The sequence below is a fragment of the Vibrio japonicus genome (assembly GCF_024582835.1).
Classification (GTDB): Bacteria; Pseudomonadota; Gammaproteobacteria; order Enterobacterales; family Vibrionaceae; genus Vibrio; species Vibrio japonicus.
In genome coordinates, this window is sequence record NZ_CP102097.1 from 1,206,782 (window position 1) to 1,264,452 (window position 57,671).

Annotated in this window: 54 protein-coding genes and 1 pseudogene (2 of these 55 running past the window's edge); 31 read left to right on the forward strand and 24 right to left on the reverse strand. The window is 43.8% G+C overall.

All coding sequences use genetic code 11. The features are described 5' to 3' along the window. From NP165_RS18880 to NP165_RS18890, 3 genes are all read left to right on the forward strand, one after another. Positions 1 to 295, forward strand: the 3' portion of a protein-coding gene (locus tag NP165_RS18880; RefSeq protein ID WP_257086010.1) for an Lrp/AsnC family transcriptional regulator. Its footprint begins 146 nt before the window's first position; the window shows 295 of its 441 coding nt (coding positions 147-441); the start codon falls outside the window, past its left edge; its stop codon occupies positions 293 to 295. Positions 296 to 494: 199 nt separating this feature from the next. Then, positions 495 to 2,123 carry a methyl-accepting chemotaxis protein gene (locus NP165_RS18885; protein ID WP_257086011.1) on the forward strand — a complete coding sequence of 543 codons (1,629 nt, stop codon included), beginning with the start codon at positions 495 to 497 and terminating at the stop codon, positions 2,121 to 2,123. 476 nt (positions 2,124 to 2,599) lie between these two features. Next, positions 2,600 to 3,643, forward strand: a complete 1,044-nt coding sequence (locus NP165_RS18890) for a GMP reductase (RefSeq protein ID WP_257086012.1) — start codon at positions 2,600 to 2,602, stop codon at positions 3,641 to 3,643. 119 nt (positions 3,644 to 3,762) lie between these two features. Here the strand turns inward: NP165_RS18890 and NP165_RS18895 are convergent. Beyond that, positions 3,763 to 4,793: pseudogene (locus NP165_RS18895) on the reverse strand (phage integrase). A gap of 138 nt (positions 4,794 to 4,931) precedes the next feature. Between NP165_RS18895 and NP165_RS18900 the strand changes: the two are divergent. The 4 genes from NP165_RS18900 to NP165_RS18915 all read left to right on the forward strand — a co-directional run bounded on the left by NP165_RS18900 (position 4,932) and on the right by NP165_RS18915 (position 8,006). Beyond that, the gene (locus tag NP165_RS18900; protein WP_257086013.1) at positions 4,932 to 5,774 is read left to right on the forward strand and encodes an HNH endonuclease; all 843 of its coding nucleotides are present in this window, start codon (positions 4,932 to 4,934) and stop codon (positions 5,772 to 5,774) included. Further along, positions 5,728 to 6,078, forward strand: coding sequence for a nucleotide pyrophosphohydrolase (locus NP165_RS18905; protein WP_257086014.1), 351 nt, complete (start codon positions 5,728 to 5,730; stop codon positions 6,076 to 6,078). The genes NP165_RS18900 and NP165_RS18905 overlap by 47 nt, the downstream gene beginning before the upstream one ends. Positions 6,079 to 6,188: 110 nt before the next feature. Then, positions 6,189 to 7,289, forward strand: coding sequence for a DUF8426 domain-containing protein (locus tag NP165_RS18910; protein WP_257086015.1), 1,101 nt, complete (start codon positions 6,189 to 6,191; stop codon positions 7,287 to 7,289). Positions 7,290 to 7,316: 27 nt separating this feature from the next. Next, positions 7,317 to 8,006: a hypothetical protein gene (locus tag NP165_RS18915; protein WP_257086016.1), complete on the forward strand. Its 690-nt coding sequence runs from the start codon at positions 7,317 to 7,319 to the stop codon at positions 8,004 to 8,006. 599 nt (positions 8,007 to 8,605) lie between these two features. On the opposite strand, the gene NP165_RS18920 is transcribed toward NP165_RS18915, so the two are convergent. The 6 genes from NP165_RS18920 to NP165_RS18945 form a co-directional block, all read right to left on the reverse strand. Continuing rightward, positions 8,606 to 9,715 (reverse strand): lipocalin-like domain-containing protein, encoded by a 1,110-nt coding sequence (locus tag NP165_RS18920; protein ID WP_257086017.1) that lies wholly within the window; start codon positions 9,713 to 9,715, stop codon positions 8,606 to 8,608. After that, positions 9,715 to 12,216, reverse strand: a complete 2,502-nt coding sequence (locus NP165_RS18925) for an ABC transporter permease (protein WP_257086018.1) — start codon at positions 12,214 to 12,216, stop codon at positions 9,715 to 9,717. Before NP165_RS18925 ends, NP165_RS18920 begins: the two co-directional genes overlap by 1 nt. Next, positions 12,203 to 12,967, reverse strand: coding sequence for an ABC transporter ATP-binding protein (locus tag NP165_RS18930; RefSeq protein ID WP_257086019.1), 765 nt, complete (start codon positions 12,965 to 12,967; stop codon positions 12,203 to 12,205). The genes NP165_RS18925 and NP165_RS18930 overlap by 14 nt, the downstream gene beginning before the upstream one ends. Before the next feature lie 461 nt (positions 12,968 to 13,428). Further along, a complete protein-coding gene (locus tag NP165_RS18935; protein ID WP_257086020.1) occupies positions 13,429 to 15,144 on the reverse strand; it encodes a putative 2-aminoethylphosphonate ABC transporter permease subunit in 1,716 nt (571 codons plus the stop codon). Between the two features lie 2 nt (positions 15,145 to 15,146). Further along, positions 15,147 to 16,184: a putative 2-aminoethylphosphonate ABC transporter ATP-binding protein gene (locus NP165_RS18940; protein WP_257086021.1), complete on the reverse strand. Its 1,038-nt coding sequence runs from the start codon at positions 16,182 to 16,184 to the stop codon at positions 15,147 to 15,149. 148 nt (positions 16,185 to 16,332) lie between these two features. After that, a complete protein-coding gene (locus NP165_RS18945) occupies positions 16,333 to 17,292 on the reverse strand; it encodes a LysR family transcriptional regulator (RefSeq protein WP_257086022.1) in 960 nt (319 codons plus the stop codon). 201 nt (positions 17,293 to 17,493) lie between these two features. Between NP165_RS18945 and phnG the strand changes: the two genes are divergently transcribed. From phnG to NP165_RS19000, 11 genes are all read left to right on the forward strand, one after another. Beyond that, on the forward strand, positions 17,494 to 17,955 hold the full coding sequence (gene phnG, locus NP165_RS18950) for a phosphonate C-P lyase system protein PhnG (RefSeq protein WP_257086024.1): 462 nt from the start codon (positions 17,494 to 17,496) through the stop codon (positions 17,953 to 17,955). Further along, positions 17,955 to 18,569 (forward strand): phosphonate C-P lyase system protein PhnH, encoded by a 615-nt coding sequence (gene phnH / locus NP165_RS18955; RefSeq protein ID WP_257086025.1) that lies wholly within the window; start codon positions 17,955 to 17,957, stop codon positions 18,567 to 18,569. Before phnG ends, phnH begins: the two co-directional genes overlap by 1 nt. Before the next feature lie 2 nt (positions 18,570 to 18,571). After that, entirely contained in the window at positions 18,572 to 19,675 is a 1,104-nt protein-coding gene (locus NP165_RS18960) for a carbon-phosphorus lyase complex subunit (protein WP_257086026.1), read from the forward strand. Positions 19,676 to 19,677: 2 nt separating this feature from the next. Continuing rightward, a complete protein-coding gene (locus NP165_RS18965) occupies positions 19,678 to 20,565 on the forward strand; it encodes an alpha-D-ribose 1-methylphosphonate 5-phosphate C-P-lyase PhnJ (protein ID WP_257086027.1) in 888 nt (295 codons plus the stop codon). 2 nt (positions 20,566 to 20,567) lie between these two features. Then, a complete protein-coding gene (gene phnK, locus NP165_RS18970) occupies positions 20,568 to 21,350 on the forward strand; it encodes a phosphonate C-P lyase system protein PhnK (protein ID WP_257086028.1) in 783 nt (260 codons plus the stop codon). Positions 21,351 to 21,363: 13 nt separating this feature from the next. After that, positions 21,364 to 22,062, forward strand: a complete 699-nt coding sequence (phnL, locus tag NP165_RS18975) for a phosphonate C-P lyase system protein PhnL (RefSeq protein WP_306439768.1) — start codon at positions 21,364 to 21,366, stop codon at positions 22,060 to 22,062. Further along, positions 22,059 to 23,189 carry an alpha-D-ribose 1-methylphosphonate 5-triphosphate diphosphatase gene (gene phnM, locus NP165_RS18980; RefSeq protein WP_257086030.1) on the forward strand — a complete coding sequence of 377 codons (1,131 nt, stop codon included), beginning with the start codon at positions 22,059 to 22,061 and terminating at the stop codon, positions 23,187 to 23,189. The genes phnL and phnM overlap by 4 nt, the downstream gene beginning before the upstream one ends. Before the next feature lie 9 nt (positions 23,190 to 23,198). Further along, positions 23,199 to 23,747 carry a ribose 1,5-bisphosphokinase gene (gene phnN / locus NP165_RS18985; RefSeq protein ID WP_257086031.1) on the forward strand — a complete coding sequence of 183 codons (549 nt, stop codon included), beginning with the start codon at positions 23,199 to 23,201 and terminating at the stop codon, positions 23,745 to 23,747. Next, positions 23,744 to 24,532, forward strand: a complete 789-nt coding sequence (gene phnP, locus NP165_RS18990) for a phosphonate metabolism protein PhnP (protein WP_257086032.1) — start codon at positions 23,744 to 23,746, stop codon at positions 24,530 to 24,532. Before phnN ends, phnP begins: the two co-directional genes overlap by 4 nt. A gap of 118 nt (positions 24,533 to 24,650) precedes the next feature. Further along, positions 24,651 to 25,667, forward strand: coding sequence for a putative 2-aminoethylphosphonate ABC transporter substrate-binding protein (locus NP165_RS18995; RefSeq protein WP_257086033.1), 1,017 nt, complete (start codon positions 24,651 to 24,653; stop codon positions 25,665 to 25,667). A 747-nt stretch (positions 25,668 to 26,414) separates the two neighbouring features. Then, positions 26,415 to 26,591: a hypothetical protein gene (locus tag NP165_RS19000; protein ID WP_257086034.1), complete on the forward strand. Its 177-nt coding sequence runs from the start codon at positions 26,415 to 26,417 to the stop codon at positions 26,589 to 26,591. Positions 26,592 to 26,694: 103 nt separating this feature from the next. Here NP165_RS19000 and NP165_RS19005 read toward each other — a convergent pair whose 3' ends face one another. Further along, positions 26,695 to 26,883, reverse strand: a complete 189-nt coding sequence (locus NP165_RS19005) for a hypothetical protein (RefSeq protein WP_257086035.1) — start codon at positions 26,881 to 26,883, stop codon at positions 26,695 to 26,697. 182 nt (positions 26,884 to 27,065) lie between these two features. Between NP165_RS19005 and NP165_RS19010 the strand changes: the two genes are divergently transcribed. The 3 genes from NP165_RS19010 to NP165_RS19020 are packed head-to-tail and all read left to right on the forward strand — an operon-like array spanning position 27,066 to position 30,968. Then, complete coding sequence (locus NP165_RS19010) at positions 27,066 to 28,124, forward strand: HlyD family secretion protein (RefSeq protein WP_257086036.1); 1,059 nt, start codon at positions 27,066 to 27,068, stop codon at positions 28,122 to 28,124. Next, positions 28,114 to 29,127, forward strand: coding sequence for a DUF2955 domain-containing protein (locus NP165_RS19015; RefSeq protein WP_257086037.1), 1,014 nt, complete (start codon positions 28,114 to 28,116; stop codon positions 29,125 to 29,127). The genes NP165_RS19010 and NP165_RS19015 overlap by 11 nt, the downstream gene beginning before the upstream one ends. Further along, complete coding sequence (locus NP165_RS19020) at positions 29,124 to 30,968, forward strand: phospholipase D-like domain-containing protein (RefSeq protein ID WP_257086038.1); 1,845 nt, start codon at positions 29,124 to 29,126, stop codon at positions 30,966 to 30,968. Before NP165_RS19015 ends, NP165_RS19020 begins: the two co-directional genes overlap by 4 nt. An 89-nt stretch (positions 30,969 to 31,057) precedes the next feature. Here NP165_RS19020 and NP165_RS19025 read toward each other — a convergent pair whose 3' ends face one another. After that, a complete protein-coding gene (locus NP165_RS19025; RefSeq protein ID WP_257086039.1) occupies positions 31,058 to 31,954 on the reverse strand; it encodes an aspartoacylase in 897 nt (298 codons plus the stop codon). 148 nt (positions 31,955 to 32,102) lie between these two features. After that, positions 32,103 to 33,569, reverse strand: coding sequence for a YfcC family protein (locus NP165_RS19030; RefSeq protein ID WP_257086040.1), 1,467 nt, complete (start codon positions 33,567 to 33,569; stop codon positions 32,103 to 32,105). A gap of 127 nt (positions 33,570 to 33,696) precedes the next feature. Between NP165_RS19030 and NP165_RS19035 the strand changes: the two genes are divergently transcribed. Beyond that, positions 33,697 to 34,596 (forward strand): LysR family transcriptional regulator, encoded by a 900-nt coding sequence (locus NP165_RS19035; protein WP_257086041.1) that lies wholly within the window; start codon positions 33,697 to 33,699, stop codon positions 34,594 to 34,596. A 31-nt stretch (positions 34,597 to 34,627) separates the two neighbouring features. On the opposite strand, the gene NP165_RS19040 is transcribed toward NP165_RS19035, so the two are convergent. The 9 genes from NP165_RS19040 to NP165_RS19080 all read right to left on the reverse strand — a co-directional run bounded on the left by NP165_RS19040 (position 34,628) and on the right by NP165_RS19080 (position 44,750). Next, positions 34,628 to 35,101 (reverse strand): NanQ anomerase/TabA/YiaL family protein, encoded by a 474-nt coding sequence (locus NP165_RS19040; RefSeq protein WP_257086042.1) that lies wholly within the window; start codon positions 35,099 to 35,101, stop codon positions 34,628 to 34,630. Between the two features lie 113 nt (positions 35,102 to 35,214). Next, positions 35,215 to 37,467, reverse strand: a complete 2,253-nt coding sequence (locus NP165_RS19045; RefSeq protein ID WP_257086043.1) for a glycoside hydrolase family 3 protein — start codon at positions 37,465 to 37,467, stop codon at positions 35,215 to 35,217. 306 nt (positions 37,468 to 37,773) lie between these two features. After that, the gene (locus NP165_RS19050; protein WP_257086044.1) at positions 37,774 to 38,298 is read right to left on the reverse strand and encodes a YgjV family protein; all 525 of its coding nucleotides are present in this window, start codon (positions 38,296 to 38,298) and stop codon (positions 37,774 to 37,776) included. Between the two features lie 74 nt (positions 38,299 to 38,372). Beyond that, entirely contained in the window at positions 38,373 to 39,002 is a 630-nt protein-coding gene (locus NP165_RS19055) for a bifunctional 4-hydroxy-2-oxoglutarate aldolase/2-dehydro-3-deoxy-phosphogluconate aldolase (protein ID WP_257086045.1), read from the reverse strand. A 12-nt stretch (positions 39,003 to 39,014) separates the two neighbouring features. Continuing rightward, positions 39,015 to 39,968 carry a sugar kinase gene (locus NP165_RS19060; RefSeq protein ID WP_257086046.1) on the reverse strand — a complete coding sequence of 318 codons (954 nt, stop codon included), beginning with the start codon at positions 39,966 to 39,968 and terminating at the stop codon, positions 39,015 to 39,017. Positions 39,969 to 39,971: 3 nt separating this feature from the next. Next, a complete protein-coding gene (gene uxaC / locus NP165_RS19065) occupies positions 39,972 to 41,384 on the reverse strand; it encodes a glucuronate isomerase (RefSeq protein ID WP_257086047.1) in 1,413 nt (470 codons plus the stop codon). 11 nt (positions 41,385 to 41,395) lie between these two features. Beyond that, the gene (locus NP165_RS19070; protein WP_257086048.1) at positions 41,396 to 42,859 is read right to left on the reverse strand and encodes a mannitol dehydrogenase family protein; all 1,464 of its coding nucleotides are present in this window, start codon (positions 42,857 to 42,859) and stop codon (positions 41,396 to 41,398) included. Between the two features lie 61 nt (positions 42,860 to 42,920). After that, positions 42,921 to 44,222, reverse strand: coding sequence for a TRAP transporter large permease (locus NP165_RS19075; protein ID WP_257086049.1), 1,302 nt, complete (start codon positions 44,220 to 44,222; stop codon positions 42,921 to 42,923). Positions 44,223 to 44,237: 15 nt separating this feature from the next. After that, on the reverse strand, positions 44,238 to 44,750 hold the full coding sequence (locus tag NP165_RS19080) for a TRAP transporter small permease (protein WP_257086050.1): 513 nt from the start codon (positions 44,748 to 44,750) through the stop codon (positions 44,238 to 44,240). 301 nt (positions 44,751 to 45,051) lie between these two features. On the opposite strand from NP165_RS19080, the gene NP165_RS19085 reads away from it, so the two are divergent. The 7 genes from NP165_RS19085 (at position 45,052) to NP165_RS19115 (ending at position 52,618) form a co-directional block, all read left to right on the forward strand. Next, positions 45,052 to 46,035, forward strand: coding sequence for a TRAP transporter substrate-binding protein (locus NP165_RS19085; RefSeq protein ID WP_257086051.1), 984 nt, complete (start codon positions 45,052 to 45,054; stop codon positions 46,033 to 46,035). 99 nt (positions 46,036 to 46,134) lie between these two features. Beyond that, positions 46,135 to 46,926, forward strand: coding sequence for an FCD domain-containing protein (locus NP165_RS19090; protein ID WP_257086052.1), 792 nt, complete (start codon positions 46,135 to 46,137; stop codon positions 46,924 to 46,926). A gap of 131 nt (positions 46,927 to 47,057) precedes the next feature. Beyond that, positions 47,058 to 48,248, forward strand: coding sequence for a mannonate dehydratase (gene uxuA, locus NP165_RS19095; RefSeq protein ID WP_257086053.1), 1,191 nt, complete (start codon positions 47,058 to 47,060; stop codon positions 48,246 to 48,248). Between the two features lie 409 nt (positions 48,249 to 48,657). Then, complete coding sequence (gene rbsK / locus NP165_RS19100) at positions 48,658 to 49,863, forward strand: ribokinase (RefSeq protein WP_257086054.1); 1,206 nt, start codon at positions 48,658 to 48,660, stop codon at positions 49,861 to 49,863. Positions 49,864 to 49,874: 11 nt separating this feature from the next. Beyond that, entirely contained in the window at positions 49,875 to 50,804 is a 930-nt protein-coding gene (locus tag NP165_RS19105) for a nucleoside hydrolase (RefSeq protein ID WP_257086055.1), read from the forward strand. A 3-nt stretch (positions 50,805 to 50,807) separates the two neighbouring features. Then, positions 50,808 to 52,040: a NupC/NupG family nucleoside CNT transporter gene (locus tag NP165_RS19110; protein WP_257086056.1), complete on the forward strand. Its 1,233-nt coding sequence runs from the start codon at positions 50,808 to 50,810 to the stop codon at positions 52,038 to 52,040. A 62-nt stretch (positions 52,041 to 52,102) separates the two neighbouring features. Next, entirely contained in the window at positions 52,103 to 52,618 is a 516-nt protein-coding gene (locus tag NP165_RS19115; RefSeq protein ID WP_257086057.1) for a YgjV family protein, read from the forward strand. A gap of 182 nt (positions 52,619 to 52,800) precedes the next feature. On the opposite strand, the gene azu is transcribed toward NP165_RS19115, so the two are convergent. The 5 genes from azu to rnk all read right to left on the reverse strand — a co-directional run bounded on the left by azu (position 52,801) and on the right by rnk (position 56,028). Next, entirely contained in the window at positions 52,801 to 53,253 is a 453-nt protein-coding gene (gene azu / locus NP165_RS19120) for an azurin (protein WP_257086058.1), read from the reverse strand. Positions 53,254 to 53,574: 321 nt separating this feature from the next. Next, entirely contained in the window at positions 53,575 to 53,877 is a 303-nt protein-coding gene (locus NP165_RS19125; RefSeq protein WP_257086059.1) for a hypothetical protein, read from the reverse strand. A gap of 480 nt (positions 53,878 to 54,357) precedes the next feature. Then, on the reverse strand, positions 54,358 to 54,666 hold the full coding sequence (locus NP165_RS19130; protein ID WP_257086060.1) for an AzlD family protein: 309 nt from the start codon (positions 54,664 to 54,666) through the stop codon (positions 54,358 to 54,360). Beyond that, entirely contained in the window at positions 54,666 to 55,394 is a 729-nt protein-coding gene (locus NP165_RS19135) for an AzlC family ABC transporter permease (RefSeq protein WP_257086061.1), read from the reverse strand. The genes NP165_RS19130 and NP165_RS19135 overlap by 1 nt, the downstream gene beginning before the upstream one ends. 226 nt (positions 55,395 to 55,620) lie before the next feature. Continuing rightward, entirely contained in the window at positions 55,621 to 56,028 is a 408-nt protein-coding gene (rnk, locus tag NP165_RS19140; protein ID WP_257086062.1) for a nucleoside diphosphate kinase regulator, read from the reverse strand. 237 nt (positions 56,029 to 56,265) lie between these two features. Between rnk and NP165_RS19145 the strand changes: the two genes are divergently transcribed. After that, entirely contained in the window at positions 56,266 to 56,973 is a 708-nt protein-coding gene (locus NP165_RS19145) for an AraC family transcriptional regulator (protein WP_257086063.1), read from the forward strand. A gap of 100 nt (positions 56,974 to 57,073) precedes the next feature. Next, positions 57,074 to 57,671: the 5' portion of a DMT family transporter gene (locus NP165_RS19150; protein ID WP_257086064.1), read on the forward strand. 338 nt of this gene lie beyond the right edge of the window; the window shows 598 of its 936 coding nt (coding positions 1-598); it begins with the start codon at positions 57,074 to 57,076; its stop codon lies off the right edge, out of view.

The following is a 57,671-nucleotide window of genomic DNA, read 5'->3' on the forward strand; positions in this document are numbered from 1 at the left end:
CTATCGCGCGATCCTCAATAGTGTTGAGCTCGGGATTGGTTTTATCGCCTATGTTTCCATCGGTTTATCTAGCCACAGCAAACAGGCACAACAAGAATTTGAAGAACACGTACGCTATGTTGATGAAGTCGTGGAGTGCCACAACATCACCGGAGCGAACGAATATCTACTTAGAGTCGAAACGAAAGACTTACCAAGTTATAAAAAATTTCATGCCGACGTTTTGGGTGAGTGTGTTCAAGTCCAATCAATCACAACGATGGTGGTGATGGATTCGCCTAAAGATGAGCGATAATTCATCTATCAAGACGCTATTTTGTATATTGTTGTAAGAAAACCTATTTTTCCTCTTCGTATGTGATTAATATCACGCAATATTGACTTCGGTCAAAGCGGTTACCAGATTAAGGCCGCTAAACTCCAGCACTTTTCACGCACATAATGTTGTGTGCGGTAGTTAAATCCATGCCAACCTAAAGTTTCGATCAAATTATATGCATTTATCTTTAAAGAACTTGTCGATAAAGACGCAGGTGCTTGTACCTGTATTTTTTATAGCTTTCGCACTTGCTATTGCACTTTGGTTTACAAAAAACCAACTCGAAAACGAGCAAGATCTCGTCACCGAACATACTAATGCTTTCGTGACCTACAAAGATACATTGGCCAACATTGATGATCAGATTTATCCACTACGTATAAGCGCGGTGTATGCGATTTATGATGCAAATCGCCGCAATACATTTCTAAACGAACTGGAAAGAAGCTCTGCACAAATTCACAAAGACTTAGACGTTATGCAGCAGCAAAAAGCGTTTCGTGAAGAAGCGAAAGCGGCAAGTGTTGCGATAGATGATTACATCAGATACTCACGCCAATCGATAGATGTGTTTACGCGTAAAGATCAAGGGATGATTTCCACCAGCGAGTACAACCAATTCATCAGCGAATACAAAAAGTATGGTGAAGATATGGTGGCGTCAATTAACCAATTGTCTGCTGCCGCGAATGCGTTTTCTGAACGTTCAATGCAAGCCAGTGTAGAGCAGAATAAGTCTGTAATGAATACGGCGAAAGTGCTGGTTGTGGCTGTTCTTGCGGCTTCACTGGTGGTGGCTTGGATTCTAGCAAACATGATCGTCAGCCCAATCGCTAGCCTGCAAAATGTGATGCGAAAATTGGCAGAAGGGGATTTATCTGCCTCAGCAGAAGTTGATGGTAAGAATGAAATCGCTCAGCTAGGTCAAGATGTTAACCAAACAGCGCAGCAGCTTCGTACCACCGTTCAACATTTGATAGGTATCAGTGAAGAAGTCGCTTCTGCCTCTACTGAACTTGCCGCTGTAATGAACCAAGCTCAAGCAAATGCTCAGCAAGAACTCGCGGAAATTGAGCAGGTTGCGTCGGCGGTTAATGAGTTGTCTAGCACCGCGGATAACGTCAGTGATAATGCACAAATGGCCGACACCACCGCGCGTGAAACCGATCAGTTGGCAAAGTCGGGCTTAGGTGTATTTAGTGAGAGCAATCAAGCTAGTCTGCAAATGAGCCAAGCATTGAATGATGCGGCGCAGGTTGTTCAAACGCTGAAAGTACAGTCTGAACAAATTAGTGATGTGGTCGAAGTGATCCGTGGAGTCTCTGAGCAAACGAATTTGCTTGCGTTGAATGCAGCTATTGAAGCGGCCCGAGCTGGTGAGTCTGGCCGCGGTTTTGCTGTAGTTGCGGACGAGGTACGTTTGCTAGCAGCGCGTACTCAGGAATCAACGGGCGAGATCCAAGCCATCATTGAGGAGCTGCAAAAGCAATCGGGCTTAGCTAATGAAAGCATGCAAACGAGCTTAGACATGTTGTCCAAAACCACAGAGCTCTCGGCGCAAGCGAATGATGCATTAACTGGTATTACCGAGTCAGTGGTTAACATTAATGACGCGAACACCCAAGTGGCGACAGCGGCCGAGCAGCAATCACAGGTAACTCAAGACATCAATCGAAACGTCGTTAACATGTCCGAATTGGTGAATCAAAACGTGGCGGGTATTTGCCAAAGTGCGAGTGCCAGTGAAGAGTTGTCTCAACTTGCAGAGAAGCAAAAAGCGCAACTAGCGTTCTTTAAACTTTAACGCTAAGCCTCAATTGACATTAAGCAGCTTCATTATGAGGCTGCTTTTTTTGGGGGAAAATTGAGCCAAAGATCAAATTAAACGCTCATCTTTTTAGCGTATAAAAACGCTGGAAAGTCTTGGATTTGTGAGCGGGAATAGGTCTCGATGCTTAATAAATAGAAAGAGGGCTCAAAATGAAAACGAAAAGGGTTGCGCAAACGTTTTGTTTTGAGGAGTTTAAGTGATTGTTTTCACGTAGAAAAGTGAAATTATTGCTGGGAAGCGAGGGACTTAGGTATGCAACTTGACCGAACTGTAACACAATAATTTTGAAAATATCAGTCTTGCTAGAAACAAATCGCGACCTATAATGCTGAAAACCGGAGCGTCTGCCAACGCTCCGGTTTTTTTGTGTCCGAAACTCAGTAAAGCGTCTGCCAACGCTGACTGAAAACGCACCGACACTCCGATATTAAGAGAAAGGAACTGTATCAATGCGTATCGAACAAGAACTTAAGTTAGGTTTTAAAGACGTACTATTTCGCCCTAAACGATCAACGTTAAAAAGCCGCTCTCAAGTTGAATTAACCCGCGAGTTTACCTTCAAGCATAGTGGTCGTCAATGGTCTGGAACCCCTGTGATTGCTGCGAATATGGACTCTGTAGGTAGTTTCGAAATGGCAAAAGCGCTGTCTGAACATGGTGTAATGACAGCCATTCATAAACATTACACAGTGGAAGATTGGGCTGAGTTTGTAAAAACCGCAGACGAGTCTGTGCTTAAGAATGTGATGGTATCGACGGGCACATCTGATGCCGACTTCCAGAAAACAAAAGATATCATGGCAATGACGGATGATCTTATTTTCATCTGTGTTGATATTGCCAATGGTTACTCTGAGCACTTAGTCGAATACGTTGAGCGAGTGCGTGCTGCGTTCCCTGACAAGGTGATCTCTGCGGGTAACGTGGTAACAGGCGATATGTGTGAAGAGCTCATTCTTGCAGGCGCTGATATTGTAAAAGTCGGTATCGGACCGGGCTCAGTATGCACGACTCGCGTAAAAACGGGTGTCGGTTACCCGCAGCTGTCTGCCATCATCGAATGTGGCGATGCAGCGCATGGTCTGGGCGGTATGATCATCGGCGATGGTGGTTGTACATGTGCAGGAGATGTCTCTAAAGCCTTCGGCGGCGGCGCTGATTTCGTCATGCTTGGCGGTATGCTAGCGGGCCATGAAGAATCAGGCGGCGAAGTAATCGAGAAAGACGGTAAGACTTACATGAAGTTTTACGGCATGTCATCGCAGTCTGCAATGGACAAGCACTCAGGCGGTGTTGCTAAGTACCGAGCATCTGAAGGAAAAACCGTGCTATTGCCATACCGAGGAAGCGTTCACGGCACTATCTCTGACATCCTTGGCGGCGTGCGCTCAACGTGTACATATGTAGGCGCTGCCAAGCTGAAAGAGCTAACAAAGCGTACGACTTTCATCCGCGTGCAAGAACAAGAAAATAACGTGTTTGGTAGAGAGTAATCTGCGATTGTTCGGAAAATACGAATTATTAAGAGCTGCGATTTCGCGGCTCTTTTTTTTGCCCCAAATTTGGTAAGTGGCGACAGAAAATTATTTTGTGGCGGAAGAATGGCGAAAAACTACAAATTGGTGATTGGATTAAGAATGATTGCTTCTGAAAGGTGATTGGGTGCGAAGTGGGCATAGCGCATTGTCATACTGATGTCGGCATGGCTAAGTATGTCTCTCAGCACTAAATATTGCCGCCATTCATCATAAAGTTGCTGGCAAAGGTATGACGCAGAATGTGAGAAGCTTGCCCGGTTGGGATTTCTACTCCGAGTTTGCTCTTCAATATGTAGCAGAATGGCGTATAGCACTGTTTGAATAGCTTACCGCTGGTTGGTTTATAGATTTATTCGTATAAGCTCTCTGAAATCGGTACAGAGCGATTCTTCTTTGTTTTGGTATTAGTGAATGTCACTTTGTATTTTGAAAGCTGAAAGCCTCGCATTTGCGCTGCTTCATTCTACTTGGCACCAGTTGACAGGCACAGCTTAACTGCCTTCTGCATATCTTCAATTTCATGCTGGCCAATCAACTCAATTAGCAGTGGAAGTTTCTCTTTCGGTAAGAACGCCACCGCACGTTCATGTTCTTTGAACGGTTTGAGCTCTTCCAAAGGATGGGGCAGGCTCCATTCACCGAGTTCATTAAGTTTTACGAATACTGCTTTAAAGCGAGCAAGTTCTGAATTTAGCGTTGAAATGCTGGGTGCGCCTTTGTTCCAACGAGAAGAAACAAAAAGCAGTGAACCACTCATTCGTTTTGCTCGAAAGTCAGCATAAATTTTAGAGTTAAACTGACTTGTTAATGGATTGCCCATAGCCTCAACCATGTGTTGGAACTTCTGGTAGATAACTGGCCCATTCGCCAGTGTTTTACCGTAGAGATCAAACCAAAGTTCGATTACGTCACTTAACCGACGGTGATCAGGCATATCACCAAGCCAAGGTTTATCTTCCACCTCTCGCATCGTAAACTTTTCAAAAGCTGCCGCTTCCCCTTTGGTGGCGAACGCCTTTCGGACGCGTTTACCTCTGCGCCTGTTTCGGTAGCATTCACATAGTCAAGGCTTTTTAGAACCATTTTTTAAGTTGCTGATAGACATAACAAAAACCACATGTACTGTGTGAATAAACAGCAATGTATTTTGAAACGTAATACAATGTTTGATATTGATGAGAGTGCATATTCTTGATATGACACGTACTATGACGAAATATTTATCAAGTGGTTAGGATTAAGAATGGATTGGGTTATATATGTTGCGGAAGCAACAACTAAGAATTTAGAAATTGGTTTAAAGAAAGGGATTTGGGGACACAAAAAGATTTTTTCTACAGTTAACACAGATAAGATTAAAAAAGGGGATACCCTATTTTTTGTTCATCATTTGACGTTAATGAAAGATGAAGACGGTAAGTCAGTGCCTGGATTTCCACGAGTCGGGCCTGAGCATTACAACGGAGCTATCGCCACTTTAATCAAGGCTGAGGTAACCACCGATTTTTACGTAGATGATGTGCCAGTTTGGCCAGATGATGTTTACCCCAATCGTTACCACTTCAAAGTACTGGAAAAGTATCAAAATATTCCTTTCGGAGAAGAATTCTTTTCTCGTGAGTTTGTAGACGCTGTACAAAAATCAACGATGAGAAAAGGGTTAGCTATTGAGTTTGCTTTAGGGGCTGACAAAGTATTTAGCCCAAAAGAAAGTACCGACTTAGAAATTTTCGAAGGTGCTCCGGTATACAGACGACACCTTGTTCGTGAACGTAAGCCTGAAATTATCCGAGCTAAGAAAGCACAAGTTAAACTAAGCGTAGGTAAATTAATTTGTGAGGCTTGTGAATTTGATTTTGAAAAGACCTATGGCGAAAGAGGTGAAGACTTTATCGAATGCCATCATCAGAATCCTTTATCGGATTCAGAAGGACAAAACACTAAGCTAGAAGATCTAGCGCTACTATGCTCAAATTGCCATAGAATCATTCACCGTAGCAGACCATGGATAACGGTTAGCAAACTTAAGGAAATCATTGATGAACGAGCTAGAGCAATTACAGAAGAAACTGCGGGTCTTTGCTGAAGAGCGAGACTGGGACAAGTTTCATTCTCCTAAGAACTTGGTAATGGCTCTTTCCGGAGAAGTTGGTGAGCTAGTTGAACACTTTCAATGGCTAACTGAAGAGCAAAGCTTACATTTAACTGAAGAACAAAAAGAAGAAGTTGCATGCGAAGCAGCGGATGTATTTATGTATCTACTGTGCTTTACTGAAAAGACAAATATCAATCTCTTAGAAGCTTGTGAAAAAAAATTAGCGATAAATGCGCAGAAATATCCGTTAAGAAAAAGCTACGGTGTTGCTACAAAGTACACAAAATTCAAATAAACTTTTTGGTATGCCATATTAAAACGAGCTATATCGGTCCAATTTATAATACTTACGAGTAATTTGATGGTAAAATTTTTGCAAACTGAATCATATAGTTGGAGTAACCTTTGAGTATTATTGAGATTCCTGTAGAACGTCGTTATTGGTTAATCAGAGCTGGTACAAATAGCGGTGAATATTATCAGCAATTCAGGACTAATGGTGTTGTGGCAATTGGTCACGCTAACAATGTTAATTTCGATTTTGATGAAGGGCATACTTTAAGTCCTGAAGACAAAGAGCATATTATTGGTGCAGCATTCTCGAAAGTTTTAGAGAGTTTAAGCCAAAAGAAAAAAGGTGAAGCAGCGAGGCTAAAAGGGCAGTTGCGTCGATTCTTATACGAGGTTCAAGTAGGAGATACAGTAATCTCAATGGAAGGATCTAGCAAAGTGATTGTAGGAGTTGTTTCATCAAAACCATATTACGCTAACAGTCTTCTATATGGGAGAGCTGGGGATAAAAAGGTTTGTGATTACAATTTAAGAATGGATGTGAGTTGGGGCAAGCCAAGACTTCGTGAATCAGTACCATTGAACCTTGATAAAACACTTAGGATTCCAAATACAATTACAGAGTTTAAAGAGGTTCATCAAGTAAGAACTTTAAACCATTGGTTGTATCCAATCTATTTCGCAGAAGGTGAGGTGCGTTGTTCCCTTAGGATTGCTTCTGAAGAAGATCTGTCTAATCATCAACTAACAGTTTTATCGCAAACTCTCGACCGCTTGGATGCGCTTTCTAGCTTCGTTGATTATGCAAGTAAAAATGATTTAGAGTTCAGTATAGAAAATTTCGATAAGTATCTTACTTCAACTCATGTACAATATGGCTTAAAAGCTCAGCATTTGTTTATGTCGCCTGGCTATCAATTTATTCAGTTATCTGGATCAGACCTGAAACGCTTAGCTTTTGCTTCCTTGCTAGCAATCGCATTTGATAGCGCTGACGCCGTTGCTCTTGAGCTTCCACAAGGCATTTCCCAAGAGCAGATTGCAGAATTAGCAAATCATATAACCAGTGGTAGCGGAATCGCATCGGTTAAACATGACCTAAAAGTTTCTCTTCCTAAAAAGGAAGGTTCTGGGAGAACAGATGAGCAGGAAATGGGAATTCTTCTCGAAGACAACTCTGCTGATTCAGATCCAGTAGACGGTTCTATGCTTTAATATTGTGTCTTTATAATGGTGTTTTGAGTGAGCCTATCAAGCATACTAAGTTTTATTAAACAGTCACCTAGGTGGATTCTAAGAAATTCTGAAAAAATCCATTATCTGATGCTTAGCATTGCATTGTTGTGTGGTGGTATATGGACGTTTTATACATTTGATATTCTTAACCAAAGGGATAAAGCAACTGCAGAGCTGAAAGAAATTCAAGATAGAATTAAAGGAACTAATGCAAGTAATATTCAAATAAGTCCAGCATCATTTGAGTTAGTTGATGGGAAGTTTGGATTAATAGTTAATGTAAACATTCAAAATACAGGTACTAGAGACGTACTTATAGATTGGAGTAGTGAAGATACGCCACTCTCAGTATTCAAGGTAAGAATGGAGAAAGGAGATCAGATGTATTTTGAGAGGTTATTTCATCCCAAAATATACGCTCCTTTCGATCCAAAAAAGAAAAAGAAAGAACATTACAAAAGTTTATATTTACTGGTTGGAGCAAAGAAAGAGTTATCATTTTATGTAGAACTTCCTGTGCAGGGCATGTACTACATAACTTTCAATGCTAAAACGGATGATAAACTTGCTCAAGAAGTTAAGCAGAAATCGGGTAGAACCGGAGAATGGTTTTCTTCAAAGTACATAAATGTTGAACCAGAGAAGAAACCGGTTTTCGAAAACTATATAAAGGCAACTCACACATTTTCCAAGTAATGTCAGAAGCGGCGTAAAGCCGATTTTTTACTAACTATGCTTCAGTAAATTATAAAACTTAGGCACTAACTTGATAGTTTTAAATTTGAGTATTAAGAGTGTTAGCTGAAGTTAGGATTTTAAACGCTTTCTGCTTTACCTTAGTTAGAGTGGTGGGTGAAGAAAATCAACGATTTTACGCCCGTGATTATTACTTTTTTTGGGGAGTTGTACTCCTTTTAGTTAGTGAAAGGGGGTAAGAAAGTTACCACTTCTATTTTTCGGTTTCACAAAATTATCAATATATGGTTGTTTTTCGATTAAGTGATTCATTAGCTGGGATTCACGATTATCACTATATATTGATAACTAGCACAACCATAAATTGATATTGCTTCTTCGTGCACCATAGTTTTTAAGTTTACAACGTATGGTGAAAGAGGCAATTCTATGCAAACTTCCTTTCTTGCAACATATCAAACACACTCACCTCTTGATTTAGCCTTTATTACGCCCGCACGAAAGTTAACAAACTCTCGGGGTAAGAACATCCATCGCTATGCTAGCGTCAAAGTGAATAGCATCATATCAGTTGAACCTGAGTAGTGGGTGTAGAGTGCTCAGTACCCTGTTAGCTCCATATAACCAGTGCCTGAATGAGAGCCTTTAATTGTCACGGGACCCTCCCAATAAGGTACAGACAGTGGCATTTTGGCGTTTGGATTGAGCGCAGTAATCGTTAGTTGAATTTGTTCGCGTGGAATAGATAGCTGCCACTGTGTCGGATAAAGCCGTTCCTGAATTTTCGTCTGCTTGAGTGCTTGTAAGTGGATGTCGCTTTGCTCGATAGGGGTTCCTGTACCGTCTTTATTCATCAGTTTTGCATGCGAATAACTGGATTGTCCGGTTTTCGAATCGCGAAGTTGGAACACAACTAAGCTGTTTTCATCACTTAACCTTAGTGCGAACCAGTCCCACCCTTGCTGTGAATCGAGCAAAAATTGTGAGCTCCACTCTCTGTCTATCCATCCTTTGCCTGACACATGGAAAGTGCTTCCGTCGATAGTGACTTCTCCTTTCACATCAATAAAGGGCTGACTGTAGTAATAGGATGCGACCTGACCATCGGCACTTTTGGTGCTGTAACCTTGCTCACCTTGTTTTTGATAGGGAGCATCGCTGGTTAGCGTGAGTGAGTAACCAAACTGTTTGGACTGGTTAATTAAGGTTGCAGGGAATAAGTCATCGGTCGATGATCTCCATTGCCAGTCATCGAGATAAACACGAAATGGTGAGTCATCTACACCGGCAAGCTGAGCTTGATCCCGAGACCATTTTTCATCGGCGTAGTGTTTTTCTTTGGTGGTGACAGCGCTGTGCGCCATATAGATTTGCTGGCTTTGCCATGTCGTTTTCTTTGTATTTTGGCCATTTTTTTGTGGTGCAGAAGCAAAGCGGAATTGCGTCCATTGCACGCCAAGTGGGTTGCCCTGCTCATCGGTGAGGTTTGCGGTTAAGTACCACCATTCATGACGAAAGTCGCGATGTGCTTGATGATCAGCAGGGAAGGAGATTTTGACGCCTTTCACTACCTCTGCGAACTGCTGATCTTCAGCTTGTGGTTCACTACCACCTAGTAACGTACCTATTTTGTTGGGTTGTGATTCTTCACAGCCGATAAGAAATAAACAGCCAAGAATGAGGGAGGCATTTTTTATCATTTGATTCATCACAATACCTCACTTTGCAAACTGGACATCATAGGTTTGCTTACTAATCGCCAGAGAGGAATCAAGGTCGCTATCACAGCAACGACAATGGTGATGCCAGCGATACTCAACGCATCACTCCAGCTCCAGAGGTAAGTTAAGCTCCAGCCAAAAGCACGTAAGGTCACAACATCAGTAAGTATATAGCCGACTAGCGCCCCAAGTGGTAAAGCGATGACCAACGTGAAGCAGACTAAGGCGGCGATTTGCCCAACGACCATTGCCATCAGCTTGCGGCGATGTACACCAAGAGCATACAACCTTGCGATGGCGGCTTTACGTGCATCGAGCAACATAAAGCAGGCGCTGAATAATCCAATCACGGCCACCATTAAGGTCACGCTATTAAGTGCGCGAGTGATCGCAAAAGTTTGCGAGAAAATTTCCAAAGCCGTGGACTTAATTTTCGCCTGTTCGTAGAGCTGGCTTGGATGCAGATCTAGCTGCTGTTGTAGCTGTTCATACATCGCTTGTTTGTCTCCGGACACTTTGATGCCAAGGCTATTTGGTAAGTTAGTAAAACCGTTCTCTCGCCACAATTTTGGGGCGATTAAAACTTCACCTTTGGGGGCACCGTAGTCAAAGAAAATGGCTCCGACGATCTGTGTCTTGTTTTGCAGCGCATTAAGTTTCAACTGGCTGCCAAGGGATAAATCCAGTTTCACCGCTGTTGGTTCACTGATCGCAGCCAACTCACCTTGGTAGAAGCGCTGCCAAAAATCAGCAACGTGAGATTTAAACACCATGGTTTGTTCTAAGGTGTCTCTATCTTTGGTGCCAAGCGAGATTGGTAAACCTTGTAGATTATCGTCAACATAATACTGTTTATAGACTTTCTCAATGTTGCTGAAATGCTCAAGAGCGCGCTCAACATTGGCGATTTCACCTTGTGAAGGACTAACATAAATATCTGCGTGTAGCCTTTGGTTCAGCCACTGCTTTAAGGTGGATTCGAAACTGCCAACTAAGGTATTCATGCCTATATTGGCGGTTACCGCAAGCAGCAGCGCCATCATGGCGAGTGAGAGGGGGAAGATCAATTCAAGCAGTTCGGCAAACAGATATTGGAGTAATCCAGATGTGGTGCGCTGTTTGCTCCAACGAGCGAGCGCAACAAGCGTTTTCGGTAGATACAAAGGAATGGATACCACCAACACACCAAGCCATGCCATGGTGAAGCGGTGATGTTCACTTATCCATAACCCCGCCAACGCTATCGCCGTAAGCACCGTACCAATGACGAAGAGTTGATTCTCGTTAGACGTTTCTGGTGCTTGATACAATCCGACATGGGAAGAGAGTGGCTGATGAACTCGTTGTTTAAAGTGCTGCCAACACGCGAGTAAAGTCGCGGCCAAAGTGAGCAAGAGCGCCTGTGCCCACCATTGCCACTGCCAAGTTCCGGGTAGCAAGGTTGCACCATAAAGCTGCTCAAGTGTTAAGGCGACAGTCGGGTGCAGCCAGTGGCTCAATTGCATGCCTAAAACGAAACCAAGAGACGCGCCAGCTGTAACCAGGATTGTCAATTCCACCAACAAAGCAGACAACACAATGGTCGGTGCAATGCCGGATTGCTGGATTTGTACCATAAGGCGATTTCGTTTGAGCAAGCTGTACTTCACGCCGTTGTAGGCGATAAACAGGCCGACTAAAAATGCCAACAAGCTCATTGCAGTAAGATTGAGGTGGAAACTTTCCGTCAGCGAGCCAAGGTCAGTGCTTTGGTTGTTGGCGATCCATTGTCCTTGCTCGCCGATTATATTCTGCCATTTCGAGAGTGCATCACTGCCTGTATCACCATTTGTACTAAAAACGGCGATATAGCTCAGTTGTCCTTGTTTGTTAAGTAGCTGCTGGGCGAAACTAATATCCATCAACATTCGACTGCCTAGTTGCCATTCATCGGGTAGCACAGCCACTTTGGCTTTGATGTTATCCAGACTCATGAACGTTACGTCACCTAGAGTTTGGTGTTGGGATTGACTCATCATGACAATCGGCTCGCCAGCCAAGAGCTCAGGCAGAGGTAGGGCACTATTAAACAGGGAAACCTCTTGCTCGATATCAGAATCACTGGAGTAACGAGATCTCGAAGAGAGTGCGGCAATAAGATCACTGCCCTGTACTGACCAACGACGGCCTTGTGTATCCCTGACTTTTCCTTCAATCACTGGCAGTGAGGCGCTCAATCCTTGTTGCCTTAGTGCAAAGTAGAGTGATTCGGGTAAATAGCGTTGACCTGCAGGCGGAACAATAAGATTTTGCGCTTGTGCACTTAGCTGCTCGGTGGATTGTGCGTAGCTGCGCTCGGCATTGAGGTTGATGGCCTGTACGGCAACAAATAACGTCACAGCTAATACGATACCAATCAGAATCGCAGCTGCTTGCAATGGCGCTTGCCGGTAATGCGCCGAAAACAACCTAAGGGTGAGTTGTGTATGCGCGAGCTTAGTCTTTGTCATGGAGCTGCTCGTGGCTGTTCTGTTCAGGAGTAAGGTGCTCATCAGCTAAGTGGTCATTAGTCAGATGACCATTGTTCAAGTGCTCATTGTTCAAGCGCCCATTCTTTAAGCACAAACGGGTCTGCATAAAGGCGGCACAATCTGGGCTGTGAGTGACCAAAAGTACTGAGGTGTTGCCTTGCGTGGTGATGTCACTTAGTAGCCTCATGACTTCTAAACCGGCTTTTTGATCCAGGTTACCTGTGGGTTCGTCTGCAAGTAAGAGTTTAGGCTTGTGGGCTAAAGCACGGGCAATGGCCACGCGTTGTTGTTGACCGCCAGAAAGGGCAGAGACATGTCGATCAAGTAGGGGACTGATGCCCAATGTTTCCACTAGATAGTCACACCACTCGTTCCATTTTCGTTGGTTTAATTGCAGTGGAAAGGCAATGTTTTGCTTAACGTTGAGAGGAGTTAGCAGGTTGAATTGTTGGAAGATGACGCCGAGCTTTTGATAGCGAAAGCGGCTCCATTGCGTGTCTTTCCAAGTGGCCGTGTTTTCGCCGTCTAACCATATTTCTCCACTAGTGAGAGGCTCAAAGCCCGCTATCACATTGAGCAGGGTACTTTTTCCACTGCCACTTGCCCCGGTTAATGCGATACTTGATACGCTTGTCAGGGAGAAGTCGACCTGTTCCAATACGCGATGTGTCTCTTTACCATCCACAAAGCTTTTGGTGGCATTTTTAAGTGTGACAAGCGGGTGCTCCATTCCCTCTCCCTAAATTATCATCGGTGTTGTTTCTTTTGGCGGTTTCGTACCTATAAGGTTCTAGATAACACACTCCTATTCTATGTTGGTATCAGATGCTGGCTTTAGAAATACTAGGTTTCAGCAAGTCGTAGCAGAGGGATGGTTTTGGTTTGGTCCAGTTCAAGTTGAGGTGCCCATCCAATGTGGCAACAACCCTTGGTAATGGAATAAAACCGCTTACGCTCAAGCAACAAACGGCACTACCTAGGTCCAAGTCATAGTAAGTTTCTTTTAACATCAATCACAATTATAGAAACGCTATCTAAAACTATCATCTGCCTAGTCACACAGTCTCTAACTTGCTCCTGTTCGTTATCGTATTAGTGAGCCTTGGCTAGTTTGAATAGCCACCCACTGATGTGCGTGGCTTACAGTTAGTTCGATGGCTTAAAGTAGAAATACCCATCTGACCCTGAAGTTCATCGTCCAATACGCCATTGCTGTGTTTTATTTAGCAGGTACTTTTCAGCGACTAGATGCAGCAATTTAACCACACCGGCAACGAGCATTATCATCACAGCCATTGCTGACGCTGACGCAGTTTGTCCTGTATCAGCCATGTTCAATACCGAAATACTCGCGACAATCGTATCTGGAGAGTATAAGAAGACGACGGCTGAGGTTGTCGTCATTGCATTCATGAAAAGATAAATAAATATATCCAGCAGTGCAGGTGTACACACCGGAACCGTAATCTTGAAGAAAGTTTTGAGCGTGCCGATTTTTAGAGATTTTGCTACAGACTCAATCTCATTCGGCAACTGTTTCAGTGCGGTTAATGAGGTTAAGTGACCTACGGTATACAAGTGTGTAACTGTATTGAGTACCAAGATAGCCATAGTGCCATACATCAACTGTAATGGGCTGTTCGGTCCTTGATTGAAGAAGAATATATAACCTAAACCTAATGCCATTCCCGGTACTGCCATCGGTAGCATTGCTGTTAGGTGGATGAGCTTACTTAATAGAGGGAAAGTCTTAACTTTCTCGATATTATAAGCGGCTACGAAAGTTAAAATAGTACCGATGATTGCAACCCAGAAAGAGAGCTTCAGTGAGTTGACAAAAGGTGCCCAACCGTAAGCTGAGTTCATTTCAAAGTCGTAGTGAGTGAATGTGAGCTCTTTGTTGTAAGGCCAGAAAGAGACAAAAGAAGCGTATATTGCTGTTCCTAAAACGGTAAGGATAGCGATAGCTATAATTGAACAAACAATGAGTGCTAGCGTATCACGTAGCTTGTTGGGTTGAGGTTGATAGGGGACCGAGTTGGTTGAAATCATTTGCTGTTGTTTACTTCTGATACGCTGATCGATAGCAAATGACACTACCGCAGGCAGAAGAAGCACCGCGCTGGTTACCGCCCCCATCGAAAAGTTTTGCTGGCCGACTACTTGTTTATAAATATCGGTTGCTAATACATTAAACGAGCCACCGATGATCTTAGCGACGCCGAAATCGCAAATCACCAGAGTAAAAATTACAATAGCTGCGGAGATCAAACCATATTTGGAGTTGGCAACTGTAACTAAAAAGAACGTCTTGATTTTTCCGATTCGAAGTACTTGTGCAGATTCATACATACGCGCATCAATGTTCCGTAAACCGGTAGTTATTAGCATTAATGCGTGCGGAAACCCCCAAAATGTCAAGCCCAAAACAATCCCGATTGGCCCATATATTGAGTGACCAAAAAGGAGCGAGTTTGCGTAACCCTGTTTACCGAATAAGTATACGAGCGCCAGAGCTGGAAGCAGTGATGGTGTCAAAATTGGCAGGTAAGCGATGGTTTTAAAAAACTTCTTACCCGGCATACAAGTTCGCTGAAGTGCTAACGCATAAGTAAAGGCCAATGTAATTACTAGGGCAGTGACCATTACACCGATTTGTAATGAGTTAAGTACGGAATAGCTTAACGAAGGCGTGGATAGATACTCTGCATAGTTGGAAAGCCCAATCCAATTACCTTGTTGGTCTTGCAAGCTTTTAATTAATAGTGAGCCTAAAGGGAGAATTAATCCCAGTGCCATCAGTGCAAAAATGGCCACGATGAGAAGTAAGTTTCCATTGAGCCAACGTAAACTAAAACGCGTTAGTGTTACTGATGTAGGCGTTGAGATAGTCATTGGTTGATCCATGGTTACGCTCCTGGCTGCACAAATTGGTGAGCAAGCGCTGGGTCGATTCTCAACCCAACCTGCGAGCAATTTGATTTCAACAGGGTGTCAGATAGATGGTTGGGTGAGTCAACTTCTATTGTTCGTCCATTGCCGATGTCACAAATTAGACGCATTGATGCTCCCATAAACTCTTTGTCTACGATGTCTGCACAAATTGAGTCTTTCGCATTCAACTCAATGTGGATGTCTTCTGGACGAATGGCATAGTTGTAGCGTTGACTGCTGATTGGTTGCTTTTGGTTAAAGTGATGGTGCAGTGGATGGCTCTGGTCAATGAAGTTAATGTTGCCGACAAATCGTGCCACGAACTCACTCGCAGGATGGCGGTAAATTTCTGTCGGTGTGCCAATTTGTTCAATTTTGCTCTGGTTCATCACAACAATGCGATCCGCCATAGAGAGAGCTTCCTCTTGATCGTGTGTGACCATAATGGTGGTGATACCAAGCTCTTTTTGTAACTTGCGAATTTCAACTCTTAAATGAGTGCGGACTTTTGCATCCAACGCAGAAAGTGGTTCATCAAGAAGCAGCAATCCAGGCGAAAGAACAAGGGCTCGCGCAAGGGCGACCCGCTGTTGCTGGCCTCCGGACAGTTGTGAAGGGTACTTGTTATTGGAGCCTTGTAGCCCGATATTCGTTAACCACTCATTCATCAAGACTTCGGACTGAGCTTTGTCCATACCGCGTTCACGGAGGGCAAAGGTAATATTGTCCGCAACCGTTAGGTTAGGGAACAGTGCGTAAGATTGAAACACAATACCGAAATCACGCTTTTCGGTTGGTAAGTGAGAAATATCTTCTCCGTCTTGAAAAATTCGCCCTGAGGTTTGAGTCTCAAGCCCTGCGATTGTGCGAAGTAACGTAGTTTTGCCACAGCCGGAAGGTCCAAGAAAGCAGATGAATTCCCCCTTGTTCACTGAGAGACTGATATCTGAGAGTGCGTTGAAATCGCCGAATTGTTTGTAGATGCTTTCGACGGTTAAATATTGTTGGGACATACTTGTCTACCTTAGATGTTCTTTATTCCTAATAGAATACTTAGTTCGTGAGAACTCACGATTAAAGTGAATTAAGCAATACTGGCTAATTCAATTAGTTTTACTTAACAGTGTTAGCTGTCGTGTTTATCCGGTTTCGGTGTCTGTGTTATCCAGCTTCTGGTGTTTTACATAGGGGCTGGGTTGGCTCTTCATATTGTGGGCAGCACGATGAAGCCGTTAATGCGGAGAATAACCATTTTCGAAACAGCTTTACCGCAAGTTGGTTACTGCTTTCTGCGCGGGTTAACATGTAATGGTGACTTTGGCTGGACATGATCATAGGGTGAACAATACTCAGTTTTCCTGCGTCGAGAGAGTTCTGTACCAGCACTCTTTTTACAAGTAAGAAGCCTGCGCCAGATTCTGCCATCTGAATCGCCAGACAAGAGCTGGAAGCTTCAAGTATTGCAGGCTTGAAGCTGGTTCCGAAGTCAGATAATTCAAACCACTCTTTCCATCCCTCTCTGTAACCCAGAGTGGTGATTCTCGGGTAGCTTTCGAAATGGTATATCGGGGCTGGCATAGGGTAATGGGTTAGCAACTCTTTGCTGCCAACAACTATCCACTCATCTTCAGTGATCTGTTCAACTTGTTTATCCAGCCAATTTCCATATCCGTTGAGTATTTCAATATCGGGCTCATTTTCACTTTCTTCTGGAATGGGAGTATTTGAGGGAATGATGCGGACTTTGATATTGGGGTATTGACGGATGAAGTCGCCCAAACGTGGACATAACCAATTTTGTGCAAAACTGTATGTACTGCGAATTTGCAAAATGGTGGTGTTTTTGTTGCCAAATAATTCGTGAGTCTGGTTTGCGAGCGCATCAAACGTTGTGTTTAGTACAGGCAGGTACATGCGTCCTTCATCAGTAAGAGTGATTTTTCGTCCTTTCCTTACTAAAAGTTTCGCTTCCAGATACTCTTCTAACTGTTTTACCTGCTGGCTTACTGCTGCTTGAGTGACACATAACTCTTCTGCCGCACGCGTAATACTTTGATGCCGTGCTGTCGCTTCAAAAGCCTTTAAAGCGTTTAAAGGCGGTATTCTTCTGTTCTTCTTCACACTAAGACCTTGAATGACGGTTTATTGATTAATCGAAGGGATAATTTTTAACGAATGAGTGTGACAGTTGTGTTTCTGGAAGAGGTGTTTTGGTGCGATTTTGCTTAGAAAATCTTATGAAAAACGGAAATTCTTCTCGATATTCGTCCTGAAGTTTTACCGATAGAGTTTGCATCAAGATAAACGACTAGGAACGCAAAGATGCAAATCCGTCAGAACATAAGTCACGAAGAACGTCAGCAGTGGATGAAAGAATTATCCCTTGCTCCGTTCGACCAACTATCAAAACTTTGGGAAGCCTTTTCAGATAAGCCTTCCTATAAATATCTGAGAGCAACTGAAAGTGGCTTAGTTCAGGTGCGCGGCAAGCTGGGTAATACAGGTGACCGTTTTAACATGGGTGACATGACGATGACTCGCGCGTCTGTTGCTTTAGAAAATGGACTTAATGGATTCGCGTATGTTCAGGGACGCAATAAGCAGCATGCCGATATTGGTGCGGTGATTGATGCATTAATGCAAAGTGATTTAGCTCCAACAGTTAATGAATTAATTCTAAGTCCATTAAATCAAGCACGAATTGAGCGTCGCCGTACTGAGACAGAACAGACACTTAAAACGAAAGTGGACTTCTTCACTCTGGTTCGTGGGGAGGACGAATAATGTCGACAAGTACATTAATTTCCGGTTTTGAAAATCCTGTATTAGACAGTCTGAGTAACTTTCGTCGGCTTTCGGATGTGATTGCGCGTCCGGGCAGGGTCGCTGAGTTACCGAAACTGATTGGTCCACAAGGCATATACAAAACAAGTTTCAGTTTTTTGCTGACTTTATTAGATACCAAATCATCGCTTTATCTGAGTGATGAGTACCGCGTTGATTCAGTGACTAAAAACATCGCGTTTCACTGTAACTGCTCATGTGACGTTAACGCCAATAAGGCAGATTTTGCATTGGTTAACGGTGCGAATCCAATCGACCTAAATCAGTTCAATACGGGTACCGCTCGTGACCCGCACCAAAGCACTTCTTTGGTCATCGAAGTAGATGCCATCGCTGCAAGTGCAGAAGAGAGTTTCGAAACCAAACTCTTACTGTCAGGTCCGGGTATTCAGAGTGAACAGACGGTGTCACTTAAAGGTCTGCATACCAGCTTTGTTGATTATCTAAGTCATCGTACACACGCATTCCCAACAGGTTTGGATATGTTCTTTATGACTGACGACAAAGTGATGGCCATTCCACGAACTACTCACGTAAAAGTTGCGGGGGCATAAACATGTATGTAGCAGTAAAAGGCGGCGAAAATGCCATTAATGCCGCGCATCAATTATTGGAAACCAAGCGCCGTGGCGATACATCCGTTACAGAGCTGACAGTAGAGCAGATACAGCAACAGATGCCTCTGGCGGTTGACCGTATTATGAATGAAGGTGGCATTTACGACCGTGAATTAGCGGCTCTGGCATTAAAGCAAGCCAGTGGCGATATGATTGAAGCTATCTTCCTGCTTCGAGCTTTTCGTACTACATTGCCACGTTTTGGCTCTGCGCTTGCTGTGGATACGCAGCAGATGCAAATTGAACGCCGCGTGTCTGCAACCTTTAAAGATCTTCCTGGTGGTCAGATCCTTGGCCCAACCTACGATTATACTCACCGTTTACTGGATTTTTCGCTATTAGCCGGTTGCCCTGAGAACGCAGAAAAGATTAAGCAGCAAAGTGAAACTGTTGAATTAAAACCAGCAACGCCAGACTCACTGCAATGTGCCAACGCATTCGACTGGATTGCAAAAGCGGGCTTATTGGTTGAAGAAGAAGATTCCGGTGCTGAACCGTTTGATTTGACCGAATCCCCCTTGGAATTCCCAGCTTCTCGTAGCACACGTATGCAAAACCTGATCCGTGGTGATGAAGGCTTTCTTATTGGCATCGCTTACTCAGTGATCCGTGGTTACGGTGATTCACACCCGTTCTGTGGCGAAATGCGTACTGGTCTCAGCGAAATCAGTTTTGTACCCGAAGAGCTGGGCTTTGAAGTTTGTATTGGTGAAATTCAATTAACTGAATGTCAGATGATTAACGGTTATTCATCATCACAAAAAGAGCCGAAATTTACCCGAGGTTACGGTCTGACATTTGGTCGAGCAGAGACCAAAGCGTTAGCGGTCGCACTGGTTGATCGTTCTCTCCAAGCGAAAGACTACGGTGAAGAGGCCTCATCACCCGCACAGAACGAAGAGTTCATTCTTTATCACAGTGACATTATCGATGCGGTTGGTTTCGTTTCTCATTTTAGATTGCCGCATTACGTCGACTTCCAGTCAGAACTCCACATGCTACGCGAAATGCATGCCAAGCAGTCGGTTAAAAAGGAACAATAACCATGAACGACACTTATAACTACGGCTATTTGGATGAGTCGACTAAGCGAATGATCCGTCGCTCGATTTTAAAAGCCATTGCGATTCCTGGTTACCAAGTCCCATTTGGTGGGCGCGAAATGCCGATGCCATATGGCTGGGGTACTGGTGGTATACAGCTTACTGCAACGTTGATTAGCCCGGACGACACACTAAAAGTGATTGACCAGGGTGCGGATGATACAACCAACGCCGTTAGTATTCGTCAGTTTTTTCGCAAAGTCGCAGATGCGAAAACGACCGAAGTCACAACTGATGCAACCATCATTCAGACGCGGCACCGTATCCCGGAAACGCCGTTAACTGAAAATCAGATCATGGTTTATCAGGTACCAATTCCTGAGCCAATGCGCTTTATCGAGCCTAGCGAAGTGGAAACAAAGACCATGCATGCGCTGGAGGAGTACGGTGTGATGCGAGTGAAGCTATATGAAGATATTGCCCGATTTGGACAAATCGCGACGAGTTATGACTATCCAGTAATAGTGAATGATCGTTACTTAACTAACCCGTCTCCAATTCCAAAATTTGATAACCCGAAAATGCACATGAATCCTGCGCTGCAATTGTTTGGCGCTGGTCGTGAAAAACGTATTCATGCCATTCCTCCTTACACTAAGGTTGAGAGTTTGGACTTTGATGACCATCCGTTTGAAATTCAGCAATGGGAAGAGTCGTGCGCGATTTGTGGTTCACACGATAGTTTCCTTGATGAAGTTGTAATCGACGAAGAGGGCAATCGCACCTTTATCTGTTCAGATACCGACTACTGCCGTCAAAACCTTGAGAAACAAGGTAAAGAAAATGTCGATTTTGTGGCATTTCAGAAACAACAATCAGGAGCTGAATAAACATGCTGTACCTCGATGAAAAACCGATTCTTGAAGCAAAGAACGTTTCCAAACTGTACGCAGAAAATAAAGGCTGCCAAAAAGTCAATTTCGAGCTTTATGCCGGTGAGGTACTTGGCATTGTCGGCGAATCAGGATCTGGCAAGTCAACCCTTTTGAAACTGCTATCAGGTCAGCTGGAGTCCGATGCAGGTGAAGTGCTGTATATCGATCGCGAAGCCAATTTGCATTCCTTGTTCGAAATGCCTGTCAGCAATCAACGTAAGCTGCTTCGTACTGAATGGGGTGTTGTTCACCAGCACCCAAGCGATGGTCTGCGCATGAACATTTCTGCTGGCGGTAATATTGGCGAGCGTTTAATGGCTATTGGTGAACGTCACTACGGCGATATTCGTCAAGAGAGTATTGAGTGGATGGCTTCGGTTGAGCTGGCTGCTGACCGTGTCGATGATAAACCGTCGCAGTTCTCCGGCGGTATGCAGCAACGTCTGCAAATCGCGAAAAACCTAGTGACTAAACCGCGTCTGGTATTTATGGATGAGCCGACAGGCGGTCTGGATGTTTCTGTTCAGGCAAAGTTCTTGGATTTACTACGCCGTTTGGTGATTGAGCTGAAAGTCGCGGTGATTTTCGTTACCCACGATCTGGGTGTCGCTCGCTTATTAGCGGACCGTTTATTGGTGATGCGTCGCAGTGAAGTAGTAGAGCAGGGGCTAACCGATCAGATTCTGGACGATCCACAACATGCGTATACCCAGCTTCTGGTTTCTTCAATCGTAAGGTAATTCAAACATGGAAATGATATCAGCAAAAAATGTCTCTAAGACGTTTGTTCTGCACAACCAAAATGGCGTTGAGTTACCGGTTCTAAAAGGCGCGGATCTCTCAGTGAACTCCGGTGAGTGTGTCATTTTACATGGCCACTCAGGTTCCGGGAAAAGTACGTTTTTACGCTCGCTGTATGGCAACTACAAAGTTGATTCAGGTTCGATCTGTATTCGTTATGGCGAGCAAAAAAATGAAAGCATTGATTTGGTTAAGGCAACGCCGCGTCAAATCGTGCAGCTAAGACAACAGACATTAGGCTATGTAAGCCAATTTCTTTCTGTAATTCCTAGGGTTTCTGCCATTAATGTGGTGATGGAACCGCTATTAAGTAAAGGCGTCAGCTTTGATGAGTGCTACGAAAAAGCAGCGCACCTATTAACGCGCTTAAATGTTCCTGAGCACTTGTGGCAACTGGCTCCAGCAACCTTCTCTGGCGGTGAGCAACAGCGCGTCAATATTGCTCGCGGTTTCATTATGGATTACCCGATTCTGTTGTTGGATGAACCAACCGCATCGCTGGATAAAACCAATAGTGAAGTGGTCATCGATCTTATTCAACAAGCTAAAAATAAAGGCGCTGCCATCGTGGGCATCTTCCATGACCCGTACGCTCGTGATGCGGTAGCAGACCGCCTACACAATATGAATTCAAAGGAAGTACAAATATGATTTTTACCAACGCAAAACTGGTACTAAGTAACGAAGTCGTCGAGGGTACGCTTTACGTTGAAGATGGCAAAATCGTTAACATTGTGAAAGAAAAGAGTACAGACCCAGAAGCAATTGATTGTCACGGAGACTACATCATTCCGGGCTTGGTAGAGCTACATACAGATCACATGGAAAAGTACTTTTCTCCGCGCCCGAATGCTGCATGGCCTGAACGTTCTGCACTGACTGCATTTGATGGCATTTGCGCGGCAAGTGGTATCACGACAGTGCTTGATGCGGTGACGGTGGGGTACGTTAACGACGGTGGAACACGTTTAGCTAACTTATCTCGTATGGTGAAAGCCGTGAGAGATGCGAAAGATTTTCGCTGCCGTGTTGACCACATGCTGCACTTACGTTGTGAAGTGCCGAATGAATCAACCGTTCCTCTGTTTAAGGAGTTGTTTGAACCAGAAGTGGTGAAGTTGGTTTCGATTATGGATCACTCGCCAGGTCAACGCCAGTTCCCAACGCTTGAGCAATATCGTTCTTACTACCAACAAAAGTACGGTTGGGACGATCAGAAAATGGAAGCGTTTGAAGCAGAGCAAACCAAGCAAGCTCGTTTGTATTCAGCAGTAAACCGCAGAGCGATTGTTGAAAAATGCCGTAGCGCGGGCATTCCAATGGCATCACATGATGATGGTTTAGAAGAGCATGTCACGGAATCGAAAAAGGACGGGATGGTCGTTGCGGAGTTCCCGACGACATTAACCGCAGCAAAAGCTTCTCATGAGCAAGGCCTAAAAGTATTGATGGGCGCACCCAATGTGGTCCGTGGAGGCTCTCACTCTGGCAACATTGCGGCCCATAAACTGGCTGAATTGGGTGTGTTGGATATTCTGTCATCGGATTATTATCCAGCAAGTTTGCTGCAAGCGGCATTTAAGATTGAGTCGCTAGAAAATGATTATGACCTGCCAAAAGCGATTGCTTTGGTTACAACAAATCCAGCTGAAGCTTTAGGGTTAAAAGACCGTGGCCTGCTAGAAACCGGGCGTATTGCTGATTTAGTCCGTGTTGAAGTAGATCGTGACTTTCCAATCGTGAAGCAGGTTTACAAAAATGGTCAGTTGATCTTCTAGGTGAAACGAATGGCAAAATTGTTTTACGTTATCGGCCCCTCAGGGGCCGGTAAAGACAGCGTTATCAACCAGCTCAAACAGGAAAAAATGCGTAATTTAGTGTTTGCGCACCGTTACATCACCCGTAGAGCGGATGCTGGTGGGGAGAATTATATTGAGCTCAGTAACTACGAATTTGAACTTCGTCACTCATTAAGCTTATTCTCGATGAGCTGGCAAGCTAATAACCATTACTATGCTGTTGGTTGTGAGCTAGACGCATGGCTCGATCAAGGCTTGGATGTTGTCGTTAATGGCTCGCGTGGTTACTTAGACCAAGCGCTTGCGCGTTACGGGAGCCGGCTCGTTCCTGTTGTTATTGACATAAAAAATCAAGAGTTAGAAAAACGCTTAAAGAAACGTGGTCGAGAGAGTGAGGCCGTTATCGAGCAACGACTACAAAGAGCAGACGAGTTCCGTTCGATATGTTTACCGAACAATGCCCTAGTGCTTGATAACAGCGGTGCTCTTAAAGCTACGGTCGATCAGTTTCTGCAAACGTTTATGGTGACAGAATGAAATTCACCTTACTCGGGACAGGTAATGGCGCGATGTTGCCTGTCTATGGGTGCGACTGCAAAGCCTGTACCCGTGCAAGCGAAAACCCTCAATATCAACGCAATAAAACGTCAGCGATGCTCGAGCATAAAGGTAAGACCTTATTGATTGATGCAAACTTACCAGACCTCTTGCAGCGCTTTCCCTCAGGCAGCATTGATAGAATCCTATTGACGCATTACCATATCGATCATGTACAAAGCCTGTTTGACCTCAGAGAAGGCATCGGAGTCTCCATCCCCGTTTACGGTCCATACGACGAACATGGTTGCGACAATCTCTATAAACATCCGGGCATATTAAAATTTCAGCCACCTTTTGCACCTTTCCAAACATTCGAATGGCAGGAAATTTCAATTACTGCTATTCCTCTGAACCACTCGAGAGCCTGTTTAGGCTATGTGTTTCATTGGTGTGGTATACGCATTGCCTATTTAACAGATACCTATGGCCTCAATGAATCGGCGACTCTGTGGTTTCAGGATAATCCCGTTGAATGGATGTTTATTGATTGTGGCTATGCGCCTTTAGATGTGCGTGGAAACATAACAACAAATAACCACAGTACATTTGAACAAATCGAAGATATTCAACGACGATGTAAACCTAAGTATCTGCGTTTGCTGCATATTAGTCATACCTTTGAAACATGGGCAATGGAGACTAGCGCCTATTTTTCTGATTCCTTAGATATGGCACATGATGGTCTTTCGATTGAGTATTCAGGCATGCAAATCAATGATTAGAAAAACCAGCTGGTTTCCTAATTATTTCTAAAGCGTCGTACTCATTTAGACAACATTTGCTAAGTAAAGTAACTCACGTTCTACAACTTGATACAGATATTCCCCAAGGAAATTAAAAATGGACTACAAAATCAAAACTGCTGCTTTATTGCTTGCTTTAGCTGCTCCAATGGCAAATGCTGCAACGGAATTAACCGTGTACACCGCGATAGAGTCAGATCAACTTAGCCAATATAAGAAAGCATTTGAATCTCAATACCCAGATATTGAGATTAAGTGGGTACGTGATTCAACCGGTATTATGACGGCAAAAATTCTGGCTGAAAAAGACAACCCACAAGCAGATGTAGTATGGGGACTTTCGGCGACCAGCATGATGGTTTTTGACAACTTAGATATGCTACAAGCTTATAAACCAAAAGGCAGTGAATCACTCTACGAGAGTTTCCGTGATATGCGTGAGCAGCCTACATGGGTTGGTATGGATGCTTGGATTGCGGGGATCTGTGTAAATACCATTGAACTTGAAAAGAACAATTTAGAAATGCCTAAGTCGTGGGCAGACCTAACCAAACCTGAGTACAAAGGTCATATTGTGATGCCTAACCCAAGTTCTTCAGGTACGGGCTTCCTAGATGTTTCAGCTTGGCTGCAACTGTTTGGTGAAGATCAAGGTTGGAGTTACATGGATAAACTTCATAAGAACATCGCTCGTTATACTCACTCTGGCTCTCAGCCATGTCACCTAGCTGCGACAGGTGAAACAACCATGGGTGTTTCATTTGCATTCCGCGGAGCTAAGCTGAAAAAACAAAAAGCACCGATAGATTTAGTATTCCCAACAGAAGGTATTGGTTGGGATATGGAAGCTGCTGCGATTGTAAAAGGTACGGACAAGTTGGAAGCTGCTCAGAAACTGATGGATTTCGCAGTGAGTAAGGAAGCTAACAAGCTTTACAATGCATCGTATGCGGTAGTTGCACTTCCAGGTATTGCAAAACCAATCGAGCATTACCCAGAAAAACCTGAAGCAATGATGATTAAGAATAACTTCAAGTGGGCAGCAGCAAATCGCGACTCAATTTTGAAGGAATGGATTAATCGTTACGATAGCAAGTCAGATGCTAAAAATTAACAGTTAGTAATAACATGAAATAAGTTTATTTCTATATAGGGGCTGCATCTTCAATGTGGCCCTTTATTTTTATCTTCATCAAAAGAGATACAAATAACTTTATCCATACTTTAAATAATTCATTGAATGCTAATTTAGTAAAGTTACTAACACAGAAATATCCAATATAGAGCCTGTTTCTTTGGTTGGCTTACTCTTGTCCAGTTTAGTGTTATCTCTAAGTTGTAATTCAGTTAGTCAACGGCGTTTGACTAAATTTTCTAATCAATATTGCTTGTGGCAACAAAAAATAGGGCTTTCCACTTACTACTCCAAAAAATATTCTCTTTTGCGACACCAGATGTCGCGCTTGCATTTAGTCTCAGTTCATCAGAGTGATGAAAGGTGGTTGTGTATATTTTTCCCAGAGAAACTGCATCGTATCGCTGTTGTTGGCGTGGGGTGTTGTGGTCACAATGCCGTCAATTTCCTGTCTGCTGACTTGGCTAATGATGTTGATTTATGGGCATATTGCAGCGCTAGTGTTGAGCGTTAATAAAAGCATCCAGTCTAATTTTAAATCTCAAGGGCACTATGATCTTTTGGTCAATGAAATTAAGGCGAAATTACCCATAGGTTGGAAGTTAAGTGATAGAACGATTACAGGACATAAGTTAAACCCGTAGCATCCTTTGATCATATATCGCGAGCTGACGAGTTTCATTCCTTTTGCATTGAGATGCAACGCGCAAGTAGCGAAGAAGTAGTTTGATAACAGAAGACCAACTAGAACAGCAATGCCTCGATTGGTTTAAAGAGCTAGATTACCAATATCAAAATGGCTATGACATCGCACCGGATTTAGTGTCTGCATTGGTCACCAACTGCGCAAGTCTCCACTGTAGATTGGCAGAAACGAGAGAGTGTGAGGGCGAGATTGGGTAACCTTGTGTCGTCTTCTCCGTTTGCAAAATCAGATAGACTGGTATCACCGTTTAAATCTTCTTTAACAGAAAACGTGGCGTTGTTGATTGATAGAAATCGTTCCTCATTCAGCGCCAGACGGAGAAGGCTCAACCTTGTCCAGATACACTTCATTGTGGGCATATGTTCCATCAGGGAAGAATGTCAGTAACATCAACTCTTCATCATCTACAGTTGGGTTTTTATTACCCCAAGTGCCATAGATACCTTCAGATGTTACTTTTACAAGAGTTAACGTCGATTGAACATCCATTTGTTTCCATCAATTAGGACATTTGGCTCTCGAACTAAACTCGGTATCAACGCCATCTCGCTGAATAATATGAGGTCGCAAACAATTTCGAACCGAATATCGCTCTATACTGTTCCTATTCATGATCGGTTGCCAGCTTCTTTTTATGGCAATGAACTCACTGACTTGCGAGACGAGAAACAATGTCGAAAACGGAACAGTCATCAAGAACACTAAGTCTATATATTATAGTGATAGTGCTTGTCGTTTGGATGTATAGCCTTTGGTCAGATAGGGTAACGCCCATTACCAGTATCGCAAGGGTTCATTCATATTTGGTACGTATTGCCCCTGAGGTTTCTGGGAATGTGGTTGAGGTAAAAATCAAGAATAACCAAGTAGTTCGTTCTGGTGATGTGATGTTTAAAATTGATGCCAGAAACTACGATTTAGCGGTTCGTTCAGCTCAGGCTAATTTGGAACTCGCAGGGCAAACTATTGGTGCGAGCACGGCGGCCGTTGAAGTGGCTCAAGCTCAAGTGACAGAGGCACTTGCGGCACGAAATAATGCCAGAGAACAAGCCGCGAGGGTCTCCGAATTAGCCTCTAAGGGGGTTCTCAGCAAATCTGAATTAGATAATGCAGTCGAAGCACGCTCTCGTTCACAAGCTGCACTTAACGCTGCGGAAGCGTCTTTAGAGCAAGCAAAGCAAAACTTAGGGCCTAAAGGAAACAATAATCCTCAAATTTTGGCCGCGATGGTTAGCTTAGAAAAAGCGCAACTCGATTTACAAAGAACGTCAGTTATAGCGCCTTCTGATGGCATTGTTACCAATGTTCAACTCACTGTTGGCCAGCAAGCTAATATCGGTACACCGATGTTAACCTTTATCGATCCAAGAGAAATCTGGATATCGGCGTTAGTGAGAGAAAATTCTTTAGAATATATAAAGCCCGGTCAAAAAGTGAAAATCGTGCTGGACTCCATGCCAGGGCGTGTGTTGGATGGCAAGGTTTACAGCCTTGGATGGGGTACGGGTGATAGCAATAATGTTGATCCCGCAACTGGCTTTATCAGAGCCGATACCACGTCCATTAATGCTCAACGCTACCCAGTTAACATTGTCTTTGACGACATTCCAGAAAATATTCGCTATGGCTCTAAGGCAACGGTCGCTTTTTACACTGAACAAAGCGGATTGGGCGAATGGCTAGCAGGTTTATGGATGAAAGTAGTGAGTGTTTGGACTTATGTTTCGTAGCTGCGTGAATCCAGTCGTAAAGATTGTCTTTATACCTATCCTGTTACTTTTTTATTTGCAGGACGTAGGGCACCCTTTACCAGTTTTAGCTCCTGTATTCGCGGTGATACTCTTGACGACGATACCGTCTAAGCCAGCTATGAGATTGGTGTTTCAACTGATTTTAGTGCTTTTATTCGTCAGTTTTGTGGTTGTACTTTTTGCCCAAATGCTTTCTGGTACTCCAACGGGATATGCGATCTTCTGCTGGGGGATTATCGCTTGGAGCTATCATCGTAGTCACAAGAACCCACAAGACATCATTTCAACCTTGACGTTGATTGTGATAATCATTGCCACCGTTGTAAGTAAGCAGATGAATTATCCTATTGACGGAGTACCTCTGGTTATCTTCCAAGCGTTTATGCTTGCCCTTGTTACGACTTTAGCTGCGAATTTTATTTTGCCAGGTGATCAACAAGATATAAAAGCGGACGAAGGTACCGAAGGGGTAGAAAGTCATGTGAGTGTCGCGATTTTTAAGTCTACGGCTATGTGCTTTGTTTTGGCGGCATTGATTGCGATAAGCAGCTCACAGACAATGCTCATAGCGATAACGATCAGTAGTATGCTCAAACTGCCTTTGCTATCTCATCATCAGGATTACGCCTACCAGAGATTGGTCACCACTGCGACAGGGATTCTTTTTACCTTGCCGACGATGTTTTTGTTTGGTTTTGGCGCACCTGATTGGGTCGTGATGGGAGTGTCCTTGTTTCTCGGCATTCAACTCGCTTGTTACGCCATCCGTCGTGACGCATACGCTACTATCTATCAATTACTTTTTACCAATTTCACGATTATTACTTATCAAATAATAAAAAACGTGGGTATTGATTCATTTTCATCTGGATTTATGCGCTTAGTGTCAATCAGTATCGCAATATTTATAGGCGCGCTGATATTAAAGTTGATTCATCCAACCCATCAGTACGTAGACTCAAATAACAAACTGGGTGAATGAAGTTAAGCGTAGATGATTTGGATAACTACGATAGGGAAAACGGAGTGTCGCTTGGAAAAGGTAGTGGAAAAATGAATGGAATTAAAACAATCGGGCTCACTCTATTTGCGACTTCATTGTTTGGTTGTACCTCGATTTCGAATGAAGTTAATGAAGGCGTTGTCGATGTATGGACACAAGAACATATGGAACACCGTCGTTGGCGAGAAGCGAGTGAGCTTAAACGTGATTACATCAAACTTGCCACCGAATCTTCACTACCGATTCAAGAGTCTTTAGTCAAAGTCGTAGGGGCAGATACAGAAAGTGCTATTCAAAGTATTGCAGACAAAATTTATCTCATCGAAAATGCGAAATATACCGTTGATCTGACTTACTATATTTTTTCTACCGATCTAGTGGGAGAGGCGGTTTTAGGGGCTTTATGTAATGCGGTAAAAAGAGGTGTAGACATTCGCATTATGGTCGACAGTGTAGGATCCTTTAGTTTTGTTCATGGTGAACTTAAAGGGCTAAAAGAGTGTGAAAAAGACGCGGGCTATGTACAGAACTCTGACGGAGAAACAACGAATAACAGAGCCAGAGTCCAAGCCGTCATTTTCAATGCTTTGACTAAGTTTGGGTCCGATGGTAATCGTCGCTCACACGATAAACTTTTGATTATTGATGGGGCTTATCCACGTGACGCATTTGTTATGACGGGTGGTCGTAATATTTCTGTCCATTACTACGGCATAGACGAGAGTGGTCATTTTGATCCGAATGCATTTAAAGATATTGAAATTATTATTCGCCCGATGCCAGACTCTTCGCCAAGTTCTTCACCAGCGCAACTTGCTGAATATTACTATTCTGTTTTATTTTCTAAACCCGGTAATAAGTTTGTAACTTCGTTTTTAGGCTATAGTTCCGTGATGGAACGTCATCAGGCGAAGCTATACGAACTGAAACAAAGTCCGATTTTTAAAGGTGCTTATCAGAAATCCGAAGAGAATATTCACCGACAGTATTCTTCAACCCAAACGCGTCTGGCTCACGAACTCGATAACTTAATTAATGAAGAGTTAGTATCTAACTACAGTACAAACAAGCTTAAGAATGCGAATTCTATTAGCGGAATATTAGCTCGCGTTGGTTATGAAAATTACGATTTGAAAACAGTACGGATAGTTTCACCTTACTTATTTCTTCAATCAGAGCTTTTAAAAGATGAAGAACGGATAGATGAAAATGTAAATGTGACGCTTGAATGGTTAAACAAAGATCCAGATCGAACGATCGAAATCATCACGAACTCAGCCCTGACAAGTGACAATTTCTTCACTCAAGCCGTGATTGATATGCATACGGCGCCTCTATTGTTAATGAGTCATGAACAACGAGAACAATGGTTAGATAGTGATTTAAAGCAAAATGAAAAGAGTCATTCGTTTACTTCTACAGAGGCATGGAAAAAACTGGTGAATCACCCTCGTATTATCTTTTATCAATTGGGTAAGGTTGACGCCGTACAGTTTGGTGGAGACCAATATTACGGTAAGCTGCATGCTAAGTTTGTTACCGCCGATGACAAGGCATTTGTAGGAACCACCAACTTAGATTTCCGGTCATTAATCTATAACAACGAAATGGGTTTTTTCCTGATTAATGGTGAGGTCATTGACGAACTGAATAATGAATTTGATCGTCTGAAATCTCAATCGACTCGTTGGGGGAGTGAAGACTGGTTAACCATGAGAGATAAACTGCGAGAAAATGGAGGCTTAAAAGGGATGACAACGAATAATCAGCGGCTCATTTATAAAACGTTAAAAAATACAGGACTTATTTATCAATTTTAAGCGAGGAAGTGCACGGGTCTAATAGTTCAGAGTGTCTAGCACTTCCTCGGACGTTAGCGACTGATACCAATACCTATAGGATGGTTGACTCAGAAGTAGTCCGCACAGCGCACAATGATGCGTTGTGACAGTGACATAGCACTGTGACTCTTATGATAAGCAGCCTCATTGATAAACAGCGGATAAGCGGTATAGTCGCCTTCCCAACAAATCTTCTCGCCTTCAAAAGTCTCCATGATGACCTCGCCTGGTTGAACTGGATGAAAATCACGCTGTTCAAGCCTTTTTGATACCATGCCGAGTCGCTGCCCCTGCTCATCCGTTGGCAAAACCAGATCTTCAATGTACTGGAAAGCCTCAAATTCAGTTGGCAGTGAGGCGAGCTTATCTTCGTTGTACAGCACCACGTAGTCGAGAATGTGTCGCGTCATGTTCTCCATCAACTCTAGGGTTTCTTGCTGCAACACGGAGTTTGGCTGAGGGCCGACTTCGACGGTAACGCCTTGCTGAGCCACGGAGATCAGGAATCGTCTACGATCTTCTGGAATATTGTCCTGGAAGAAGATAACTGCTTCGGGCATGCGGTCCTTAACATAGGCTGCCATGCCGATATTGAACGCATCCTTGCGTAGCAACATCAGGCACGCGCCCATATTGGAAGTGGTGTTGTGCAAATCAATCATCAACTCAATCGGAGAATTCCCTTTAGGGCCAAACTCGTGGTTGAGTTTTTTCGCCAATAACTGCTCGTAGCCTACTAGTTGGCTATCCTGTAAATCTTCAACGGCGAACTCACGGTTCAGATCGCTTTCCATGTAACGGACAGAGTGCTCACAGGCTCTTGGGTTAGCGATGGTTTGCGAGAGTTCGAGTTGAGGCCAGTGCTCAAGTTGGTTGTTTTTTTCCCATTTTTTCAGGAGATAGATGCCAGACAGCTCATTGCCGTGGGTGCCGCCTACGAGGGCAACGCGAGTGATGTTGTTCATAATGTTCTCCGTGACTGGCCGATTGGAACAAGGCCGAGTGGAAATAAGTAAAGCGGGTCTGATGACAGCGACACAGACCTGGTTCGGAGCGTTGGTGTCCTCCCTTTAGAGGACACCCCGTTTCCCCGAACATAAAGGGTTCAGAAAGTTAGGACCACTGCATCCATTGCGCCAGAACGATAAAGCCCCAGCTAAGCACGTAGATAAGTGCAACCAGTGGAAAGATCACCTTCAGCCAGTCTGAATAGCTGACTCGAGCCAGAGCCAGCATCGCCAGCGTGCCTCCTGATGTAGGTATGATCATGTTGGTAAGACCATCGCCCACCTGAAACGCTAGGATCATGACCTGATAAGTAATGCCCACTAGATCGGCCAGTGGGATCAGCACTGGCATAGTGACCAAAGCTTGACCAGAACCACTAGGGATGAAGAGATTAATAATCCCTTGAATCACACTGATACCTACTGCTATCAACGACTCAGGCATAAAGTCGAGTGCTTGGTTCAGGGTGTCGACGATGGTATAGATGATTTCGCCATTTTCCAGCACGACTTTGATTGATGCAGCCAGACCGATGACCAAAGCACCGCCAGTGACTTTTGATGCACCTTCAACCATATGGGCTACATAGTTATCAGGCTTGATACGGCAGATAGCAGCGATCACAATCGACATGACGATAAAGACGGCGGTGATTTCTTTGATATACCAGCTTCTTCCCAGTGCACCTGTACCTGCTAGGTAAGAGCAAGCTGCAATTACCAAAATGCCGAAAAAGAAGACAAGGATAATACTCAGATCACGAGAGCTAAGATGATAGTCCTCGATCTTTTTCGAAAGTGATCCGGTACTCTCATCCTGCTTTTTCGCTTGCTGTTTAGGTGCCACAAAGGTGGTGATATACCAAGCTAGGCAACTCAGGGAGATAAAAGCCATGATAAAACGTAGTAGTCCACCTGAGAAAATAGGCAAGCCTGCAATGCTTTGCGCAACGCCCACAGTATAAGGGTTTATCGGTGATAGGCTAAAACCGATACCTATGCCGCCAATGGCAATACAGGCACCAACCAGATTGGTTAAGCCAAGCGCGCTAGATACCAGTAAGGCTACGGGTACTAAAGCGATGTTGTTTTCATAGCCTACTGAGATACCGAACAAACCATAAAGGTAGGTGGCCAGCCAGATCAGTAAGTTGCCTCGCTCCAGGCCTATACGTTTTACCGCAGTGCCAACTAGGTTTTCCAATGCATGAGTGCGATAGAGGATATTGAACAGGCCACCGGCGATAAAGACGATAAAAAGGTATTGGCCGGACTGAATTAAGCCCTGTGGAATTGCCACAAAGAGATCGAACACGTGGTTAATAGCACTGCCGATAGAAAATGCCGTATCACTATCTTCAAGGTAATGGAATGAATCCGCGACTACTCGCTGGCGGCCATCGACTAATTCGGTATCGTAGGCACCCTTAGGGACGATCCAAGTTAGGAAGCCAGCTATGATCAGGATGTAAAAAATAAGAACCATGGGATCGGGGAATTTCTGGTGCCAGCGCTTTCCCTTTTCGGTAGGCGCATTACCCGTACCATGTTTTTTTTCAAGTTTTCCTTGCATTATTACGCTCCATGTCGGTTGTTTAATTTTTAGTTAAAACTGTCAATAGAGACTATTTCATAACCAATGCATTTGCACAATGCCATTTTTTGTATAGTATTATTTGAAAATACTATATGAGGTAAATATGAAATACCGACAGTTACAGGCATTTTTGGCTACAGTCCAGCAAGGCAGCTTTTCTCGTGCTGCTCTTGTACTTTCCTTATCACAGCCATCTATCAGCAGGCTAATCAATGACTTGCAAGACGACGTTGGATTTGAGCTATTCAAAAAACAAAAAGGCAGGATGGTACCCACACCGGAAAGTTTAGCGTTTTATGAGGAGGTCAGTAACATTTTTAATGGTATTCACCACCTAGAAAATTTTGCCGATAAGCTAAAAAAATCAACGCACGGTAGCCTGACCATTGGTGCGACTCCGGCTTTGGCGACGATTTTGACCCCCATGCTGATCAAATCATTTATTGATGATCATCCACAGGTGCATGTTAGTTTATTGGTCGACAGCGTCGAGCAGTTGGTGCGAGGTCTCGAAATGCAAAAATACGATCTGATCATGACCAACCAGACAGAATCTCACTCCGGTTTTATTGAGGAGCCATTGGCTGAGGTTTCCTGGGTCTGTGCCATTCCTGCCTCACATCCTTTGGCTGAAAAGGATGTGATTGTACCTGCCGATTTGCAGGGGGAATGCTTACTCAAGCTGGTGGATGAGAATGGAATGGAGTGGAGCAGCCACAAGAAACTATTGAAGGAGCATCAAATTAAGGTCAACGAGCAGTTTTCCACCCAGCGATCCTTATCGGGTTACGGCATGGTGGCTGCTGGTTTGTGCATTGCTCTGCTCGAACCTTTCAATGCTCCCCTGTGGGAAGGCCGCAACCTAGTGGTTCGCCCTTTTTCCCCTGAGCTCAAATATCAATATTCCATGTACTATTCTACTGGCCAGGTCCGTAGTGAACTGTCCAGATCCTTTACCCTGAGCGCCAGAGAATCGATAAACAGGCTACCAGACTATTGCTGAGGAATTTCATCGTTCCATTGAAGTCTTTGAATTATTGGGCTTCCAGCCATGCTTTAGAAATCTTGATTACCGCTTTGCGCACTGACATAGGTTGGTTGACTGAAATAAGTGGTCGATGAGGTTGCTCTGTGTTGAAAATAACATAATCGTTTTTCGTCAAATCTATATATTGCTCGTTGATAATGTCTTCACTGAATGCAATGTCGCGCTCTTCCAGATAGTTTTCATTAATACTTAGAAATGGGTGTACGCTGAAACCAAAGCGTTCTTCACCTTCTAACAAAATCTGTACATCAATGTATTTTTTGTGCATTTCTGCTTTTCGCGCTTCCAGAGCTTCAGTGTTGTCATCAACAACAAAGAAAAATACATCATCGCCATTTATTAAATATCGTCCGGTTTCAATCGATTGCTCTAGTTGGTGTTTTACCTGTTTTATGATGTTGCGTAGAGCAGGGGAGAGTACCTGATCCCCGTCTAGGTTTGATAAGTTGCCCTTGTACATATATGCCTCGTGAAAGTTGCGCTCAATTGAAAATAAGTAGAAAGGCGTCAGGAGATGGAGTCCTGCGCCTTTCTGTTTTTAGGTTCTAATTAACATTACTTTTGTTTAGTTAATCAGTATCCGTCTTTTCCGTATCCGAACTCGTATAGTGTATCTGCTTCCGCATAACCTGGTGCATCGGATGCCTGATCAACGATTGCTTGAGCAGAGTTTGCTAGAGCAAATGGCAGCTTACCTTTCGGTGAGAATTGACCAGTAAGAACGTCGAATAGAGCCTCATCGTTAGATCCAAAGGTCGCGAGAATTGCGCCCGCATCCTTAAGACCACTCGTATCATCCATGACGAACGGCTGACGGAAGTAAACGGAAAGTACGGTATTTTCGGCTCCAACCTTGTTCATAACTTCCTTAATTTCCGCCAGTGAAGGACTGATATCCCATGTGTTGGCTGTTGCCATATTGGTGAAGTCAAGTACGTCAACTTCATCAAACTTGGCACCACCAAATACTAGGTTGCCAGTGTCTTTGTTTGTAACACGAACACGTATTACGGCTTTATCAGCGGTATTCATGTCTGTTACTTCCGTAAATCCATAATCTTCCGCAACGCCTTCGTTGATACCCAAGGTGTACAGGTTCACGCCAGATGCCGCTGCACCAGATGGAAGTGGAAGAAGTGAGTTTTTGTTTTCTAACAATACGATTGACTTACGCTGCGCAATGTCTGCTTTCGCTTGATGTTCTGCACTGCCGACAATGCCGTTTGCCAGACTGTCGTCGACGTATGGGTTTTCAAATAACCCAAGTTCGAATTGTACGGTCAACAGACGCGTTACAGATTCATCTATACGGGATTCAGGAACTGAGCCTTCTTGCACTGCGCTCAGGAGGTCAGCATTGATGTGGAAACCTGAGAATACATCGGTTCCCGCATCAATTGCGATTTTAAACAGTTCGTTCTTGGACTTATCTTGAAGTCCCCAAGCACGGTTATTTTGCACAGTTTCGTCGTCTGGTAGACCAATGTTCGGTTCATTGATGATACCGGTATCGGAGTTTATTACCCCTTTAAAGCCCAATTCTTGACGTAATAGACCATCGAGAATACCCGCTGAGAACGCGACACCAACGTTACCAGTCGGTGTACCGACAGTCTCTGCTGTGTTGTAATCGTTACTAGGAACCCTAACGGTATCTTGCACGTCGCTCGAAACCACGTCAGCTAATGAGAGGTCTTTCCCATCTGAAGTGCGAGTGCCCACATACAGATTGGTACCATCAGCAGCAACTGTTTGACTGTCAGCTAGATCACTTAGTTTCCATTCACCACCTCCAACGATACCGTAGTAAGGCATGATTGAGGCTACGCCTGCTTTAATAGCTGCGCTAAATGGTTTTACGTGGTAGTCGAAATTATTGGTTGGGTAGCTTTGATGTTGACCGGCTAAATAATGCGGGTCTAAACCCAGAAACTGCGGGCCGCCACCAGGGAAGTGCTTCATCGTCAAAACGATACTTTTATTACTGACTTCTTTTCCTTGTAGCTTGGTGACTAGCGCTGTCATGATGTCTGCGGTTAGGTCTGAATCCTCTGAAAAAGTTTCATGTACACGATACCAGCGAGGCTCTGTCGATAGATCGGCCATGTAGCCGTACATACCGCGTAGACCAATGGCATGCCATTCTTTTCTCATGATTTCCGCAAACTCTTCGATACCTTGCATGTTGCCATCACTCAGAGCCATGGAAGCCAAACCCGCTTCTTTAGGCCATTCTGAAAATGCGCCCGCAGATACGTTAATGCCTGGTTTAGCATTTGGGTCTAAGTGATTACGCGCGTTAGACTTGAATAGAGAAGGGATACCCAAACGCGTTTTTTCACTAAGCTCTTGTACAGCATTCATATACTGAGCGGCTTCTTGTGGTGAAATCGGCGCGCTTTTACGGCCAGTAATCGTATCTCCACTTGGATCTCGTGCAGATTCGTCCATGCCTTCTAGCTCTTCCTGAGTCAAAATGGCATTACGGAAAATAAAACGATTCATCTTTTGTTGTTCGACGTAATCGACATGCACTTCGTTGGTTTTACCATAAGCCGCTGCGTTCATGGTATCAATCAACATCATGCCGACTTTCTCTTCGAGAGTCATACGACTTACAAGGTCTGCAACTCGCTCTGAGTCTGATTTACGCCAATCCTCATAAGGATCAACTTCACCATTTTTGTTTAGGTCTTTGAACTGATAACCATCTTTTACAAGAATCTCAGCGCTTCGTGCTCCTAAGACTGGTTGTTCTATAGTGTTGCATCCAGTCAATAAAATGCCTAATGCCAGAGGGGTAAGGCAGAAGTAAGATTTGTTCATTGAATTGTTTCCTGTTGTAGAGTTCAGTTAAAAATTAACAGGGATTAAATATTGCTCAACCAAATTGATTTAATATTGAGATATTGATCGGCCAAATTAATTTATTGGTTAACCATTGGGGCGGCATTAGGTTTATGAGAAGGAAAGTAAAAATTTGAAGTGGCACTTGTTAGTAGCACTTAAAAATAAAAGAGGTGGGGAAAGCTGGCTTAATACGGCGTAATTTAAGCCATTATTAGTGTAATATTCTTCGTTCATAGAAAGCCTGAGATTGTTAAAACTTTCAATGAACGAGGTGACAGGCTATTAGTCTATAGTAGCGACCTCAGTGATAGCTTGTTCTCTATTGAGTTTGTAGAGCCTATATATGGTGATCAAATTCGTTATGATAAAGCATCCCTCAACCAGTGAACCACCGATTGAACCTAGCCAAATATTATGCGTTATCCAGCATATGGAATTGAGCAAAATAAAAAGCCTCAATTTAATGCCTTGTTTTGTAAATAGCGCCCAAGTCGCAATAGAAGATCCAAAGACCGTAATAAGTTCAAATATACTGTCGATATTAGGCAGTGTCAGAACCCACATCGATAAAATAAAAAACCACATGACCTCTTTAGACTGAGTTTTAATAGACGCTAAACTTCGTAGGCCATTGAGTATTACACCAATGGTCGCCACTAATGCACCCATCAAGAAGAAATGAATGGCCATGAAAAAGCAAAAAACAACCATGTGGTATCGAAAATGGAGGTCATTTTTTTGCCAAAACGCAACCAAGCCAATGACAAAAGCAATCCCGCCAACACCTTGTGCCAACCACGTTTCCATGTTGTACCTTTTAATTACGAGCGACTTATCGTCTTCTGACAATAAGTCGCTCTCGTTATTATTTATCTAGGTTTTTAGCCTTGAACCAGTGCAACGGCTTCACGTGTCAGACGCGCTAATTCGTCCCAGTCACCTTTTTCAATTAAAGACTTCTCAACCATCCAAGTACCGCCGCAAGCGATCACTCGTGGAACAGAGAGGTATTCATTGATATTCGAAGGTTTAATGCCACCTGTTGGCATCAGTTCTAGAGCGGTATAAGGTGCAAGCAAAGACTTAACCATGTTAATGCCGCCTGATGGCTCTGCTGGGAAGAACTTCATCGTAGTTAGGCCCATCTCCAATGCGGCTTCGACGGCACTTGGGTTGTTCACACCAGGAATGATCTCAATACCAAGTTCCTGACAGGCGCGCACGGTATTTGGGTTAAAACCTGGTGAAACAATGAAGGTTGCGCCAGCTTCTTTAGCTGCAATAACCTGTTCGCGGTTAAGTACGGTACCCGCACCAATTAGCATATCTGGTTGTGATTCACGCAGTAGGCGGATTGCTTCTTCTGCAGCGTCAGAGCGAAATGTAATTTCGGCCACTGGCAGCCCGTTTTCAACCAGCACTTTGCCTAGAGGAATGATGTCTTCGGCATTGTCGATGGCAATGACAGGGATAATTTTGAGTGCTTTGATTTGTTGTTTAATGTCAGACATTGTTGTTCCTTATTAAGCGTTAAGAGCGGCTTGAGTATGAATTTTGTCGATGATAGCACCGCGATGCTGGATCACTGTACCTGCGAGTTGGTTTCCGCGCTGGCATGCGTTAACCAGTTCGGCACCTGCCAAATAGGCTGATAGGAATCCGCCGTTGAATGAATCACCCGCAGAGGTGGTGTCCACAACGCGTTCCACAGGTTGTGTGGAGACGATTTGAGCGGGTGACGTTAGTTCCTGAACTAGACATCCATCAGCGCCATTTTTTACCACACGGCGTCGCACGCCTAAACTGGCTAATCGATCCAGTGTGTCGGACGGCGTTTGGTCGCCCCAGAGATTCTGTTCGTCATCAAACGTAACCAAAGCTAAATCGGTTAGCTGATACATGGCTTCGTAGATAAATTTCACGGTAGCGTTATCGTCGTTGGGCCAAAGTGCTGGGCGGAAATTGCTGTCGAATGCTATTTCCACACCATTTTGGCGTAGCTCCGCCAACAGGCTGAGCAGTTCAACGCGATCCTCATCAGGTAAAATGGCTAGGGTAATACCACTTAAGAACACCATGTCGACGTTTGCCAATGCGGACTCGATATCGGCAATCTGAGGATGTTGCATGATGTAGCGCGCTGCAGATTGATTACGCCAGTACAAAAATGTACGTTCGCCCTGATCGTCGAGCTGGATCAGATATAACCCTGGAGATCGACGTTCATCGCGCAGTACGAGCGAGGTATCGATCCCTTCTTGTTGCCAACGGGTAAGCATACCTTCGCTAAGAGGATCAGCACCTAGTGCACTCACATAAGAAACCTTGATTTGTTCGGGGTGCAAATTGGCTTCCCGGCCTCTGCAAAGATACACAGCAGCGTTAAGCGTATCGCCGCCATATGTCTGTTGCATAGGGCCGAACGGTTTCCCGTTCAGCTCAATCATGCATTCGCCGATAATGGCGATATGTTTCATTACTTACGCCCTCTCTTCAAAATAACGTTTGGCATTGCCAAAACAAATATTCTCAACCATAGGACCTAGTAGAGAAAGGTCATTCGGAACTTCGCCGTTCTCAGCCCAGCGACCAATCATGTCACACAAAATACGACGGAAATATTCGTGACGGGTGTAAGACAAGAAACTGCGCGAGTCGGTCAGCATACCGACAAACTGGCTTAGTAGACCTAGTTGAGATAGCTGTTCCATTTGGCGCTGCATGCCGTCTTTTTGGTCGTTAAACCACCAACCAGAACCAAACTGAACTTTGCCAGCAATGCCACCGCTCTGGAAGTTACCAATCATGGTCGCCATCATTTCGTTGTCTCTCGGATTGAGGCAGTACAAAATTGTGCGAGGCAGTTCATTTGATTTATCCATTTCATCCAAAAGATGAGCCAGTTCAAACGCAAATGGGCGATCGCCAATTGAATCGAAGCCAGCATCGGCACCCAGTAATTTGAACATGCGGCTGTTGTTGTTACGTTGTGCACCAATATGGAGCTGCATAACCCAACCCAATTTGGCATAGCGTTGACCCAGCCAGACTTGAACAGCGGTAGTGAACTGAGCGACTTCGGTTTCGTTTAGCACTTGTCCATTCAGGCGACGAGCGAGAATGTCGTCAAGGACGCGTGTTTCAGGAATTTGCGCGAAACGAACGACTTCAATGCCATGGTCAGCCGCTTTACAGCCATGATTGTTGAAGTACTGTAGGCGTACTTCTAACGCGTCACACAGTTCGTCAAACGTAGCGATCTCAACATCCGCTACTTTAGATAGCTGGTGGATATAGTCGATAAAGCCATCGAGCTCAATTTTAAACGCTTTGTCCGGACGCCAGCTTGGTAGTACCGCGATATCGAAACTGCTGTCTTGCGCGATAGTGCTATGGTGTTCAAGTGAATCAATCGGATCGTCCGTAGTACCAGCCATCACAACGTTCATTTTCTTCATGATGCCGCGCGCAGAGAACTCTGGTGAGGCAAGCATTTCATTACATTGATGCCAGATAGTATCCGCATTTTGTGGCCCAAACAGTGTGTTGGTAATACCAAATGGGCGGCGCAGCTCTAGGTGGGTCCAGTGATACAGAGGATTCCCTAGTGTTTGAGGTACTGTATTGGCCCAGGCGAGGTACTTGTCGTAGTCACTTGCATCACCAGTAATAAGTTGCTCACTCACACCCGCAGAACGCATGCCGCGCCATTTGTAATGATCACCCGCCAACCAAATTTGAGTCAGGTTCTCGAAGCTACGATCATTCGCGACTTCTGCCGGATTCAGGTGACAATGGTAATCATAAACTGGTTGCTTACTGGCGTGATCATGGTAAAGACGACGGGCTGTTTCAGTTGACAGTAAAAAATCTTCGCACATAAACGCTTTCATCGTGTCGCTCCTTATAATGCTGCAACAGTTGCACGTGCGCCATTATCCAGTAAGGACTGGTAGGCACGGCTTACCGCTTCAATGACTTGAGGGTTCTGACCAAGTTCCGCTGGGAAAATGGCTTCTACGCCGAGTAAAGCAGGAACGACAGACACATTTAGTCCATGTTGGTCGCAAATAGCACGAAGTTGATCGGCCATCGGATCACGTACATCAATTGAGTTATCTGCTTCATCAACACCAGAAACGTATCGCATCCATCCGGCAATGGCGGTTGCAATCCATGAAAAATCGCTGCCATTTGTAAGGTGGTACTTTAAGCTACCGCCCATGCGTTGAGGGATTTTTTGGCTACCATCCATCGCAATTTGCCATGTACGGTGCTTCAGGCTTGGGTTGGTGAAACGGTCAATCAGCAGTGTGGCGTATGCGTTTAGGTCCGTGCCTTCAGGCATGTTGAGAGACGGTGCCTGAGCTTTCATCATCATATCGAAGGCTGCTTTGCGATAGCCTTCATCCGTCATTGTATCTGAGATATGGTCATAACCACCAAGGTAGCCAAGGTAGGCAAGGAAAGAGTGGCTGCCGTTAAGCATTCTGAGCTTCATCTCTTCGTATGGCACAACATCTTCTACAAACTCTGCACCAGCAACGTCCCACTCTGGGCGTCCGGCAACAAAATTGTCTTCGATTACCCATTGACGGAATGGTTCACAGGCAATGCCACACGGATCTTCACAGCCTAAGAGCGTTGAAATTTCTGCTAGTGTTTCTGGAGTTGCAGCTGGAACGATGCGGTCAACCATTGTACAAGGGAACGTCACGTGGGTTTCAATCCAATCGCGGAAATCAGGATCACTTAATTGGGCGAACTCTAGAATCGCTGCTTTAGCAACATGACCATTTTCTTGTACGTTGTCGCACGACATAACTGTAAATGGTGCCAAACCACGATCACGACGAAGTTTTAGGGCTTGAACGATATAACCTAATGCCGATTTCGGTGTTTCAGGCGTTTGTAGGTCAGCCAGAACTAATGGATTGTTCTTATCCAGTGTTCCGGTTGCTGGGTCTGCGCAGTAGCCTTTTTCTGTAATAGTCATAGAAACAATAGAGACTTGAGGTTCAGCCATTTTTTCAAGGACGGCTTGAATACCATCAAGTTCTGGGTGTAATGACTCAGTCACTGAACCGATGACTTTTACATCCGTTTTCTCTGCACCTTTTTCCGCCACCGTGTATAGGTGATCTTGCAAACGCAACGCTTCAATTAGGTCCTCGCCACCAAACAGGTTTACTTCGCAGATTCCCCAATCGCTGCCCGTTTTTTCCAACATTTCATTTGTGAACAATGCCTGGTGAGCGCGATGAAATGCGCCAAATCCTAGATGGACGATGCGGCTTTTTAATGTTTTGCGATCGTACTGAGGCAGAGAAACGTCAGAGTTGAGTGTGGTATTAGCAATATTTTTCATTTCTAGTCCTTAAAGCTTCGTCGGATAGGCTCCGACGAAGCAGTATGTGTTGAATTTGGGGTTAGTAGCCTAAAATAAGATTCGGTAAGAATAGGCTCAGCTCTGGAATAAAGGTGACGGCGAGCAGTGCCGCAACCAGTGCACCATAGAAAGGCAGTAGTGGTTTAATGACTTTATCGATTGATACGTCAGCAACAGAGCAGCCAATGAACAGCGCACTACCGACGGGCGGTGTACAGATACCGATAGCAAGGTTGAACGTCATCATGATCCCGAAGTGAACAGGATCAACACCCATATCCATCACAACTGGAAGGAAAATCGGGGTAAAGATCAGCACTGCAGGTGTCATATCCATAAAGATACCGACGATAAGCAGAATGACGTTAATGATCAGAAGAATCATCAGCGGGTTTTCTGATACAGAAAGCAGGGCATCTGCAATCATATATGGGATATCGGCGTTAGCCATTGCCCATGACATACCCATTGAAGCACCAACAAGCAACAAAACAATAGAGGTTGTTACTGCTGATTCAAGAATGATTTTTGGAAGTTGAGTAAACTTCACTTCACGGTAAACCAAAACGGCTAGGACAAACGTATAGACAACGGCGATGGCTGATGCTTCTGTTGCGGTAAAAATGCCTCCGATGATGCCGCCCATAATAACGATGATTAGACAAAGCGAAGGGGCAGCGCGCAAGAACGTATTCCACACTACTGCTAGCGTTGGTTTTTCAGCAACAGGGTAGCCTCTGCGTTTTGCAATAAAGCCCGCGATAAGCATGATACTCAAGCCCATCAAAATGCCAGGGATGTATCCTGCTAAAAACAGTGCCGCTATAGATGTGCCGCCAGATACCAGCGAGAACACGATTAATGTGTTACTTGGCGGGATCAATAGGCCAGAAGGACAAGAGGTGATGTTCACAGCAGCAGAAAAGTGCTTATCGTATCCGTCTTTCTTTTGCAGTGGTGACATAGTGCCACCTACCGCTGCAGCAGACGCCACGGCTGAACCGGAAATCGATCCGAACATCATATTGGCCATGACGTTAACGTGCGCTAGTGAGCCAGGTAAACGTCCTCCAAGTACTTTGGCGAAGTTAATCAAACGCAGTGCGATGCCGCCCTGGTTCATAATATTACCTGCCAGTATAAAGAATGGGATCGCCAGCAAAGCGAAGTTGTCTAGGCCTGCGGCCATACGTTGAGCTACCACCGCAATTGCAGGTTCTAAAGGTAGTGCCATTAAAATTGTTGCTAAAGATGAGAGCCCGATTGCAAAAGACACGGGCACACCCAATGTCAATAGCACAGCAAACGTTCCAAACAGGGTGAGTATGACTTGCCAATCCATCGTAGGGTCCTTTTATTAATCAAATTTAGATTCGGTAGCTAAAGTGCTGCCACAAATAAGTTTTTTCACGCTCTCGTACGCAAATACGCCTGAATAAAAAATCATCAAAGCGCCGCTGATAGGTAGGCAGAGATAGATATAGCCCATCTGTAGGTTTAATGCTGGAGTGACTTGTCCAGTCGCTAGTGTTTTGCTAGCCAGCTGTATACCACCGTGAACGAGGACGATGTATGCGAATACGGCAATAGCAATTTGAATAAAGAGTTCGTTGATAAGCTTACGCTTGCCACTGAGTTTCATGGTTAGTAAGTCGATAGCTAAGTGACGCTTCAGACCAGTGGTGTATGCGGCTCCGATTAAGGCTACCCACATAAAGAGGTAACGCGCCAATTCATCAGTAATCGTGCTGGGTTTACCGAGGACGTAACGTGATATGACTTGCCACACTACGCAGAAAACCAGGAAGGTGGAGAGAGATATAGTAAAGGCAGCTAGACCTCTGTTTATGAAACCGACCAGTTTTTTCATGTTCATTCCCTTCAATAAAAATGACCACATCTCGACATTTGGTTTACCAAAATGGGTTCATAGTTTCGTTTGTTGAATGTCAATACACTCTAATAATCGAAGTTGATTATAGATTTGTCGATAAAATTTTACGTGAGCCGTCTCACACTTGGATTGGTCGACCAATTTGCTTGGGTTTTATGTGATTTGGATCATTTATTGGGCGATTTTGGTTTGACGCTTTGGTGTTTAGGCATAAATATTAAGGACGAAACAAATAAACCCTACAAACTGGTAAACCAAAAAAGAAACGGAGAATTCAATGAACATGCGTAAAACTCTACTTTGTAGCTTTGTCGGAGCTGCTTTGAGCCTTAGTGCGGTCACTTCTGCGTATGCAGCGACGACTTTAAAGTTAAGCCACAACCATCCTCGTGACCACGCTGTGCATAAAGCAATGAGCCAGCTAGCGAAGGAAGTGAAAGAGTTGACAGACGGTGAGGTGAAAATTCGCATTTACCCAGATGCTCAGCTAGGCACACAGCGTGAATCTATGGAACTGATGCAAAATGGTGCATTGGATATGGTGAAGAGCAACGCGGCAGAGCTCGAAGCGTTTTCTCCAGCTTATTCTGCTTTTAACCTACCTTATTTGTTCCGTGATAAAGCGCACTACTACAGTGTGACTGATGGAGAGCTAGGTCGCGAAATTCTTGATTCTTCAAGTGAAAGTGGCTTTATTGGTGTTACCTACTACGACGCAGGCGCACGCAGTTTTTACACATCAAAACCGATTAAAACACCAGAGGACTTGAAGGGTTTGAAAGTTCGCGTTCAGCCAAGTCCAACTGCGATCGCGATGGTGAAGTCTCTTGGCGGTAGCCCAACGCCTCTTGCTTACGGTGAACTTTATACCGCACTACAACAAGGCGTAGTAGATGCAGCGGAAAACAATATTCCATCGTTCAGCCTAAGCCGTCACAGTGAAGTATCAAAATACTTCAGCTTGGATGAGCACACAATGGTTCCAGATGTTCTTGTAATTTCTACTAAAACGTATGACAAGCTGACAAAAGAACATCAGGAAGCGCTAATGAAAGCGGCCAAAGATTCATCTGAATACATGAAACAGCTTTGGGCTGAGTCAGAAGCAAAAGAGCGTAAAAAAGCAGAAGGTATGGGTGTGACGTTTGTTCAGCCTAACAAAGCTGCGTTTGTCGCGTCTGTTCAACCAATGTACGCCGAGTTAGAGAAAAGCAATCCTGAACTCAGTCAGTTGGTTAAACGCATTCAAGATGTGAAGTAACACGTTACTGCATATCTTTACTATTAAAGGTGTTGTATACACATTGCATTTAAGTAGGTTGACCAATTTTATTTGGTCGCTATTATGGTCAAAATAGTTATGGACGTAGTAAATAGATTCAACATGATGCCTTTTGAACCAAAACGCCCTTATCAAGAGATAGGGTTAGTACTAAGAAACCAGCTTATCGAAGGTCTATATAAGGTCGGAGATAGACTTCCTCCAGAACGTGATATTGCGGAGCAGCTAGACGTGAGTCGAACTGTGGTTCGTGAAGCGATCATCATGTTGGAACTGGAGAACTTAGTAGAGGTTAAGAAAGGCTCTGGTGTCTACGTCCTTAACGTGCCAACCAATTCTGCTTCTCGTGAAAATATTATCAGTGATGATGCAGGTCCATTTGAGATGTTGCAGGCTAGGCAATTGCTAGAAAGTAATATTGCAGAGTTCGCCGCTACTCAGGTCACACCGGGAGACATCCTGCGAATGCGTTCTGCTTTAGAGCTTGAGCGTAAAGAGTTAGCAGAAGGGACAGTCGATTGTCACGGGGATGAGCAGTTCCACTTGTACATTGCCGAAGCGACTCAAAACTCGGTATTAGTCGACATGCTGAAACATTCGTGGGACCGCCGAGAGAAGAGCCCAATGTGGAAAAAGCTCCACTCTCACATTAGTGGCACTGCTTATCGCGAAGAATGGTTGGAAGATCACGCAAAAATACTTTCTGCTCTTCAGCGAAAAGATCCTATATCAGCCAAAAATGCAATGTGGCAACACCTTGAAAATGTTAAGCAGCGTCTTATAGAGCTGTCTGACATTGATGACCCGAATTTCGACGGATACTTATTCAGTTCTAACCCAGTTGTATTGTTGGGTAATGCGAGCAAATAATAAGTAGATACCATCGGATTGGGGTCCGGTTTGGACAACATAAATAGTTGTCTTTAATAAAGTCGTTATAGCACTTAACTTGAAGCTTGATATTTTGAGCGGGTTACGTGTGTCTTAAAAAGGTGAGTGTCATGGAACAAACTTGGCGTTGGTATGGCCCTAGCGATCCTGTGTCATTAGATGATATTAAACAGGCAGGCGCAACGGGAATCGTAACTGCTCTACATCATATTCCTAATGGAGAAGTGTGGAGTAAAGAAGAAATCTTAAAGCGTAAAGCTATTTTGGACGAAAAAGGTTTCAATTGGTCAGTGGTAGAAAGTGTGCCAGTCCATGAAGAAATCAAAACCCGTACAGGTAATTATGTCCAATGGATTGAGAACTATAAACAATCACTTATCAATCTAGCTGAATCTGGTATTGATACAGTGTGCTATAACTTCATGCCTGTTCTGGATTGGACGCGTACTGATCTAGAGTATCAACTGGCAGACGGTTCAAAAGCACTGCGTTTCGATCAAATCGAATTTGCAGCCTTTGAACTCTTTATTCTGAAGCGCCCAGGCGCAGAATCTGCGTATACGGAACAAGAGCAAGCGCAAGCTAAAACATGTTTTGAAAACATGACTCAAGCTCAAATTGACAAGTTAACGTCGAATATCATTGCTGGCTTGCCAGGCGCTGAAGAAGGCTACACGCTGGATGAATTCCAAGCACGTCTGGACACTTATCAAGATATTGATAAAGAGAAACTCCGTGAGCACATGGTGCTGTTCCTAGAGGAATTGATTCCAACTTGTGAACAGTACGGTCTAAAGCTAGCTGTGCATCCGGACGATCCACCGCGTCCTATTCTTGGTTTGCCTCGTATTGTGTCTACCATTGAAGATATTGAAGCATTGACGACAGCAGTTCCTAGCATGATGAACGGAATCACCATGTGTACAGGTTCTTATGGCGTCCGCGGAGATAACGACTTGGTTAACATGATCGAAACGTACGGCGAGCGTATCTACTTTACGCATCTTCGCTCAACACAGCGTGAAGAAAGTAACCCAATGAGTTTCCATGAAGCTGCGCACTTGGATGGTGATGTGGACATGTATAATGTCATCAACGCACTGCTTAAAGAGGAAAATCGCCGCGAGAAAGCGGGAGATGTTCGCTCTATCCCAATGCGCCCAGATCATGGTCATCAGATGATTGATGACTTGAAAAAGCAAACTAACCCAGGTTATTCCTGTATTGGCCGCCTGAAAGGTCTGGCTGAAATCCGTGGCGTAGAATTAGCTCTAAAACGAGCTTTTTACATGGATAAATAAAAAGTTCTCCAACATTTGCACTGTTTTTATATTTTTTCTATTTAGCCGCCTTTCGGCGGCTTTTTTAATACCCGATATTAAACTGATAATAGCCAACTACTAAATCTGAACACTCTGTTGTTTAGAAATTCGCCGAATATCTGTTCCTTGAGTGTAATCGAAGTCTAACATTCACACTTTTATCACTAATAACAGTCGCTAGTTTATTCCTTGTTTTTGAAGAGGAATAGGGGCTGATACGTACGGTTCCTCAAACTTATTCATATTACTTTGATCGATTATGTAAGCGATCAGATGAATATGAATTTTTGTTTGCTTCCGTTCTTGTCTTTTTACTGGGTGTTTTGTCAATTTTTTTGTTTTCTATTTGGTTTTAAATACATTTAACCCAAAGGTATGGATTCCGAGTATGTTTATTAAAGAGCGAAGGGACGAGATCGTCGTAATTTTATTTGAACAAGGAAAGGTTGAAGTAAATGAACTGGCGAAAAGATTTTCAACATCACGAGAAACTATTCGTAGTGATCTTAATTATTTAAATGGTTTAGGTCTGCTTGAACGGTGTTACGGTGGGGCAGTTCTTAAAAAGAGGTCTTTAATTAATAACTTAAGCTCGGAAATTGAAAATATCTTAAATTCTATTAAATACAAAAAAAGCAAAATAAAGGATAATTCGATGAGTGGCTATGTATGTATTATTGGTTCATTTAATGTAGATATTGTTTGCAGCGTACCACGTTTCCCTAACCCTGGTGAGACCTTAATTGCTAACCGAACCCACTTTGGCCCAGGCGGAAAAGGTGCAAACCAAGCTCTAGCTGCGAGTAAGGCCTTAGCACAGGTGCATTTTGTCGCGAAGATAGGTAAGGATAAATTTAGCGAGTTTGCGTACAACCACCTTACCTCTTCATTGGTTGATGGTTTTACCCTATATCAATCCGACACGTTACCCACTGGAAATGCTGTTATTTATGTTAGTGAGGAAAATGGCGAAAATATGATTGCTATTGACCGAGGAGCAAATATGGCATTAACAGAAAGTGAAATTAATCAAGCATATCATCACATTGATTTATCGAACGTTCTATTAGTGCAGTTAGAAAGTAATCTAGATGCTATTCTTCAGTCGGTAAAATATGCCAGTGCTAATAAAAAAAGAGTTATATTAAATCCAGCACCTTATTCTGAAGATATTGAACAAATAATTCCGTATGTAAATATTATTACGCCTAATAAAACTGAAGCTGAATTTATAAGTGGAATGAAGATTACGGATATTAAATCCGCAAAATTAGCTGCAGATAAGATTTCTATGAAAGGACCTGAAGTAGTCATCATTACCTTGGGGTCTGAAGGAGCATTGGTCAAAAATAATAATAGTTTTACGCTCATCCCAGCCTTCCCAGCACTGGCTGTTGATACCACAGGTGCTGGTGATGCTTTTAATGGCGCTTTTTCTGCTGCATTGGCCAATGGCGATTCGCTATTAGACGCATGCCGTTATGCCTCGGCTTTTGCATCCTTGGCTGTGGAACGAGAGGGGGCATCCAATATGCCTACACATGAACAAGTATTAGCACGTCTTTCTACACACGCTCTAAGCAATTACAACTAAAAGGACTTATTATGAATAAGGTTATTATAGATACTGATATTGGTGTAGATGATGCTTTGGCAATCGCTTACGCTTCACATCACTGTGATATTGTTGGTATCACTACTGTATTTGGTAACGTGACAGTGCAACAAGCTGTCAAGAACGCCAAGCTTTTTACAGAAATCCTAGGAATTAATACGCCTATCTATCGCGGTTTATCTCGTCCACTGGCAATTGATCCAACTCCCGTGAATAAAACTGTTCATGGTGAAGATGGGCTAGGTGGTGTTTTTAATAATCACCACAATGATGATGCCGAAGATGCTATCCGTTTTATCATTGATACCATTATGGCTAACCCGGGTGAGATCACTTTGATCCCTATTGGTCCATTAACCAATATTGCGGCTGCGCTTAGCCAAGAACCGCGTATTGCAGAGTGCGTAAAGCAGGTGATCATTATGGGTGGCGCCTTTGGTACTGATGGTAATCAGGGGAATGTCACACCGCTCAGCGAATTTAACATCTGGAAGGATCCCCACGCAGCGGATCAAGTGCTGTCGTCTCAGATGCCAATCACTATGGTACCGCTGGATGTTACTCACCGTGTTTTAGTTACTGGTGATGAAATTCGCAAGATGGGTCATCAGGAACTGATCGCCATGACGGAAGGGTATCTTAAATACAGTTTGGAAAAGGAAAAATTTGAGGGAATGGCAGTGCATGATGCTTTGACCATTTCTTATCTGCTTCTTCCTGACGCATTTACCATTGAACGCGCTCCGTTAAGAGTCGTGACTGAGGGGTTTGCTACTGGACTTACGCTTAAAAAAGTGACGGAACTGGGGTCTAGGGCTAATCCATTTTCTGAATCACGCATTCAAAATGTCTGCATAAATGTTGATAGTGACCGCGTGAAAAAACACCTGCTTACCACGTTACAAACATACAAGGATTAAAAAATGGACTTTATCCGAGGATTTTCCGCGATAGTTATCTTTTTGTTTATCGCTTATTTACTTTCTACTGACCGTTCTGCGATTAATAAAAGAACCACATTTATTGCACTGGGTGTTCAAATATCATTAGCACTTTTAATTTTGGCATTCCCTCCAGGACGAGCAGCGCTAGCGGCAGTTGCATCTGGTGTTGCATCAATCCTACACTTTGGTAAATCAGGGGTTAATTTCCTTTTTGGTGGTATGTTACAAGGTGAAGGTATCGGTTTTGTATTTGCCTTCCAGGCACTACCGATTATTATTTTCTTTTGTTCACTCCTTTCAATTCTTTATTATTTCGGCATTATGCAGACCATTATTAGGATATTGGGTGGTGCAGTTCAAAAAGTAATGGGCGTGTCAAAGTTAGAAGCAACGGTATCCTCAGCAAATATTTTTGCCTCTATGAGTCAATCAACATTATTAGCTAAGCCGTACCTTCGAAAGCTAACTCGCTCAGAAATGTTTACTGTTATTACGGTTGGCTTAGCCTCTGTTGGTGGTGATGTTTTGGCGGGATACAATATGATGGGTATTCCCATGGAATATCTACTCGCTTGTATCTTTATGGGTGTGCCATCTGGATTGTTAATGGCAAAAATCTTTATGCCAGAAACAGAAACGGTTCAATACAACATCAATGATGCCTTTAGTAATGAGGACAAACCAGCAAGCTTCATAGCGGCCGCGGCAGATGGTGCTAAACAGGGAATGACAATTTACCTTGCTGTGTTTGCAATGTTGATGGCATTCATCTCCTTAATTGCTATGGTCAATGGGTTTTTAGGCACAGTCGGTGGATGGGTCGGTGTTCCAACGCTTTCATTTGAAATGATCACTGGGTTTATTTTTGCTCCAATCGCTTGGTTAATTGGTGTTGATTGGCAAGATGCCGCTCAGGTTGGCTCATTGATTGGTACCAAAGTTATTGTTAATGAATTTGTCGCTTACTCTCAACTTGCTCCGATGTTAGGCACTGGACTATTGGCGGCGAAATCAGAAGTTATTGCTATTTTTGCACTGTGTGGCTTTGCCAACATTGGTTCTGTTGCAATTCTGTTTGGTGTTATTGGTGAATTGGCACCTAAACGCTACAACGAAGTTATTCGATTTGGTTTCCGAGCTTTGCTGGCTGCCACGTTGGCAAACTTGCTAAACGCGACGGTTGCTAACTTGGTATTAACCGCTATCGCTTAAATCAACAAACAACACCCTAGCCGGCCCAAGGGTCGGTTTTTTTCTTCAAGAAGAGTTAAATAATGGATACAGTTTTCGGTGTGTCAGGGATTCTCCTCAGTATTTACGGTTGCATCACAAAAAGTGATGTTAAATTCAGAATATTGCTTGGCATGGCGTGTATTTGCCTAGGCATACAATTAGGGTTATCACTGCATTTTGTAGGAACAATAGGTTATGTGATCACTGGACTTCGCCTGTTTTCTTCGATTTTCTTGGGCAAGTCGTTGATCGCCTTTTTGGTCTTTTCGTTGACTCAATTTGGGTTGAGCTACTATGCATTTTCATCTCCGATCGACATATTACTTATGTTTTCGGGCGTCATAGGTTGTTACGGAGCATTCTTTTTATCACAAGAGAAACTTCGAATGGCAAACGTTGTTGTTGGCGTATTACAAATAGCTTTTAACTTATTATCAAATAATTTAGAAGGCGTTATTATGGAAAGCATTGTTATAATTTCCTGTTTGATAGGTGCTTATAATATTCGTCGTTTTCATGCAGCGGAGAATAAATTAAATGATATCAAGTTGGGATAAGAAAGTCCGAATGAAGGGTTTCATTTTAGAGCTTTAAAATCGATACACTAAACTCGCGTCTATTTTTATTCTACAGTAAGAAGTGGTTGATGGATGGTGGTCGTTGGGGAGTATAGTAAAGGGAAGTCATTGCTTCCCTTTATTGTTTGATCAAGATTTAAGCGAGTCTTAAATTACAGGTTTTATTTAAACTCAAACTTGCCTTTCATGACTGCCCAGTGGCCTGGGAACGAGCAGAAAAATGAATAGTCACCGCCAGCCGTCATTTTTTCTGTGCTAAAGGTAATGGTTGTACTTTCACCGCCACCCACGACGTCAGTGTGCGCATAGACGCGTTCATCACCGGGTTTTACATAGTGGTTATCGGCACCTGCGGACATACCTTCTGTGCCCACGGCTTGTATATTTGCGGTGTCTGTTATCACAACATTGTGGCCCATAGACTGAGCAGCTAGCTTACCAGTGTGGTTTAGCGTCAATGTTACTTCTTTACAAGTCGCTGGAACACTCAAGCTTTGCGCTGAAAATTGCATCATATCGTTCGCATCGATAGACACTTCACACTCAGTATTGGCTTGTGCACCAAAACTGGCTCCAGCAAGTGCAAATGTTGCTGCTAATAAACGTAAAGACATATCACCTTCTCCATTTTTCGGTTGGGGGCTTGGATTCATTTAATCCAATGGTTCTTATTATCATCCAATTTCGGTGGATAAAATGTGCTTCAATTCTTAGTTTTACGCTTGGATAGCATTTTAGTCACATGAATCAAGCCTCGATTCTTTTACACATTCGTTTTCTATTCGAGAAGTTTTGTAAGTTGAATAAAGAGAATGAGAAGGGGATTCGTTGAGGTGGTTAAAGTCTTTCAGGTTAACTTTGGGCATTTAAACAAAAAGAAGAAGGCAAAGCGCCTCCTTCTCTATATCTTAAAAATAAGTACTGTCAATCACAGATTAAACTGTGAAGTCACAGCTCTTAGCTTCGATTACTGGGCGAGCTACTTCAGCAGCGCTTTGGTAAGTCTTTTCCATTAGAGCTTTTGCTTCAGTTGTGCCAGCATCCGCACCAACAACAGACAGTAGACCAGCACCAGTCTCAATGTTGGTCATTTTTTCTTGGTAGTCATTAAAAACTTGCTGAATGTTGTCGCATGACATTGCGTTGAAGTCTGTGTTTGCGATATCAGTCTCGCCACCTGTCATTTGACAACCAGACAGTGCTAAAGCCGAAACAAGAAATAGGCCAACCTTTTTCATGATTTATCCTTTTGTATTAATGTGTTAGTACAACTAAAGTGCTAGAGGATTATCTATAGTTCGTCTTTTGAGTCAATGCCTTATGTCAGGGTAGTGTTATTTTGTGTGACTCTTGTCGTGTATTTTTAAACTTAATTGCATATCACTCAGTTGATTATTTACTTGTTGTGTAAATAGTAAACAATTTTTTCGAGGGGATATTTGGGTAAATAATGACGATAAAGGGAGATGATATGCATCCATCAGGGTATAAAACGGCGCAGATCCTCTCTAGTCCCTTTTAGTGCTCAGAGCTGAACCTATGATGGAAAAGAGAAAATGAGTGGGTATTCCAGTGGCTGTTTTTATTATGGAAGTGGAAATAGGAAACTAGATTAAACATCTAAACTAAAGTAGCAATAACGCCTCTGTGCGAGGAGTTATTGCTTAGATTATTCTGAGCTGAGGTTATTTTAATGGCTTGGTAAAAATGTTGATTGATTAAATGGCTCTGACCAGAGCAGCGGCGATTAATCCCGCTGAAATCGCTGGCAGTGGTTTTTTCCAAATAAGCATGACGACGGCGGTAGAAAGGAGTGCCATTCTTGCTCCAGCATCACCTTCGACGGCCATGGGCGCAAGTAACGCGACCAATACCGAACCTGACATTGCACTGATAAACTGCTGCACACGATGACTTATTGGGATAAAGGACATCACAAAGACGCCGCCCCAACGTGTCACTAAGGTCACAAGTGCCATAGCAAGAATAATTAAGATTGTGCCGCCAAACGTCGTTTCGATATTCATTATTTCTTCTCCGTCCAAATTGCGCCAAGCGTTCCGCCTGCGAGTGCTCCTACCACAACGTGCATGTTGTCAGGAAGAAACCAATAGGCTAAAAGTGAAGAGACTGCAGCGATCGTCCAAATGGCGAAAACACGCAAGTTTTTAGGACCTACAGCAACCATTGAAAGCAGAAAACAGCCCATGACCATATCTAAGCCAAGGCTGACCGGATCTTTTATGGCGTTACCAAAATAGAAACCTAACCAAGTACCGAGTATCCAAAATGACCATAACGCTAATCCGCCGCCAAGTAGTATTCCTAGCCCCGGCTTTTTATTACTGAAGGCGTTCATTGACAGCGCCCAGTTGGCGTCCGACGCAAACAGCATCACACCATATCGTTTTGCGGTAGGTAGTTCGCGTAGCCAAGGATAAAGCGTCGCGCCCATTAAGAGGTGGCGGGCGTTAATCGCAAAAACGGTAATTAACACGGGTATCAGTGGAACCTGTGTTCCCCACATCTCCAACGTCGCAAACTGGGATGCGCCTGCAAATACTAATGTACTCATCAAGACAATCGAAAAGGGGTCCAGTCCTGTTTGAACAGCAGCAACGCCAAACGCGATACCAAAAATGATGACAAAAAATGAGAGGGGTACGAGTTGGGTAAAACCATCCCAAACATCTCTGCGCGAGAATTCATGTAACCGTTCAGAGTCGGCTATCGCTTGTTGAGCATTGCTTTGCATTGAAATACCTAACCTAATTGAAGCGAAAAATAAGGCGATAAAACCTTATGAGGCAAATTATTGCTTATATGAGTGGTATCAGTATCTATGAATTTGAATTAATTTCAAAAATAATTCGTGCTACATCTGAGGAAAATAATAGGAAGGGGTAAATAGCTGGTAAAGGGAAGCGCGCTCCTGGTGCAAAGTTTACATGCCTTGGCTTTGCACCGGGAATACCGACGGGTTAGCGGGTTAGGTTGCCACACCGTTCAGGTTGGTAGATGACGTCGACAATTTCTATCGTTTTAGTCTGATTGTTTGGCATAGGCCATGACAGTTGTTGGCCGACTGAAAGTCCGATGAGAGCACTGCCAACTGGAGCAAAAATAGACACGTCATCACTGCTTTTTAGTTCAGCAGGGTACACCAGTGTTTTTGTGATGGTTTTTTCGCTATCAGTAAACTTGAACACAACAGTCGAGTTCATGGTCACGACGTTATCTGGCATTTGATTAGGCTCGACAACAGTGGCTCGGTCAAGTTCTGCATCCAACTGAACCAATTCGCTGGCTAAGTTTGGCATCTTATCGAGTAGCGCTGTGATTCTATTCATATCAAGGCTAGAGATGAAAATTGAGTTATTTTCAGACATATAAATTTCCCAAATAAAAGGCCGCCACAAAGTAGGACGGCTTTCTATATTTATCTGTTAAGTTTAAGCGTATGACATTAAAACGTCATACCGTGCAAAGCTTCGATTCTAGTAGTTATGCAATGGCTTTGCTAGTAAAAGATACTCGTTCGACCTAAGTGCTTAGTGTGAGCTTGGCGATTGTGTTAGCGTTCAAAGGTGTAGGTAAGAAAACTTGTACTATATGGATTAAAAGTTATGGAAGACAGTTTAACGATTCGCGCATATACCAAGCAGCGGCGTGGTCATGCACATCCCCATCATCAGTTGGTATTACCGATATTGGGGACAATAAGTATTGAACTTGAAGGGTATCAGGGTAAGGTATCAGTCGGGGAGTGCGTGCTAATTCATCAAAACCGTTTCCATCATTACCGTGCTAACGAGTCTGCGCGGTTTATCGTCGCTGATTTACAATCACTACCTCAAAATCTAATGGCAATGGAGTCGTTGGTCTTTTCCATTTCTGCTCCTTTGAGAGCGTATCTGTCTTTTGTGGAAAAACAGCTAGAACACAGAGTTGATACCACCATTGAGAACGCTATGGTTCAAATGTTTAACCAGCTGTTGGCGCAACAACAAGCCGATGAACAATTAGATCCGAGGATACGTAAGGTGCTTCAGCATATCGGAGATGACTTATCCGTTACCTTTTCGATTGAGGGCCTAGCTAGAATCGCCTGTTTAAGCTCGACGCAATTCAAAAAGGTGTTTCGTGAAGCGACCGGACAGAGCGTTTTGAAATACATTACTGCACTTAGAATGGAGAAGGCGAAAGCGTTACTGACACATACTGATATGCCAGTACAGTTGATCTCGGAGCAAGTCGGTTACAGCGACCTGTCTGCATTCAGTCGCCGCTTCTCATCATTTTTTGGCGTTTCCTCGCGCGAGCTAAGAGGCTAGTTCAGTCTTTTAAGTCAATAAAACCGTCTTATCTGCAAAGTTAAAGTAACTTGGTGACGCTAATCTTGTTAGCAGGATGAACGCTGTTTTAGGGAACAAAATGACTTTATTGACGAATACGGCTTACTCAGAACGTTTTGGTATAACGGCCATTTTATTTGCTTCATTATTGTGGGGAACGACAGGAACGGCGGCTTCGTTCGCGCCCGCTGTCAGCCCACTAGCCATCGGGGCTTTCTCAATGGGAGTTGGCGGTCTTCTGCTAGCGTTACTCGCATACAAAAACCTCGCACGTGAAAGGCGTGTACTGGTGAAGCATCGGCGAATTGTTTTATCTGGAGCATTGGCACTGGCGGTTTACCCGATGGCGTTTTACAGCTCAATGAGAATGTCCGGTGTCGCAATTGGTACGGTGGTTTCTATTGCCAGTGCGCCGTTTTTTGTTGCTGTGCTGGAGCGGCTGTTTAGCATAAAACATAATATTGACCGACGTTGGGTATACAGCCTTAGTTTGGGAACAGTAGGGATCGCCTTCCTAACTTTTTCTGAACCGTCTTCGAACGCAGATGGGGACGACCTTTCGCGGTACTTAGGGATTCTATTGGGCTTGATAGCTGGGTTGACTTACGCACTGTATGCGTGGGCGGCCAAGGAACTGATAAGCCACGGAGTCAGCTCAAAGTCGGCCATGGGGAGCA

Coding starts and splice junctions, on each gene's coding strand:
- NP165_RS19020 (WP_257086038.1), top strand. CDS start 29,124: ATGAAGTTAAGCGTAGATGATTTGGATAACTACGATAGGGAAAACGGA.
- phnK (WP_257086028.1), top strand. CDS start 20,568: ATGCTGTACCTCGATGAAAAACCGATTCTTGAAGCAAAGAACGTTTCC.
- azu (WP_257086058.1), bottom strand. CDS start 53,253: ATGTCTTTACGTTTATTAGCAGCAACATTTGCACTTGCTGGAGCCAGT.
- phnL (WP_306439768.1), top strand. CDS start 21,364: ATGATATCAGCAAAAAATGTCTCTAAGACGTTTGTTCTGCACAACCAA.
- NP165_RS18890 (WP_257086012.1), top strand. CDS start 2,600: ATGCGTATCGAACAAGAACTTAAGTTAGGTTTTAAAGACGTACTATTT.
- NP165_RS19105 (WP_257086055.1), top strand. CDS start 49,875: ATGAATAAGGTTATTATAGATACTGATATTGGTGTAGATGATGCTTTG.
- NP165_RS19010 (WP_257086036.1), top strand. CDS start 27,066: ATGTCGAAAACGGAACAGTCATCAAGAACACTAAGTCTATATATTATA.
- NP165_RS19115 (WP_257086057.1), top strand. CDS start 52,103: ATGGATACAGTTTTCGGTGTGTCAGGGATTCTCCTCAGTATTTACGGT.
- NP165_RS18935 (WP_257086020.1), bottom strand. CDS start 15,144: ATGGATCAACCAATGACTATCTCAACGCCTACATCAGTAACACTAACG.
- NP165_RS18960 (WP_257086026.1), top strand. CDS start 18,572: ATGTATGTAGCAGTAAAAGGCGGCGAAAATGCCATTAATGCCGCGCAT.
- uxaC (WP_257086047.1), bottom strand. CDS start 41,384: ATGAAAGCGTTTATGTGCGAAGATTTTTTACTGTCAACTGAAACAGCC.
- NP165_RS19030 (WP_257086040.1), bottom strand. CDS start 33,569: ATGCAAGGAAAACTTGAAAAAAAACATGGTACGGGTAATGCGCCTACC.
- phnM (WP_257086030.1), top strand. CDS start 22,059: ATGATTTTTACCAACGCAAAACTGGTACTAAGTAACGAAGTCGTCGAG.
- NP165_RS18930 (WP_257086019.1), bottom strand. CDS start 12,967: ATGGAGCACCCGCTTGTCACACTTAAAAATGCCACCAAAAGCTTTGTG.
- NP165_RS19085 (WP_257086051.1), top strand. CDS start 45,052: ATGAACATGCGTAAAACTCTACTTTGTAGCTTTGTCGGAGCTGCTTTG.
- NP165_RS18920 (WP_257086017.1), bottom strand. CDS start 9,715: ATGAATCAAATGATAAAAAATGCCTCCCTCATTCTTGGCTGTTTATTT.
- NP165_RS18940 (WP_257086021.1), bottom strand. CDS start 16,184: ATGTCCCAACAATATTTAACCGTCGAAAGCATCTACAAACAATTCGGC.
- phnP (WP_257086032.1), top strand. CDS start 23,744: ATGAAATTCACCTTACTCGGGACAGGTAATGGCGCGATGTTGCCTGTC.
- phnG (WP_257086024.1), top strand. CDS start 17,494: ATGCAAATCCGTCAGAACATAAGTCACGAAGAACGTCAGCAGTGGATG.
- NP165_RS19050 (WP_257086044.1), bottom strand. CDS start 38,298: ATGGAAACGTGGTTGGCACAAGGTGTTGGCGGGATTGCTTTTGTCATT.
- NP165_RS18885 (WP_257086011.1), top strand. CDS start 495: ATGCATTTATCTTTAAAGAACTTGTCGATAAAGACGCAGGTGCTTGTA.
- NP165_RS19015 (WP_257086037.1), top strand. CDS start 28,114: ATGTTTCGTAGCTGCGTGAATCCAGTCGTAAAGATTGTCTTTATACCT.
- NP165_RS19135 (WP_257086061.1), bottom strand. CDS start 55,394: ATGCAAAGCAATGCTCAACAAGCGATAGCCGACTCTGAACGGTTACAT.
- NP165_RS19035 (WP_257086041.1), top strand. CDS start 33,697: ATGAAATACCGACAGTTACAGGCATTTTTGGCTACAGTCCAGCAAGGC.
- NP165_RS19060 (WP_257086046.1), bottom strand. CDS start 39,968: ATGAAACATATCGCCATTATCGGCGAATGCATGATTGAGCTGAACGGG.
- NP165_RS18905 (WP_257086014.1), top strand. CDS start 5,728: ATGAACGAGCTAGAGCAATTACAGAAGAAACTGCGGGTCTTTGCTGAA.
- phnN (WP_257086031.1), top strand. CDS start 23,199: ATGGCAAAATTGTTTTACGTTATCGGCCCCTCAGGGGCCGGTAAAGAC.
- NP165_RS18925 (WP_257086018.1), bottom strand. CDS start 12,216: ATGACAAAGACTAAGCTCGCGCATACACAACTCACCCTTAGGTTGTTT.
- NP165_RS19130 (WP_257086060.1), bottom strand. CDS start 54,666: ATGAATATCGAAACGACGTTTGGCGGCACAATCTTAATTATTCTTGCT.
- NP165_RS18965 (WP_257086027.1), top strand. CDS start 19,678: ATGAACGACACTTATAACTACGGCTATTTGGATGAGTCGACTAAGCGA.
- NP165_RS19080 (WP_257086050.1), bottom strand. CDS start 44,750: ATGAAAAAACTGGTCGGTTTCATAAACAGAGGTCTAGCTGCCTTTACT.
- rbsK (WP_257086054.1), top strand. CDS start 48,658: ATGTTTATTAAAGAGCGAAGGGACGAGATCGTCGTAATTTTATTTGAA.
- NP165_RS19125 (WP_257086059.1), bottom strand. CDS start 53,877: ATGAAAAAGGTTGGCCTATTTCTTGTTTCGGCTTTAGCACTGTCTGGT.
- NP165_RS18900 (WP_257086013.1), top strand. CDS start 4,932: ATGGATTGGGTTATATATGTTGCGGAAGCAACAACTAAGAATTTAGAA.
- NP165_RS19070 (WP_257086048.1), bottom strand. CDS start 42,859: ATGAAAAATATTGCTAATACCACACTCAACTCTGACGTTTCTCTGCCT.
- NP165_RS19090 (WP_257086052.1), top strand. CDS start 46,135: ATGGACGTAGTAAATAGATTCAACATGATGCCTTTTGAACCAAAACGC.
- NP165_RS19075 (WP_257086049.1), bottom strand. CDS start 44,222: ATGGATTGGCAAGTCATACTCACCCTGTTTGGAACGTTTGCTGTGCTA.
- NP165_RS19045 (WP_257086043.1), bottom strand. CDS start 37,467: ATGAACAAATCTTACTTCTGCCTTACCCCTCTGGCATTAGGCATTTTA.
- NP165_RS19025 (WP_257086039.1), bottom strand. CDS start 31,954: ATGAACAACATCACTCGCGTTGCCCTCGTAGGCGGCACCCACGGCAAT.
- NP165_RS18995 (WP_257086033.1), top strand. CDS start 24,651: ATGGACTACAAAATCAAAACTGCTGCTTTATTGCTTGCTTTAGCTGCT.
- NP165_RS19005 (WP_257086035.1), bottom strand. CDS start 26,883: ATGGATGTTCAATCGACGTTAACTCTTGTAAAAGTAACATCTGAAGGT.
- NP165_RS19055 (WP_257086045.1), bottom strand. CDS start 39,002: ATGTCTGACATTAAACAACAAATCAAAGCACTCAAAATTATCCCTGTC.
- rnk (WP_257086062.1), bottom strand. CDS start 56,028: ATGTCTGAAAATAACTCAATTTTCATCTCTAGCCTTGATATGAATAGA.
- phnH (WP_257086025.1), top strand. CDS start 17,955: ATGTCGACAAGTACATTAATTTCCGGTTTTGAAAATCCTGTATTAGAC.
- uxuA (WP_257086053.1), top strand. CDS start 47,058: ATGGAACAAACTTGGCGTTGGTATGGCCCTAGCGATCCTGTGTCATTA.
- NP165_RS19110 (WP_257086056.1), top strand. CDS start 50,808: ATGGACTTTATCCGAGGATTTTCCGCGATAGTTATCTTTTTGTTTATC.
- NP165_RS19040 (WP_257086042.1), bottom strand. CDS start 35,101: ATGTACAAGGGCAACTTATCAAACCTAGACGGGGATCAGGTACTCTCC.
- NP165_RS19145 (WP_257086063.1), top strand. CDS start 56,266: ATGGAAGACAGTTTAACGATTCGCGCATATACCAAGCAGCGGCGTGGT.